The sequence below is a fragment of the Cupriavidus pauculus genome (assembly GCF_008801835.1).
Lineage (GTDB): Bacteria > Pseudomonadota > Gammaproteobacteria > Burkholderiales > Burkholderiaceae > Cupriavidus > Cupriavidus pauculus.
Map to the genome: position 1 here is coordinate 53,554 of NZ_VZOW01000015.1, position 54,449 is coordinate 108,002.

Annotated in this window: 65 protein-coding genes (2 of these 65 only partly in view); 16 read left to right on the plus strand and 49 right to left on the minus strand. The window is 62.3% G+C overall.

What is annotated here, in order from left to right; genetic code table 11:
* Positions 1–650, plus strand: the 3' portion of a protein-coding gene (locus F7R19_RS16565) for a hypothetical protein (protein WP_150981282.1). It extends 301 nt beyond the left edge of the window; only the last 650 of its 951 coding nucleotides appear in the window; its start codon lies off the left edge, out of view; its stop codon occupies positions 648–650.
* 354 nt (positions 651–1,004) lie between these two features.
* Here F7R19_RS16565 and F7R19_RS16570 read toward each other — a convergent pair whose 3' ends face one another.
* From F7R19_RS16570 to F7R19_RS16700, 27 genes are all read right to left on the minus strand, one after another.
* The gene (locus F7R19_RS16570; RefSeq protein ID WP_150981283.1) at positions 1,005–1,955 is read right to left on the minus strand and encodes an NAD-dependent epimerase/dehydratase family protein; all 951 of its coding nucleotides are present in this window, start codon (positions 1,953–1,955) and stop codon (positions 1,005–1,007) included.
* Positions 1,952–3,199, minus strand: a complete 1,248-nt coding sequence (locus F7R19_RS16575; RefSeq protein WP_150981284.1) for a glycosyltransferase family 4 protein — start codon at positions 3,197–3,199, stop codon at positions 1,952–1,954. The genes F7R19_RS16570 and F7R19_RS16575 overlap by 4 nt, the downstream gene beginning before the upstream one ends.
* Positions 3,199–4,197: a glycosyltransferase family 2 protein gene (locus F7R19_RS16580; protein ID WP_150981285.1), complete on the minus strand. Its 999-nt coding sequence runs from the start codon at positions 4,195–4,197 to the stop codon at positions 3,199–3,201. The genes F7R19_RS16575 and F7R19_RS16580 overlap by 1 nt, the downstream gene beginning before the upstream one ends.
* 11 nt (positions 4,198–4,208) lie before the next feature.
* Positions 4,209–5,762 (minus strand): glycosyltransferase family 2 protein, encoded by a 1,554-nt coding sequence (locus F7R19_RS16585; RefSeq protein ID WP_150981286.1) that lies wholly within the window; start codon positions 5,760–5,762, stop codon positions 4,209–4,211.
* A gap of 430 nt (positions 5,763–6,192) precedes the next feature.
* Positions 6,193–6,621, minus strand: coding sequence for a holin family protein (locus F7R19_RS16590; RefSeq protein WP_150981287.1), 429 nt, complete (start codon positions 6,619–6,621; stop codon positions 6,193–6,195).
* Entirely contained in the window at positions 6,618–6,908 is a 291-nt protein-coding gene (locus tag F7R19_RS16595) for a DUF6127 family protein (RefSeq protein WP_150981288.1), read from the minus strand. Before F7R19_RS16595 ends, F7R19_RS16590 begins: the two co-directional genes overlap by 4 nt.
* Before the next feature lie 11 nt (positions 6,909–6,919).
* The gene (locus F7R19_RS16600) at positions 6,920–9,217 is read right to left on the minus strand and encodes a phage tail protein (RefSeq protein WP_211922744.1); all 2,298 of its coding nucleotides are present in this window, start codon (positions 9,215–9,217) and stop codon (positions 6,920–6,922) included.
* Positions 9,214–9,630, minus strand: a complete 417-nt coding sequence (locus F7R19_RS16605; RefSeq protein ID WP_150981289.1) for an NlpC/P60 family protein — start codon at positions 9,628–9,630, stop codon at positions 9,214–9,216. The genes F7R19_RS16600 and F7R19_RS16605 overlap by 4 nt, the downstream gene beginning before the upstream one ends.
* The gene (locus tag F7R19_RS16610; RefSeq protein WP_150981290.1) at positions 9,627–10,169 is read right to left on the minus strand and encodes a DUF1833 family protein; all 543 of its coding nucleotides are present in this window, start codon (positions 10,167–10,169) and stop codon (positions 9,627–9,629) included. Before F7R19_RS16610 ends, F7R19_RS16605 begins: the two co-directional genes overlap by 4 nt.
* 8 nt (positions 10,170–10,177) lie before the next feature.
* Entirely contained in the window at positions 10,178–11,824 is a 1,647-nt protein-coding gene (locus F7R19_RS16615; RefSeq protein ID WP_150981291.1) for an RCC1 domain-containing protein, read from the minus strand.
* 39 nt (positions 11,825–11,863) lie between these two features.
* Positions 11,864–13,540, minus strand: a complete 1,677-nt coding sequence (locus F7R19_RS16620; protein ID WP_150981292.1) for an RCC1 domain-containing protein — start codon at positions 13,538–13,540, stop codon at positions 11,864–11,866.
* Positions 13,537–14,175 carry a hypothetical protein gene (locus tag F7R19_RS16625; RefSeq protein WP_150981293.1) on the minus strand — a complete coding sequence of 213 codons (639 nt, stop codon included), beginning with the start codon at positions 14,173–14,175 and terminating at the stop codon, positions 13,537–13,539. Before F7R19_RS16625 ends, F7R19_RS16620 begins: the two co-directional genes overlap by 4 nt.
* Before the next feature lie 44 nt (positions 14,176–14,219).
* Positions 14,220–14,699 (minus strand): hypothetical protein, encoded by a 480-nt coding sequence (locus F7R19_RS16630; RefSeq protein ID WP_150981294.1) that lies wholly within the window; start codon positions 14,697–14,699, stop codon positions 14,220–14,222.
* Between the two features lie 10 nt (positions 14,700–14,709).
* Positions 14,710–17,337 carry a phage tail tape measure C-terminal domain-containing protein gene (locus tag F7R19_RS16635; RefSeq protein WP_150981295.1) on the minus strand — a complete coding sequence of 876 codons (2,628 nt, stop codon included), beginning with the start codon at positions 17,335–17,337 and terminating at the stop codon, positions 14,710–14,712.
* 36 nt (positions 17,338–17,373) lie between these two features.
* Positions 17,374–17,589: a hypothetical protein gene (locus F7R19_RS16640; RefSeq protein WP_011886378.1), complete on the minus strand. Its 216-nt coding sequence runs from the start codon at positions 17,587–17,589 to the stop codon at positions 17,374–17,376.
* Positions 17,590–17,672: 83 nt separating this feature from the next.
* On the minus strand, positions 17,673–18,023 hold the full coding sequence (locus tag F7R19_RS16645) for a hypothetical protein (protein WP_102776297.1): 351 nt from the start codon (positions 18,021–18,023) through the stop codon (positions 17,673–17,675).
* Positions 18,024–18,043: 20 nt separating this feature from the next.
* Entirely contained in the window at positions 18,044–18,982 is a 939-nt protein-coding gene (locus F7R19_RS16650; RefSeq protein ID WP_150981296.1) for a phage tail tube protein, read from the minus strand.
* A gap of 60 nt (positions 18,983–19,042) precedes the next feature.
* A complete protein-coding gene (locus F7R19_RS16655) occupies positions 19,043–19,474 on the minus strand; it encodes an acyl-CoA transferase (protein ID WP_150981297.1) in 432 nt (143 codons plus the stop codon).
* Complete coding sequence (locus F7R19_RS16660; RefSeq protein ID WP_150981298.1) at positions 19,471–20,133, minus strand: DUF6441 family protein; 663 nt, start codon at positions 20,131–20,133, stop codon at positions 19,471–19,473. Before F7R19_RS16660 ends, F7R19_RS16655 begins: the two co-directional genes overlap by 4 nt.
* Positions 20,130–20,438 (minus strand): head-tail joining protein, encoded by a 309-nt coding sequence (locus F7R19_RS16665; protein WP_150981299.1) that lies wholly within the window; start codon positions 20,436–20,438, stop codon positions 20,130–20,132. The genes F7R19_RS16660 and F7R19_RS16665 overlap by 4 nt, the downstream gene beginning before the upstream one ends.
* A 4-nt stretch (positions 20,439–20,442) precedes the next feature.
* Positions 20,443–21,456: a major capsid protein gene (locus tag F7R19_RS16670; protein ID WP_011886384.1), complete on the minus strand. Its 1,014-nt coding sequence runs from the start codon at positions 21,454–21,456 to the stop codon at positions 20,443–20,445.
* Positions 21,457–21,554: 98 nt separating this feature from the next.
* Positions 21,555–21,932 (minus strand): head decoration protein, encoded by a 378-nt coding sequence (locus tag F7R19_RS16675; RefSeq protein ID WP_150981300.1) that lies wholly within the window; start codon positions 21,930–21,932, stop codon positions 21,555–21,557.
* A 27-nt stretch (positions 21,933–21,959) separates the two neighbouring features.
* The gene (locus F7R19_RS16680) at positions 21,960–23,198 is read right to left on the minus strand and encodes a S49 family peptidase (RefSeq protein ID WP_150981301.1); all 1,239 of its coding nucleotides are present in this window, start codon (positions 23,196–23,198) and stop codon (positions 21,960–21,962) included.
* On the minus strand, positions 23,195–24,721 hold the full coding sequence (locus F7R19_RS16685; RefSeq protein WP_150981302.1) for a phage portal protein: 1,527 nt from the start codon (positions 24,719–24,721) through the stop codon (positions 23,195–23,197). Before F7R19_RS16685 ends, F7R19_RS16680 begins: the two co-directional genes overlap by 4 nt.
* Entirely contained in the window at positions 24,721–24,933 is a 213-nt protein-coding gene (locus F7R19_RS16690; RefSeq protein WP_150981303.1) for a phage head-tail joining protein, read from the minus strand. The genes F7R19_RS16685 and F7R19_RS16690 overlap by 1 nt, the downstream gene beginning before the upstream one ends.
* A gap of 7 nt (positions 24,934–24,940) precedes the next feature.
* Positions 24,941–26,914, minus strand: a complete 1,974-nt coding sequence (locus tag F7R19_RS16695; protein ID WP_150981304.1) for a phage terminase large subunit family protein — start codon at positions 26,912–26,914, stop codon at positions 24,941–24,943.
* A 14-nt stretch (positions 26,915–26,928) separates the two neighbouring features.
* Complete coding sequence (locus F7R19_RS16700) at positions 26,929–27,510, minus strand: elements of external origin (RefSeq protein ID WP_150981305.1); 582 nt, start codon at positions 27,508–27,510, stop codon at positions 26,929–26,931.
* 157 nt (positions 27,511–27,667) lie between these two features.
* On the opposite strand from F7R19_RS16700, the gene F7R19_RS16705 reads away from it, so the two are divergent.
* From F7R19_RS16705 to F7R19_RS16745, 9 genes are all read left to right on the plus strand, one after another.
* Positions 27,668–27,958, plus strand: a complete 291-nt coding sequence (locus F7R19_RS16705; protein WP_150981306.1) for a DUF6900 domain-containing protein — start codon at positions 27,668–27,670, stop codon at positions 27,956–27,958.
* A gap of 7 nt (positions 27,959–27,965) precedes the next feature.
* Positions 27,966–28,538 (plus strand): DUF3489 domain-containing protein, encoded by a 573-nt coding sequence (locus F7R19_RS16710; RefSeq protein ID WP_150981307.1) that lies wholly within the window; start codon positions 27,966–27,968, stop codon positions 28,536–28,538.
* A complete protein-coding gene (locus F7R19_RS16715; protein ID WP_150981308.1) occupies positions 28,535–28,894 on the plus strand; it encodes a hypothetical protein in 360 nt (119 codons plus the stop codon). The genes F7R19_RS16710 and F7R19_RS16715 overlap by 4 nt, the downstream gene beginning before the upstream one ends.
* Positions 28,869–29,228 carry a hypothetical protein gene (locus tag F7R19_RS16720; protein WP_150981309.1) on the plus strand — a complete coding sequence of 120 codons (360 nt, stop codon included), beginning with the start codon at positions 28,869–28,871 and terminating at the stop codon, positions 29,226–29,228. Before F7R19_RS16715 ends, F7R19_RS16720 begins: the two co-directional genes overlap by 26 nt.
* 104 nt (positions 29,229–29,332) lie before the next feature.
* Complete coding sequence (locus F7R19_RS16725; protein WP_102776391.1) at positions 29,333–29,596, plus strand: hypothetical protein; 264 nt, start codon at positions 29,333–29,335, stop codon at positions 29,594–29,596.
* Between the two features lie 92 nt (positions 29,597–29,688).
* Positions 29,689–30,063: a hypothetical protein gene (locus tag F7R19_RS16730; protein WP_150981374.1), complete on the plus strand. Its 375-nt coding sequence runs from the start codon at positions 29,689–29,691 to the stop codon at positions 30,061–30,063.
* Positions 30,064–30,124: 61 nt separating this feature from the next.
* On the plus strand, positions 30,125–30,334 hold the full coding sequence (locus F7R19_RS16735) for a TA system antitoxin ParD family protein (RefSeq protein ID WP_011886397.1): 210 nt from the start codon (positions 30,125–30,127) through the stop codon (positions 30,332–30,334).
* On the plus strand, positions 30,334–30,612 hold the full coding sequence (locus F7R19_RS16740) for a type II toxin-antitoxin system RelE/ParE family toxin (protein WP_011886398.1): 279 nt from the start codon (positions 30,334–30,336) through the stop codon (positions 30,610–30,612). Before F7R19_RS16735 ends, F7R19_RS16740 begins: the two co-directional genes overlap by 1 nt.
* Positions 30,613–30,968: 356 nt before the next feature.
* Positions 30,969–32,135 (plus strand): IS256-like element IS406 family transposase, encoded by a 1,167-nt coding sequence (locus F7R19_RS16745; RefSeq protein WP_012212527.1) that lies wholly within the window; start codon positions 30,969–30,971, stop codon positions 32,133–32,135.
* Between the two features lie 8 nt (positions 32,136–32,143).
* On the opposite strand, the gene F7R19_RS16750 is transcribed toward F7R19_RS16745, so the two are convergent.
* The 20 genes from F7R19_RS16750 to F7R19_RS16845 all read right to left on the minus strand — a co-directional run bounded on the left by F7R19_RS16750 (position 32,144) and on the right by F7R19_RS16845 (position 47,894).
* Complete coding sequence (locus tag F7R19_RS16750) at positions 32,144–32,566, minus strand: group I intron-associated PD-(D/E)XK endonuclease (protein ID WP_150981310.1); 423 nt, start codon at positions 32,564–32,566, stop codon at positions 32,144–32,146.
* Positions 32,563–33,825 carry a site-specific DNA-methyltransferase gene (locus tag F7R19_RS16755; protein ID WP_150981311.1) on the minus strand — a complete coding sequence of 421 codons (1,263 nt, stop codon included), beginning with the start codon at positions 33,823–33,825 and terminating at the stop codon, positions 32,563–32,565. The genes F7R19_RS16750 and F7R19_RS16755 overlap by 4 nt, the downstream gene beginning before the upstream one ends.
* Positions 33,818–34,267, minus strand: coding sequence for a D-Ala-D-Ala carboxypeptidase family metallohydrolase (locus F7R19_RS16760; protein WP_088861465.1), 450 nt, complete (start codon positions 34,265–34,267; stop codon positions 33,818–33,820). Before F7R19_RS16760 ends, F7R19_RS16755 begins: the two co-directional genes overlap by 8 nt.
* Positions 34,254–35,678 (minus strand): site-specific DNA-methyltransferase, encoded by a 1,425-nt coding sequence (locus tag F7R19_RS16765; RefSeq protein WP_150981312.1) that lies wholly within the window; start codon positions 35,676–35,678, stop codon positions 34,254–34,256. The genes F7R19_RS16760 and F7R19_RS16765 overlap by 14 nt, the downstream gene beginning before the upstream one ends.
* Before the next feature lie 430 nt (positions 35,679–36,108).
* Entirely contained in the window at positions 36,109–36,501 is a 393-nt protein-coding gene (locus F7R19_RS16770; RefSeq protein WP_150981313.1) for a DUF6362 family protein, read from the minus strand.
* A complete protein-coding gene (locus F7R19_RS16775; RefSeq protein ID WP_150981314.1) occupies positions 36,494–36,703 on the minus strand; it encodes a hypothetical protein in 210 nt (69 codons plus the stop codon). Before F7R19_RS16775 ends, F7R19_RS16770 begins: the two co-directional genes overlap by 8 nt.
* Position 36,704: 1 nt before the next feature.
* A complete protein-coding gene (locus F7R19_RS16780) occupies positions 36,705–37,178 on the minus strand; it encodes a crossover junction endodeoxyribonuclease RuvC (RefSeq protein WP_150981315.1) in 474 nt (157 codons plus the stop codon).
* 142 nt (positions 37,179–37,320) lie between these two features.
* Positions 37,321–39,633, minus strand: a complete 2,313-nt coding sequence (locus F7R19_RS16785) for a phage/plasmid primase, P4 family (RefSeq protein ID WP_150981316.1) — start codon at positions 39,631–39,633, stop codon at positions 37,321–37,323.
* Positions 39,626–39,970 (minus strand): hypothetical protein, encoded by a 345-nt coding sequence (locus F7R19_RS16790; protein ID WP_146196978.1) that lies wholly within the window; start codon positions 39,968–39,970, stop codon positions 39,626–39,628. Before F7R19_RS16790 ends, F7R19_RS16785 begins: the two co-directional genes overlap by 8 nt.
* Complete coding sequence (locus F7R19_RS16795) at positions 39,967–40,749, minus strand: PD-(D/E)XK nuclease family protein (RefSeq protein WP_150981317.1); 783 nt, start codon at positions 40,747–40,749, stop codon at positions 39,967–39,969. The genes F7R19_RS16790 and F7R19_RS16795 overlap by 4 nt, the downstream gene beginning before the upstream one ends.
* The gene (locus F7R19_RS16800; protein ID WP_223505884.1) at positions 40,749–41,057 is read right to left on the minus strand and encodes a DUF6511 domain-containing protein; all 309 of its coding nucleotides are present in this window, start codon (positions 41,055–41,057) and stop codon (positions 40,749–40,751) included. The genes F7R19_RS16795 and F7R19_RS16800 overlap by 1 nt, the downstream gene beginning before the upstream one ends.
* 134 nt (positions 41,058–41,191) lie before the next feature.
* On the minus strand, positions 41,192–42,874 hold the full coding sequence (locus F7R19_RS16805) for a DEAD/DEAH box helicase (protein ID WP_150981319.1): 1,683 nt from the start codon (positions 42,872–42,874) through the stop codon (positions 41,192–41,194).
* A 12-nt stretch (positions 42,875–42,886) separates the two neighbouring features.
* Positions 42,887–43,507: a hypothetical protein gene (locus tag F7R19_RS16810; RefSeq protein ID WP_150981320.1), complete on the minus strand. Its 621-nt coding sequence runs from the start codon at positions 43,505–43,507 to the stop codon at positions 42,887–42,889.
* Between the two features lie 14 nt (positions 43,508–43,521).
* Positions 43,522–44,325 carry an ATP-binding protein gene (locus F7R19_RS16815; RefSeq protein ID WP_011886414.1) on the minus strand — a complete coding sequence of 268 codons (804 nt, stop codon included), beginning with the start codon at positions 44,323–44,325 and terminating at the stop codon, positions 43,522–43,524.
* Between the two features lies 1 nt (position 44,326).
* Entirely contained in the window at positions 44,327–44,611 is a 285-nt protein-coding gene (locus F7R19_RS16820; protein WP_150981321.1) for a hypothetical protein, read from the minus strand.
* Positions 44,612–44,616: 5 nt separating this feature from the next.
* Positions 44,617–45,099, minus strand: coding sequence for a hypothetical protein (locus F7R19_RS16825; protein WP_150981322.1), 483 nt, complete (start codon positions 45,097–45,099; stop codon positions 44,617–44,619).
* Entirely contained in the window at positions 45,096–45,308 is a 213-nt protein-coding gene (locus tag F7R19_RS16830; protein ID WP_011886417.1) for a helix-turn-helix domain-containing protein, read from the minus strand. Before F7R19_RS16830 ends, F7R19_RS16825 begins: the two co-directional genes overlap by 4 nt.
* A 206-nt stretch (positions 45,309–45,514) precedes the next feature.
* Complete coding sequence (locus F7R19_RS16835; protein ID WP_150981323.1) at positions 45,515–45,982, minus strand: hypothetical protein; 468 nt, start codon at positions 45,980–45,982, stop codon at positions 45,515–45,517.
* Positions 45,979–47,427 carry a recombinase family protein gene (locus F7R19_RS16840; RefSeq protein ID WP_150981324.1) on the minus strand — a complete coding sequence of 483 codons (1,449 nt, stop codon included), beginning with the start codon at positions 47,425–47,427 and terminating at the stop codon, positions 45,979–45,981. The genes F7R19_RS16835 and F7R19_RS16840 overlap by 4 nt, the downstream gene beginning before the upstream one ends.
* A complete protein-coding gene (locus F7R19_RS16845) occupies positions 47,424–47,894 on the minus strand; it encodes a DUF2924 domain-containing protein (protein WP_150981325.1) in 471 nt (156 codons plus the stop codon). The genes F7R19_RS16840 and F7R19_RS16845 overlap by 4 nt, the downstream gene beginning before the upstream one ends.
* Positions 47,895–47,926: 32 nt before the next feature.
* Between F7R19_RS16845 and F7R19_RS29780 the strand changes: the two genes are divergently transcribed.
* The gene (locus F7R19_RS29780) at positions 47,927–48,124 is read left to right on the plus strand and encodes a hypothetical protein (protein WP_170292601.1); all 198 of its coding nucleotides are present in this window, start codon (positions 47,927–47,929) and stop codon (positions 48,122–48,124) included.
* 164 nt (positions 48,125–48,288) lie between these two features.
* Here the strand turns inward: F7R19_RS29780 and F7R19_RS16855 are convergent, their stop codons facing one another.
* Both F7R19_RS16855 and F7R19_RS16860 read right to left on the minus strand, forming a co-directional pair.
* The gene (locus F7R19_RS16855) at positions 48,289–49,245 is read right to left on the minus strand and encodes an ImmA/IrrE family metallo-endopeptidase (RefSeq protein WP_150981327.1); all 957 of its coding nucleotides are present in this window, start codon (positions 49,243–49,245) and stop codon (positions 48,289–48,291) included.
* Complete coding sequence (locus F7R19_RS16860) at positions 49,242–49,568, minus strand: helix-turn-helix domain-containing protein (RefSeq protein ID WP_011886422.1); 327 nt, start codon at positions 49,566–49,568, stop codon at positions 49,242–49,244. The genes F7R19_RS16855 and F7R19_RS16860 overlap by 4 nt, the downstream gene beginning before the upstream one ends.
* Before the next feature lie 266 nt (positions 49,569–49,834).
* On the opposite strand from F7R19_RS16860, the gene F7R19_RS16865 reads away from it, so the two are divergent.
* The 5 genes from F7R19_RS16865 to F7R19_RS16885 form a co-directional block, all read left to right on the plus strand.
* Entirely contained in the window at positions 49,835–51,070 is a 1,236-nt protein-coding gene (locus tag F7R19_RS16865; RefSeq protein WP_150981328.1) for a hypothetical protein, read from the plus strand.
* The gene (locus tag F7R19_RS16870; RefSeq protein ID WP_150981329.1) at positions 51,063–52,037 is read left to right on the plus strand and encodes a hypothetical protein; all 975 of its coding nucleotides are present in this window, start codon (positions 51,063–51,065) and stop codon (positions 52,035–52,037) included. Before F7R19_RS16865 ends, F7R19_RS16870 begins: the two co-directional genes overlap by 8 nt.
* A gap of 56 nt (positions 52,038–52,093) precedes the next feature.
* Complete coding sequence (locus F7R19_RS16875; protein WP_043291593.1) at positions 52,094–52,318, plus strand: DUF2188 domain-containing protein; 225 nt, start codon at positions 52,094–52,096, stop codon at positions 52,316–52,318.
* Between the two features lie 595 nt (positions 52,319–52,913).
* Positions 52,914–53,336 carry a very short patch repair endonuclease gene (locus tag F7R19_RS16880; protein ID WP_150981330.1) on the plus strand — a complete coding sequence of 141 codons (423 nt, stop codon included), beginning with the start codon at positions 52,914–52,916 and terminating at the stop codon, positions 53,334–53,336.
* Positions 53,333–54,449 carry the 5' portion of a DNA cytosine methyltransferase gene (locus tag F7R19_RS16885; protein WP_150981331.1) on the plus strand. It continues 104 nt past the right edge of the window, so 1,117 of the gene's 1,221 nt are visible here — the first part of the coding sequence; the start codon lies at positions 53,333–53,335; its stop codon lies off the right edge, out of view. Before F7R19_RS16880 ends, F7R19_RS16885 begins: the two co-directional genes overlap by 4 nt.

Consider the following 54,449-nt stretch of genomic DNA (forward strand, 5'->3'; position numbering starts at 1 on the left):
TGCGCCTCGCGCTCGACATCGAGAGTCGCGACGACGTAGATGATTTGGGCGACGGTGCTTGGCGGCTCGGTAACGCCCGCCGATCTCCGGTCGTGCTGGCCCGAGATCTGACGAGAGTGCTGCATGAGCCGACCTTGCTGGATCGTGTCCGAGTTGCGGGTAGCAACATCCGAGTCATCACTCCCAGGCCGCGCACGACTCGTGGATCGCCATTCGGCTCAGGAGTGGAATGGCTGGCGCTGGAAGAACGATTCACGTTCTATGGCGGCGGGATCTCGTTCATCCCTTCGGCACCGTCTGCAGCGCCAGCAGTGGCCGATCCGGCCGCACCTGTGAACGGGCCATTCTCAGCGGACTTCAGGTGGGCGACGCTGCCGGACGTGCAGGCCACGCCGATCCGGTTCACCGATGGTCAGGCTAAGGTCTTCGAGTCGCTGTGGTCGTTCAAGGGAGTCGAGGTGGACGGAGAAAGGATCATGCAGCGCGCTGGCCAGAAGAGCGACAAGCCGATTGACCTGTTCAAGATCAAGTCGAAGGACAAGGGCAAGCCGGAGCACGAGGCTCGACTGGCGGCCTACGGAGCACTCGTCGTCACGCAGCAACGCGCAGGCTTGTATTCCATGCCTTGCGCGGCGGCAGTGTTGGCGTGACGGACTGCTGCTCCAAGCAAGCCCGACAACGAATGGCAATGGCACGCGCACAAATCATGGTCGCAAAAGGCCATGTGCGTGTGCCACGGCGAAGAAGTTAGCGCCGATTTCGAGAGAAGAGAGGGCGGAACGGAGCGCAACTGGGGATGTTCCTGCCAGACCACAGGACCCCGGTCGCACACGCAGAATGTGCGGGAACCCCGCGTGGCATGCGGGAAGCACAAATGAAAACGCCCAACCGAGAACAGTTGGGCGCTGAATTTTGGTGGTGGAGTATAGCGCTCTGTCGAACTTTCCTCAATAACGCCTGTGGGTTGCTGCGGATGCCCGCGGAGTCACGCGGTTTCACCATCTTTACGTCATCTCTATTGATTTCATCCATGAAATAGTAGAGCCTAGCCCTTCTTCGAAGACGGTGCGTGGCCGCCAGTTCAAGTCTTTAGCGGCGAGCGTGGTGTCGAGAATGCTCACTGGCACGTCAACTGGGCGACCAGGGCGGCGATCCACTGGTATCTCCACTGCAAGCAGTTTACTAATCGAAGCGACGATGTCGTTGAGACTGCGCCCTTCTCCACTGCCAATGTTGAAGATGCGGCCAGACCCGTCATGGGTTGCAGCCAACATCAGCGCTTCGACCACATCGTCAATGTAGACGTAGTCGCGGGTGACGCTACCGTCGCCCCATACTTCGATGGGCTTACCGGCGAGCGCACGGCGGACGAATGCGGCGATAACGCCCTGATTCTTCAATGCCGTCTGGTAGGGGCCGAAGGGGTTTGCGACCCGCAGCACGCGATATTCCAGCCCGTAAAGGTGCTCGTAAAGCCCGAGGTACTTCTCGATTGCCAGCTTGCTGATGCCATAGCCGGTGATCGGGTTGGTGGGCGCCGTCTCTGGCGTTGGCACCTGGTCAGGGATACCGTAGATAGTGCCTCCGGAGGACACGAACACTACCCGTCGCACACCGGTCTCGCGGCAAGCGTCGAGCAGGTGCAGGGTGCTGGCGACGTTAGCTTTGAGGTCGGCGACCTTGTCGACGTTGGCACTAGCCGGCGTGGTGGCGTTCACCAGATGGAAGACCACATCGCAGCCGGCGACAGCCGCCGGCAGGCAGGTGGAATCGGCGAAGTCGCCCGGCATCCAGTCACAGCCGCGCATTGCCTCAGGGAACGATTGGCGGCGGCCAAAGGCGCGCAGGGAGTCGACCCGTCCTACCAAGGCACGGCACAGGTTGGTACCGATAAAACCGCCTGCGCCGAGCACTGCGCAGCGCAGGCGCGACAGATTGACGGTGACGTTGGTCATATCACGTCCTCTTGCGAGTCCAGGCGGCTCAGGATGTCGCCCACTTTACGGGCCTCAGTTCGCCAGTCGGTAGTAGCGGCGGTGGCGAAGCCACCTCGGCGCAGACGGGAAGCCTCCTCCGGGTTTTCCAGTACGGTGCAGACAGCGTCGGCTAGCGCCTCAACAGTGGGGGCAGCGAGACGGGCGTTATTGTCGTTCAGCAGCCATTCAGTACAGGGGGCCCTGTTGCTCACCACCGGCGTACCGCAGGCCATCAGCTCCAGCGGCAGCAGCGACAGGTTGGTGAACGACAGTACCAGCGCCAAGTCGCACTGGCTGTACAGGTCGGGCAATTCGTCTAGGCTAAGGGTGCCGGCATTCTGGTGCGCAAACGGAATGTGGTAGCTGGAAATATCCCAGCCGGCAAAGACGACCTTCACACCCGGCAGGCGGCGTGCCACTTCATCCAGCACCAGCATCCCCATTTCGAACGCACGGCGCTGGGTCGGCGGCCGGGCATAGAAGAAGATGTGTCGGGTTTGCGGTTCCTTGCGCGCGCGCGGGGCATACAAGTTGCGGTCGAAGGAAAAGCCAAAAGCCTCGGAGCGCATGCCATATTCGGCCGCCAGCTTTTCCTTCAGCCATGTGCCAGCTGTGATGCCGAAGAAGCCGAAGCGGTAGGTTTCCTCTGCCCACGCATATTCGGCGCCGGCAGCGTAGAAGTACGGCTCGAAATCTTGAACGAAATAGCAACGGTGAACCGTTGACTGGAAGGCGCGAACGTAATACGCGGTCGTCCAGCTGGTGGCGATGGTGATGTGGGCTGGTGGCGCCGAGTCGATACCGAGGTAGACCTCGCCCCTGAGGGGAAAGAACCAGTCATTGATCTGCTTGCGCGCCTGCTTAGTTGAGAGCGGCTGCGGCTCACCCACCACCACGATGCGGCAGTCGAAGCCATCCTTCTCCAGGAACTGGACAAAACGGAAAATATTGAGATGACCGCCCGAGCCATAACCAAATGGCGGAACCACCCAATTAATGGTGTTGCGCGGCGCGCTGCCAGGCGTAATGGGCGAGCCGACCGGATGATTGTGGACGAAGCCGTAGTGCTCGATGACGCGTGCTTTCGCCAGCAGTCCACCGCCGTTGCCGCGCAGCTTCTGCAGGGTCAGCGCCACAAGAGCACCGACGCCATTTTTGCGACCGTAGTGCAGCGCGGTGCGGGAGCGGCGTAGCAGCGTGTGAAGCTTGGAGTTGGATGTCATTATTTTTCAGCCTTCCCGCCAGCAGCGCCCAGCCCCAGCATCAGTCGTTTGTCGCGCGATAAGCGTTGGCGCAGTCTTCCCGGCAAACGGTCGCCGCGGGCTCCAAGGTAGTGGCCGGCCAAGCGCATGAAATTGTCAAACGGGGCCATCAGTACTGCCTTGGTCTGTGTCCCCAGCAGTCGGCTGCGACGGGCATAAGCCAGGTCGCGACGGGTCAGCGCGGCCCAGGAGGATACCAAGGCCCACGGGCTTGGGCACAGCACATAGCCGAACAAGCGGCGGAAGGCATAGGCCTCGTCGAAGCTGCGCTGCAGCCGCTCGAACAGCTCGTAGTTATGGCTATGTACCACCACGGCATCGCGGGCATAGGCTTTCTTGTAGCCAGCCTCGATGATCTTCTGCGCCCAGATCTGGTCTTCGGCGAAGTCGACGTCGGGGTAAGGCAGCTTTTCCCACACACTGCGGCGGATCACTGCATTATTGTCGGAGAAAAAATGCAGCACCTGGCGGTAGCCCTGGTCCCGGGTGTAGCGCTCGGGGTCGTCCATCTGTACCACTTGCCATGCGTCGAAGCCGGCAAAATGCAGCTCCAGTTCATGGGTGGTAAATGGATTGGCATCGGGATAGGCGATGTGCCGACCAAACACGCCCGCAATTGCGGGATCGGGCTCGATCGCCGCCACCATCGCCGCCAGCCAGTGTTCGTTCAATGGCAGCGCGTCCTGCGTGATCAGCGCGACAAATTCGCTGCGAGCCATGCTGACGCCGAGGTTGCGTGTTCGCCCGTGGCCGAATTCATTTGACGGGATGGTATGCAGGCGCACTTCCGGATAGCGCCGGCAGATGTCGATCGTGTTATCGCTGGAGCCAGAGTCAATGACCAGCACCTCGAAAGGCCATGGCGTATGCTGGGCGACCACGTGCTCCAGCACCTTTGCGAAGATCGCTCCGCCATTCTTAGTCGGAATCAGCACGGTAACTTTGGGGACAGTATCCACGTTGCCTTGCCTTATTTGGATACCGTCAGATTACGGATGCGTCGCGCGAACTTCCATGCTACCAGGCCCAAACCGCGTACTGCACCGAACACACGCGGGAAACGCGCCATACGCACAACAATACTGCGCACTGCTCGAACCGAACGCCGATTCAGTTGTGCCGTCAGCACGGAATGTTCCGCACAAATGCGGACGATTTCCGAACCCATCACCTGCGCTTCTGCACGAAGTCGGTCAACCTCTGCATCCTTTGCCCTTCCAGCTTCGAGCGTATGTCTCATCACTGCCTGCAGACGAAAATTCTCGTAACGCGGAAGCCCACCCATATTACGAGCTAAGCGACGCATGGCCGGCCAGACCTTGTAAGTGCGCAACATCGATTGCTTGCGTACGCGGTACAGACAGTCAACCTGGGGAATGATGCCGATGCGGTACCCCGAAGAGACCAGCTTGAGGAACAGCGCCCAATCTTCCCACATCGATTTCTCGCTTTCATCCCACCCCCCAAGTTCGCGAACTACACCGGTGCGGTAACCCGAGTTGGCGTGGCCGAGGTTGTTGTCGAGCTGGGAAGCGATCACGCCATCGCCCAGCGGTCGATAGACATAGCCACCGAATACCTGTTTATTGAAATCGGCCTCCTCATCAAACGCTTTTAGGTAAGGGACCGCTGCGGCACAGCGCGGCTCTGCATCCAGACGGCGAACGATATTCCGGACGAAGTCGTTCAGCGGAATATCGTCCGAGTCAACATTGATCACGTACTCAGTGTTCGCTGCATTGAGGCCGGTATTGCGCGCACCAGCCAAGCCCTTGTTCTCGGAATGGCTGATGACGCGGTACGGCAGGCGCAGTTCGCGCTGCAGCAGCTCTTCGAGCTGGGGCGCGTAGCCCCGCTGCGAAGCATCGTCGATAAAGATCACTTCGACTGGCGGCATGCTCTGGTTGTTCAGGCCAAACACCAGATCGCTGATGAGGTGCAGGTCAGTGTTGAACACCGGAACGATGACAGTAGCCTTGCCGACCGGCGGGTGGGGCTGCATCTCAGATCTGGTTTCGCCAAATACACGGACTGCTTCATTGACGGCCATTTGCGTAGCCATCATGCTGTCCAGGAAGTTCACGCGCAAGCGGTGCCGTTCTTCAACGGACAGCTTGGCCAGGGCTCGCATGCTGGCCAGTAGCGAGGTTTCGTTCGGGTCTGCGAGCAGGACACGGTCGAACGGTGCGGCGAACAGCTCGCCCACACCGCCGGCGCGCAACATCAGTGGCAACACGCCGGCGAAAGTGACGTCAAGCAGCGCGTATGGATGGTTGTCCCCAAGATAAGGCATCACGCAGAAGCTTTTGTTTGCATAGCTGCGTAGCTTGTCCATAGCTGCGCTGCGGTTCAGCGAAGTGAATTCTTCCACTTCGAACTGGGAGCGTAGCAGGTTCAGTCGCGCCAGGTCATCCTGGGTCTCGGCGACCTGCAGGCCGATGAAGACGATGCGTTTGATCCCCAGCTTCAGCAACTGCCCTTCATCTGCAGCGAGTGCAGCTAGGAACAGCGAATATCCTTTCATGGTGGAACACCGGCGGAATCAGCGGCACCCAAGCCTCGCATGAGGCGCAGTGCTAGGCGTTCGCCGGCAGGGCTCTAGTTCGATACAACGCCAATGCCTATCTGATTGAGTTGATTCATCAACCCGCCTCCACCTGTGAAAACCCCAGCTCGCAACGCCCAGACATCCATCTGAGGCGCCCGACTTCGGGGGGGGGGGGGGGGTACATCGCAGCCTCCCTACAAGACCGCAAACACCCTGCCATTGCTTCGAAATTATTATGACAAGTATAACCTCCCCATTGCTTATCGACAATGTTTACTGGTAGGCGCTAGCTGGTTCGCACAAACGACAAAAGACCCCGCCTTCACCAGCCGCCCAGTATGGGAAGCCAATGAAGACGGGGTCTATGGTTTACTGTTGTTGCGTTTGCTGCAGCCGCTGGCGTAGCCTACCTGGACACACCGCGCCATTTGTCGAAACTGCGCGCGCCGGTGTAGCCAAGGTAGCCGGCACCGAAGAGCCACCACAAGCTCTCGGGCACCGCGTTGAGCAGCTTGGAGAGGTTTTCGGCGGCCTGAAACACCTCGGCGGGCCACCAGATGCCGATGATGCTGCCGATCACCGACAACAGGATCACGCCGTAGATCACGTAAAGGAAGGTCGGGCGTGCCCGACTGGTCCACGGATCGGCCGAGTTGGCTTCGGCCAGGATGGCCGAGAGGCTGACCTGCATTTCCTGCAGGGCTTGTTGCCCCTCGGCCTGGAACAAGGCAAGCTTGGCTTGCTCGCGCTGCGCCGGGTCGGGAATCAGGCGGTCGATCAATTTGGAACCGGCTTCGAATAGGCCGGGGGCCAGGGTGGTGAAGATCGGGCTCACTGGGGGCCTCCGAACAGTTTGATTTTGACGATGGTGCCGGCCAGCAGCGCCAGCACCAGACCGGTTACCAGCATCTTGACGAGCGTGAGACCGGCGGTTTTCTTGGCCTCGTTGAAGGCGTCGAGCAGGCTGCGCAGCTCGCGGATGTCGCGCGCGGCATCCGGCCCATCGAGCCCCACGTCGTACAAGGCGTGGCGCGCCCCACGCTCGGCAGCGCGTTCCAGCAAGCTTTCGAATTCATCATGGGGCATGACCACCATGCCATCCATCAGGTGGGGTTCGTTCATGGGTTTTCCTCTCAGATCTGGTCGGCGGTATGGACTGCCGGGTGCTCGGCCACGCACGTGATTTCGACCTGCTCGCCACGCGGACGCACGGCGATCACCCGGGCCAGCAGACTCCATTGCTCGGCAATGCCAAAGGCGAAATGGGTGCGCTCGGCCGACAGGCCGGTCTCGATCGGGATGTCGGGCGGCTCGGCGAAGATCACCTGCTGCGCATCGCTGCCCGGTGTCACGGTATGCGGGCCACTGACCCCGCCATCGCGACGGCGCAGGGCCATGACGTACGGTGTGTGCGGTATGTGCGGCTGGCCATCCGTGAACTGGACGGGCTCGGACAGCGTGGCGGTGTGGGTGTCGGCATCCCAGGCAACGATTTCGCCGCCCGTGCCCCAACTGGGCATGTCATGGGCAATGGCGATCAAATCACCGTAGGTGGGGATCAGCCCTTCGAGTTCGGTGCGCAAGGTGACGATGCGACGGCGATACCGGTTGGCCGCCGCCAGATACAGCCCCTCGCGCATGGCGTGGGCTTCGGTGGTGCAACCAAAGAGCCGCAGCTTGGCCGGATTGGCGCTGCTGGAGCCCGGCAGGCTCACCGTCACTTCATCGGGCTTCCAGGTGCGACTGCTGAAGAACTCCACCGTCACCGCGTCCGCCGTCTCTTCGCCCGGCATCACATACTGGATCTTGAGGCTGTTCTTGACGATGTTGCGCGGACTGAAGAGCGCCACGGGCAAGAGCCGGGCTTCGTCCCGTGCCAGACGCATGATGCCGCCTTGCAGAAAGGGCACTGCCCGACCACACCGGGCGACCCGTGTCAGGGCCTCCCAGACCGTGACCTGCTGATCGAACACGCCATCGAACTGGTCACCCCGATCGGCCCAAACTTGATCGAGTTGTGCCAAGGCAGCCAGATCGATCCGGGCATCCGGCAGTTTGGCGCCGTAGCTCGCGCGCAGGATGTCGGCAAAGGCCCAGGCGATCGAGCGGGTGGGTAAAAGAGCAGACCAGCCAGAGTCCACCGACCAGACCGGCAGCTTGCGCGTGACGATGCAGTTGATGAGCCGACTGGAGCGCTGCGACAGGTTGTCGGTGGCGCGCATGCGGATGGCGAGCAATGTCACGTTGTCAGAGAAAGTGACGCCGCCGGCCAGATAGCCCCGGGCCTCACCCCAGCGCACTTCGTGCCCGGCGCGGGAGTTGCCGTCTTTCCCATCGAGCCGCGTGGCCCGCACCTCGTATCGCCCCGCAGCGACGGGATAAAGGTACGTACGCCGCTGTGGCGTGGTGGTGGCAGCGGTCAGGCTCTCACTGCCCAGCGTGAACCAGTCGTTCAGCGGCTCGCCCTCGGCATCGATAGCCCTTGCTTCCACTTTCCAGCTCGCACTGCGGCTGTCCAGACCACCGGCGTCGTTGGCGAAGTACAGTCCGCGCGGCAACAGGATGTCAATGCCGATGTGCGTGACTTCGCTGTCGGCTGGGTTGATCGCAAAGCCCCCGGTCCAGATGCCAGCCACCAGTTCCTGCCCGGCGACCTCGGGCGCGGTCACCACATCCGGGTTGAAGAGCGTGACCGCGCTGCCCGGCGGGACGATCTGGTAAATGACCTCCTCGAACGAGGCAATAGGTGTGTCCTCGATGCGGATCTGCTCGATGTCGTACTCACCCAAGCCGATACAGTGCAACTGGTGCAAGTACTGCTCGTTACTCTGGTATTCGCCATACGGCGTGGCAGCCAAATCCGGATAGACCAAATGTCGTCCATAGATCACCGGAATCGGTTGGGCCAGTCGCGCATAGTTGCCCTGACCTTGGAGGCTGTAGGTGGGCGATGGTTGCGCCAGACTCCCGCCCGCCCCGGCAAACGACGGCATGTTGGGCGTGGGCAGCGGCACCAAGGCACTGACCAGTGCAGAGCCCGCCGTCATGATGATGGCCGACCCGACCGCTGTGGCCAGGTTGCCGCTAAAGCCCAAGCTCGCCCCCAAGGGGCCGCCATAGACGGTCGCGACCACCATCACCGCGATCATCAGAACCGTGCGCAGCGGGTTCTTGCCACCGCCACCACCTCCCCCGCCCTGCGGCAGGGTGATGAAGAGCACCACGCCATCGATGGGTGTGACCGCCCAATCGGCACGCAGGACGGGGGTGCCATTCTTGATGCAGACAGTGGGTTGGTCGAATTCGGCAATACCCTGGTTGCCCAGCCACTGACGGATGGTCTGGCTCGGGTGGGCCACCATCACTTCGCGCTGGCTGGGCTGGAAGGGGTTGTGCAGCAGGACGACGGCACTTTGCTCGGCGTGAATCACGTGCTCTCCACAAATCGGTAATAGCCCTCGACCCGCCAGCCGTGCAGCAGGAGTTCGGGGGGCTTCTGGAACACGACACCGGCGTCCTTGACCGCGTGAAGCACGCCACCGCCGTCGACCGCCAGCCACACACCCACATGCACCGGGTGGCGGGACTGGCGCAGCAGCACAGCATCGCCTTCGGCGGGTTGCGCCACAGCCACCCAGCGCTGTCGCTCGGGATGGTCGCGGAAGGTGGTCATCACGGTGCGCAGGTCGTTGGCGTCCACCGGGATTTCGGACAGGTCTCGGCCAAAGTGCTCGCGCTGGATGGCGAGGAACAGGCCCCAGCAATCGAACGCGTTCGGGCCACGTGCACCGGCGTGCCAGGGCCGACCGATGAGATCGGCCGCCCAATGGGGTGTCGGGCTCATCGGGTCAAGCCCGGGAAGGTCTTGGCGGTGTAGCTGATACCCGGAAATGCCTTGTTGCCCACATCCAGCATGCGCGCACGGCCTGTCACCCGAAAGATGTCAGCTTCGACTTCTGTGAGCACGAGGTGGATGGGTGGGTCCATCTGCGGGCCTTCCAGGTCGGTCGAGAGGTAAGGCCGGTAAGTCACCTCGATCACCGACTGCGATTCGGCGGCCGCATCCAGGTGGCGCACGATTTCGCGCGAGACGTTGTCGAGCGTCACGGTGATTTCCGGCACCGGTAGGGTGTCCACTGGCGGCAGATCCAGCTCAAACCCCATGGCCACGAACTGGACATGCTCTCCAGCTTGCAGCGGCGCTTGCAATTCCAGCCGGGCCCACAGATCACTGGTGTCGCGCACCACGCGAATGGCGACTGGCTGACCCGCCTCATCGACGAAGGCGGGATGGCGCAACTCCAGTGTGTGAAGGATGATCTGTTCAGAAGGGGCGCTGGCGTAGGCCTCCTTGATAGCCTCAGACAAAGCGGTATTCGGCATGGCACCTCCTACAGAATGACGGGGTAAGGCACATAGCTGGTTTCGCTGTCGTCTTCGGGCAACTGCGCCTCCCCGGCATAGCCGCTGGCCAGCACCTGACCGTCGTCGAGCAGAAACACCAGGCCCTGCTCGGAGCTCGACCCATAGGACGAGAGATCAACCACACGGCGCTGCGCAATGCGCACCAGTTCCACACTGCTGCGGTTGGTGGCGTCGCCCAGTCCGAGTGCCCCGTTGCCGTTGTAGCCCCAGGCGTAGACCGTGCCGTTTTCCAGTAAGGCAGCACCATAGTTGTAGGAACCGGTGCCACCGTGCACGGCTTTCACCACGGTATTGCCCACCGGCACTTGCACGAAGTTGCCGCTGTTGCTGCCGTTGGCATTGCCCCAGTACGCACCCGCGCCACAGGCCCACAGGGTTTTGTCGGCTTTCTTGAGAAAGGTCAGCGGGTAGTCGTAGCTGCCGGCGTAGACATCAGCCACATTGGTCGCCACCTGCACCGGGGTGAACTGATTGGCGAGGTTGCCGTTGCCCAGTTGCCCGTAGTCGTTGGTGCCCCAGGCGTGTAATGCGCCGGTGCTGTCCAGCGCAAAAGCATGGACGTAGCCGCCAAAGACCTTGACGAGGTTTTTACCGGCGAGGCTGCCACCAGCACGCGGCATGGCGACGTTGGCCTGGTTGGTGGTGCCGTCGCCCAACTGGCCGTTGGCGTTGTAACCCCACGAGTACAGGGTGCCGTCGTTTTTGACGGCGTAGTAAGCCGTATAGCGCTCACGCCCGGCAGCGATCTGGGTGATGCCTGAGAGCACCGGCAACTGCACGAAGTTGTTGCGCTGGGTCACATCACCCAAGCCCAGCTGGCCATGGGCGTTGTAGCCGCAGGCGTGCACGGTGCCATCGCTGCACAGCACCAGGGTGCTGTTGAATCCCTCGACGCCGCAGTTTTGTGCCAGCTGCACCACGGTTTTGCCGGCGATCGAGTTACTGGCATTGGCGCTCATGTTGTACGGCACCGGTTGGTTGGCCGTGTTGCCGGTACCGAGCTGGCCATAGCCATTGAACCCCCAGCCCCAGAGCTGACCGTTCTTGTCGATGCAGTAGCCATTGGTGTCGTGGCTGTAATAGAGCTTGTCTGCCCCTGGGAAGCCCGGCGGAAACGCCGTGCGTGCCGGGTAGGAGCGCGCGAAAGTGGTGCCGTCCCCCAGCTTGAAGTTGACGTTGCGCCCCCAGGCGCGAATGCTGCCATCGGTCATGATGAGGCCGAACTGGCGGTAGCTGTTGGGTTGCGTGTTACTGGCGTTTTCTGGCAATTTCAGCGCCTTGGTTCCGGAACGCACGTCGGGTGTCGCCCAGACCGGCACACCCTGCGCGCCGATGGTGAGCACCTGACCGGATTGACCCACGGGCAAGGCGACCAGCTGGTTGCCATCGAAGTAGATAACTTCCCCCGGCAGGCTCGAGACCCCTTGCGTGCCTTGTGCAAAAAGATCCCATGCCGGGGAATTGGCATGCGGCGCCACGCCCGTGGTGACGTCCGCGAGACACACAAAGCTATCGCCGTGGTGGCCGACCACGTCCTGGCGGGCATAGGTGGCGCTGGCGTCATACGCGCCGCGCCAGGTAAAGGCAATCTTGCCCAGAGAAACGGTTCCCATGAACAGTCCTTGAAGAGTGGAGATTGAAATCGGTGGGATTCAGAACAGGATGGGCGACGGCGCGAAGCGATGGTCGCTGTCGTCATCGCCCGTTTGTGCATGGCTGCCGTTGCCAGTGCTCATCACCTGACCATCGACCGTGAGGAAGTGGTAGGCGCCGTTGTGGTACTCGCCACCCTCGCCGCAGCCCATCGCCCCGGAGCGGGAGAAGTCGACGATGGGCCGGTCGATGAGCACGAAGCGGGAGGGGGCGTTGGAGGTGTCGGCATACCCGTGGCCGCACTGCCCGGCCGCCCCCATGCCCCAGCCCACGGCCTTGCCGTCAGATCGGAGCGCCATGGCCGACGACCCGTAGCTGCTGCCGTACAGGCGCAGCTTGGTGACTTGGGTGAGGAAGTCGCCACCGATGGTGGCCCAGGTGGTGCGGTCACTGCCGCCGCCGATGCTGTAGCCGTTGTACCCGGTGTGGCGCACCGTGCCGTCTTGCATGAGCGCAAGCGTCCTGCCATAACCGCCGGAGATGGCGTAGGCGTCGGTCACGCCGTCGAGCACCTTGTACGGAAACAGCGCGTGTCCGGTCCAGATATCGCCGGTGAAACCCGTGCCCCAGCTGCCCCCGATCTGACCGCTGTCATGGCCCCAGCGGTAGAGCGATCCGTCTTCGAGCACCACGCCGTAGGCGCGGTAGTACTGGGCGCCCGCCACCCAATGCCCGTCGGACTCGGAGCAGAAGACTTTTTTGACGCGCTTGTCGCTGCCCCAAGGCATGAGCAGGCGGTGGGTGAATTGGTCGCTGCCAAAGCCACAGGCGTTGGCTTCACCGGCCACCCACAACCGGCCCCGGGTGTCCACCAGGTAGCTCGCGGCATGAAAGCCGCCCGACAGAAAGACCTCGCGGATCGGGGTGTCGAGCGTGAAGGGCACGAGCGTGGGCGTGGGGACGGTGGTGCTGTGCCCCAGCCCGAGGCTGCCATAGCGGTTGTTGCCCCAGACATAGACGCGGCCGGCGTCATCCAGGCAAGCGAACATGCGATAGCCGTACCAGTCGTGACCGGTGAAGACCCGCTTGACCACGGCAGCGGCTGGCAACTGGCCCACCCCATTGACGCGTCGAGGCACCGGATTGGCGGTGGCCGTGGGCGAGCCCCCGTCGCTGTTGGCCCCGGCGTGCCACAAGCCGCCACTGGCATCGATGAAGAAGGTCTCGTCCCACATGCAGGTGATGGACGTGATGCGGGGCGTGCCAGGTGGAAAGGCCACCCGCGCCGGGAATGTGCGGCCAATGTCGCCGGTGCTACCCGTCCCCTGCTGGCCAGCAAGCGCCCGTCCCCAGGCACGCACCGAGCCGTCGTTCATGAGCGCGGCCATGAAGAAGTTGGCGCTGTGGTAGTCGGCCGCCGCGCGGTCGGTGTTCATCAGCGCCGTGGCCACCGTGCCGTTGCGATCGGCCATGAAGCGGAATTCCACACCGTCCACCCCATTGGCGCCATTCGCGTGGAGCACCATGCTGCCGATGCCACCCACCGACACCCCGCCGGTGAGCAAGTGGCCTTTGAGCGTTGCATCCTGCTGGCCCAGCGCAAAGGGCTGTGGCTGACCGTGGCGGATCACCCAGGCACCGCCTTCCTTGAAGACCACATCCCCATCGCGATAGCCCAGGTAAGGCGAGTAGAGGCCACGCCAGCGGTAGCCCAGCGCCGATATATCCAGGTTCACAGTTGCACCTCCAGGGCGTTTTGATGGAGGGCAAAGGTCACCCCTTCGGCCAGGGTCCAGGCCAGGAAGTCTTGCGCATTGAAGTTGGCATCCCGCCCCTCGGTCAGCAGCAACTCCGATCCGTCGCTGGAAAGCGCGAACCCATAGAAGCGAGGCAAAGCCGCGGTGTGGACCAGCTCGTAGCCGGATTCATCGACCTTGACCTTCAGCAGCATCCCGCGTGCGCCAATCAAGGAGTCCGGCAGTCCCACTGCGAGCAGTCGGGCGATGACCTGCTGCAGCACGGCTTCAGCGTCCACCAGGATCTGGTTGCCGCTGGACTGCACCTGGTTGAGCACGGCAGTGGTGTCCGCCACGCCTTGGTCGGCCGAGGCTTGGGCACGGTCGGCTTCGCTGGCGGCGAGTTCGGCCGAGGTGAGCGCGTCTTGCGCGGCGGCCTGGCTCTGGGCCAGCAGGCCGTCGGCGGCCAGGTTGATGCGGGCATCGGCGTCCGCCAGCAGCTTGGCCACGGTGGCGACCGCACCACCCTGGGTGGTCACGGTCTGCGCGGCGGTGCCGTGCACGATGGTGTGCAACAAGGCACTGTCGGCCGTGACCTGCGCGACCGCTTGATGCAAATCGGTTTGCAGACTCATAGAAGTTGTTCCGTGTATGCGATGAATGGATGAATCAGGTGTTGCTAGGCCGGCCACCGAACCGGCAAGGTGACGTGCACCAGTTGGTGCAGCTCGCTGCCCATGGCAAAGAGGTCGTCGGCGGAGAGCTCCAGCATCAGGTTGAGCGCACCTTCATCGAGCGTCGGCCGCTCGCGGATTTCCAGCTCGCCCTTGACGTCCCAGCGCCGGGCCGAACGCAGCTGGGCTTCGAACTGGCGGGTGAAACGGGCTTCGTGCGGCAAGAGGCCCAGGCCGCCGAGCAAGGTGATTTCGAACCACTGCCCACCCTCATCGGCGTGGTACTTGTACCAAGCCTCGAACAGGGCAAACTCGAATTCGCTGAACAGCCAGCGCACGGTGATGCGCGTGGGCGTTTGCCGAAAGCGACGTCGCTGGCGCGCCGGGCCCGATTCCATGTCGGTGCGCAGCACGGCTTCTTGCGGCGTGAGGCCATAGCCTTCGACCGAGGGCAGCGGCAGCGTTGTGGGCCAGGTGATGTTCATCTACACCTCCTCATCGCATGGCTCCGGCTGCAGGATTGAGTCCGTAGCGACGCTCCAGCGTAGGCGCCAGGCCGGAACCCTGCGAGATCGACCGGGCCATGCGCGCTTCCATCTGTTCTACGATGACATCGAGCCGCGTGCTGCCATCGGGCTGCTGTTGCTGCTCGACGCGGGTTTCAACCCCACTGGCGCGGTTGATCACATTCACTTCCACATTCACCTGGGGTTTGGTGGCGCCTGCACCACCCAGTGCCCGCAATTGCCCCGGCGTAAAGACGGCCTCCCCCTGTCGGGCGATGATCGGCACTTCACCCGACACCAGGCCGCCGGTGTGGAAACGGCGCGCACCGGCGAACAGGGTGGCACTCACCTGACGCGATGGCAGGCCATCGGCACCCAAGAGCCCCCCGCTGTGCGCGATATTGGCGTTCACGCCCATCAGGTCACCCGAGCCCAGAGGCAATGCCGCACCGGCCGCCGGCGCAAACAGGCTCATCGCAAAGTTCGCCAACGGCAAGGTGATGGCACGCTGGATCTGGATGCGGATCAGGTCACTGATGATGGAGTTGGCCAGGCTGTTGAAGTCCAGCTTGCCGGTCGTCACAAACTGGGTGAGTGCGTCTTCCATGGACTTGAACGCACCGGTCACGGCGCGTTCGGCCTGCTTGGCGGCATTCGTCGCATCTTCGATATAGGTACGCAAGGCCGCCTTGGCACCAAACTCGGTGCTGCGCTGGTACTCGGCGTTGGCCCGAATCAGGCTCTCCACAATGGGCAGCTGACGCGCCAGGGCGTCGTTGATGGCCTCGATGGTCTGGGCACGCAGATCGGCGTCCTGGATCTGGCTGGCTTCCTTGCGCGCGGCAGTCGCAGACTTTTCGAGTTCGGTGCGGGCTTGCAGGACGGCACGTTCGCTCGCCGACAGATCCAGCATCTCGCGCTGCAGCTGCAAGGCCTCAATGCGCTGACGGTTGCCGCCGATCAGCCCTTCGGTGATCTTGCGGGCGGCCGCTTCTTCTTTTTCGTAAGCATCGAAGGCCTGGTTGGCGGCTTTCTGCCGTTCAATGGCTTCGAGCACCTGGATGTACTGCTCGGCTTGCGCCGCCACCCCCTGGTAGCCCTTGGCCTCGATCTGCAAGGCACGCGCACGCAGCTCGGCCGCTTCGCCTTCCTGGGTGCGCAAGAGCCGGGTGCGCAGCTGGTTGAGGAAGGCTTCGCCCTCATCGGGCTTGGCGGAAGCGTTCGGCCTGGCAAAGGCGCTGAAGTCCAGATTAGCCGGTGGCCGGGGCGCTCGGGGAACGGTCGGCAGGAAGCGGTCGTAGATGGCCTGAACTTCCCGGGCCTGCGCTTCGGTGTCGAGCACAAAGCGCTGGCCCATGACGCGCACCGTGCGGCGCTGCTCGTCGAAGAAGCGGGCCACGCGATCGGTATAGCCCGGGTTCTGGTTGATGTTGAATAGCCGGTCATTGGCGGCACGCACATAGTCGTCGCGTGCCGTTTGCAGTTTGGCGATTTCGGCATCGATCGCCTGTGCATCGAACCCATAGTTCTTGTAGAAGGTCAGCAGTTCGGTCCTGAACCAGGTCTCGATGTCCTTGCCCACCACCGACAGGCTGTCAAAGGGCTGGGCGATCACGCGCTTCAAGAGCACTGCCGACTCGGCGATGAAGGCCAGGCCCGAGGCGACGGATTCCAGAAACGCCAGCGTGGCCTCCCGGTTAGACGTGATGCGCTGTAGCTCATTGCTGAAGCTGCCGGTCTCGGTTTGCGCCAGGACCACCTGCTCGGTGAAGTCGGCCAGCACCGGAATGACGGCCGCGCCGATCTGGCGCTGCACGCCCTCGAAGATGGCCGACAGGCGCGTGAGGTTGTCGTTGAAGACTTCCGACGCACGCGCCACGTCTTCGGACATCACCAGGCCCAGGCGCTGCGCTTCTTCCATCAGCGCGGTAATGCCCTCTCGCCCCTGGTTGAGGAAGGGGATCAGGTTGAGCCCCTCACGGCCAAAGAGCTTGATGGCCAAGGCCGCCTTGTCCGCGCCGTCGGGCATATCGGCGAACTTCTCGGCCAGATCCAGCAAGACCTGCTCGGTTGGCCGGATCTGTCCATGGGCGTCAGTGGCCGCCACCCCCAGCGCCTGTAAGGCCTTGCTGCCTTCGGCGCCCTCGAAGCGACTGTCAAACAACGCGACAGACAGGCGCTGCAGCCCCTTGGTCAGTCCTTCGGTGCTGACATCCGAGAGCTTGGCCGCATAGTCGAGCGCGGTGAGCGCTTCAACCGAGACACCGGTCTTTTGCGAGAGCTTGAAGAACTCATCACCAACCCGAGCCACCGGCATGACCAAGGCGGTGATGCCCACGCCCAAGGCGGCAATGCTGGCGCCGGCGATCAGACCGGCGGGGCCGAGTTTGCCCAGGACCGATCCGAGCACGCCGAGCCGGTCGGTGGCGGCCTGCAGTTGGAACTTGGCATCGTTGGCGGCACTGGACAGCAGTTTCAGGCCCCCAGACGCTGGCGTGGCCGCCGCCTCGATTTTTTTGAGCGAGCGCTCCCCCTTTTCACCAATCTCGGACAGTTCGGCTTTGACCTTGCCGCCGTCGACCACGGACAGGCGGATGGAGAGGTTGCGTTCGGCCATGGGAAGAAGAAATCCGATATCGGGTGAATCGTGGGTCTATGTGTCTTGTTGCAATGTGCTCATCAGGCCCGCCTCGACTGCTGGAAAGAGATCGATTGCCGTCGCGCGATCGAGCCCCGTGCACTCGCAAGCCAGCATCCAGGCATTGAGATCGAGCCCCACCACGCGGCCCTGCGCCATGCGCAACTGGCTGGCACAGATGTCAATCGCACTGGCGGCTTGCCATCCTTCCAGGCTCTCGGGCGCGTTCATGGTGTAGGGGCACTCGGGACATGATTCAGGGCAGGCGCTGCAATAGCTCGGCCCGCCACCGAAGTGCCACGCGGTGCGGGCCTTCAGGCGTTTTTTTCGGAGTCCAGCGCATAGAGGCCGGCGAGGTATTCGCGTTCGAAGGCATCGGCCAGTAGCCAGTGCTCCATCAGGGCAGCGACACCCTCGGGGGTGACGGCAGCGGGTTTGCCCTTGTCGTCGGCCACACCCTCCCAGGCCAGCACAGCCAGCTTGGCCAGTTCGGTGATGAGCGTGGCGGTGCGCTCACCGGCCGCCGCGGTATCGGTGCCGGCGACTTTGGAGGCGGCATGGCGCGCGGCCATGACCAGCGCCGTGGTGGCGGGACGCACCTGCAGGCGCACGCCGGCGGCCAGCGTGATCCAGTGCGGCTCACGCGGGAGATTGAGTTTGATCATGAGAAACCTCGGTCGGGATATCAGTAAGAAGAAACATCGTTAACCAGTTCGACGGTGAACATGCGCGCCACGCTGGTGGCCTTGGCGGCTTGCCATTCGAAGGTGGCCTGGATGCCGCCGGGGCCTGGGATGGAGAGCTTGGGCTTGGGCAGATAGACCTCATGGGCGATGAAGGTCAGCCGGTGATCGGCATCGATCGCGTAGCCAAAGGTCAATTCCAGCGGGGTGTTGTTCGTGGCGGCATCGATCAGCGTGGTGTCGGCAAAGCGCACCTCCAGGTTGCCGGTGAGGCTGGCCACCGTGGGATCGGCCCCGTCGATCTTGCCGTCGGAGCGGATGGTCTCGATGCGTTCTAGGTTGTTGGCATAGGTCAGCTGCGCCGAAACCACGTTTCCCAGCGCCTGGCCTTCTCGCAGGATTTGGCATTGAAACTGGTTGAAGCGCTGCAATTCGCGAATGGCCGGGGTGTCATCCAACGTAGCGGTGCGCCGCACCTCGCCTTGGGCCACCAGACCGACCGTGGCATTCGCGGCTCCCGAGCGGGCAAAGCCCACCTGCAGGCTGTTGACCATGACGCCGGAAGCGACGAACCAGGCCGGAATATCTGGCAGACCCGTTTCCAGGGTGAGGCTGGGCAGGCTCGGCTTGCCGGAGGTGAAGGTGTGGGTCACCACGCCCGTTCCCACCGAGGTGGGCTCGCCCAATAAGGCCTTGAGCCATAGGCCGATGTGGCGCACGTCCAGCGGAACGACCATGTCGCCCTCGACCTTGATGACATCGCGGATCGGCGCACTCGGGTCGCGCCCGAGGCCGATCAGGTCATTGGCAATCAGCCCCTGTTCGGAGCCGAGTGAGGTGGAGACAAAGGGCAGCTGCCAGTAGCCATCTACCGGGGTGCTGCCATAGGTAGATTCGAACGCGGCCAAGAGGCTGGCGTTCGCGCCGTAGGCACGGGCCATACAGAACTCCTTGTGGATGTGATTTCAGATGTGATTTCAGATGTGATTTCAGATGTGATTTCAGGAAAGCGGTCCGGCACTGCTGTAGTGCAAGACCACGGGCAGCAGGCAGGCTTTGATGCCGCTCGTGCCTTCGGGGGCCAGTTCATCGAACTTCGGCTGACCGATTTCGGCGTACTCGACGACACCGGCGAGCGTCCGGTCGGTTTCGATCAGGGTGGCGAGCTCGGTGAGCAGACCGTCCATGCGCGCGTCGCGCGTGCTGGCATCCGGGTCTGCGACAAACAGTTCGATGGCCACCTGGTGCTGCCAGTGGTAAGTCAGTGGCGAGAGCGATACCTCGGGCTCGCCCATCTCGCCGTCGCGCAGAATCGTCATGGCGTGGTCCGCGATACGCTCGGGCAAGGCGGCGTTGCGTTTGACCATCGTGCCCAGTGACAACTGGCCGAGGACCGCGAACAAAGCACCGATGGCGTTCTCTCTTTGGCTCATGACCCTGCCCCTTTGCGGTCGGCTTCATCGAAGCGGTTGGCAATGCGCTGGGCCAGCGTGCTGATCCAACGACGCGCACTGCGGTCGATGTCGAATTTCTTCTTCAGGGTCACTTGGGGGACGAGCAGGAACATCGGGACCGTGACCAGCCCTCGGCCACTGGCTTGGGCCTTTGGTGAGGCAGCGGAGAAGCCGCCGCGTTGGCCTTGGCGGGCACGCTGGTTTTCTGCGACGAGCAGCGACGGTTTGCCCCGGCGGTAGATGAAACGCAGGCGCTGGCCGCGAATCTTTTCCCAAAGACCGGGGGTCATGCGTTTGCCGCGTGGGCCTTTGCCGGCAGCCGGCAGCGGGATCGCCAGCCAGAACCCATCCTTGGAACGGATGGTGGCCCCCTGATCATGGGCGCCGACGATGACGGGCGCCCGGCTATAGACCAGGCCTGCGGCCTTGATGCTCAGTTTGCCTTTGGGATAGACCTCAGCGCGCCAGGTGTTGGCCAAGCGCTGGCCGAGGCCCGCGCCGGTGACCTGGCTGCGCAACTCGGTCTTGAGGCCATCGGTGGCTTCACGGATGGAATGCGTGACCGCCTGTTCAGCAATGCGCACTTCATCGGCCAGCATCTGATCCAGATTGCCAGCAAGTGCCGCTATGAGCTTCATAGCGGTGCTCCAGTCAGCGTCCAGATCAAGCGGTCCCGATCCGCCAGGGGTTCACCCACCACCTGGTAGGTCTGGCCGGCAACAGTGAAGCGCTCGCCCTCGCGGGGAGATGCAACGTCACGAGCCATCACATCGAAGCGGTGGGTGGCCAGTGCCAACCGGGTGTCGCCGAAGGACTCGACCACATCGGCCTGTTTGGCGATGAATCGCGTGGCGATCTCGCGACCATCGGCCAGCCGGTAGGTGCCGGGCACCCCCAGCCGGGCGAACAGGCGCAAGACCGCCCGCTCAAATGCAACTTGCATCGGATCAGGCGGTCAGCTTGATCAGCACGCCCGGGCGGTGACACATGGGCAGCGGGTTGCTCTGGGTGTGCAGGTCGGTGCCACGGTCGAACTGGCGAGGAGCCTGCTTGGCGTACAGCGACTGGCCCAGCGTGTTGACCGTCTCGTTGAAGTCGGCCGGGGCGAAGTAGGTGCCGAAGGTATCGACCGTGCCGAGCGGAAAGGCATGGGCTTCGCCCGCAGCAATGAAGCGGCGGGTACCCAGATCCCCATTGGCCTGCAGGTAGGCGGCTTGGCCCCGGTATTCCTCGAAGGTGACCCCGGCGTAGGTGAAGCCCGAACGCACGTCGTTGATAAGAACCGCACCCTGCTGCCAGTTGGTGTAGGCGGTCTTGACCTCCTTGTGGGTGGTCAGTGCCCGGAAGAATTCTGGTGAGCAAAGCACATGCACACCGGTCATGAATTCACCCTGCAGGGCGTCTTCAATCTTGGTCAGCAGGTCGTAGCAGTGGCCCTTGACCTCGCTGTTGGCATTGGCCAGATCGAAGTTGACCGATTGCGGCGTGATCTGGAATTCGGTGAACAGGTTGCTGATGACGCTGCCATCGGCATCCAGGATTTCACCCTTCAATGCACCCATACGCAGATGCTCGAGCGTGATGGCGTGCTTGTTGCGCATGGTCTCCAGGTGACGAGCGAGCACGCCGGAGATGGCTTCCATCTCGGTCTCGGAGCCGAAGGCACGGATGCCCTGGACCTCTTCGGGCAGGACCACATCGTCGTGCGGGATGTGCGGAATGACGAAGGAGCGCAGTTTGCGTTTGCCACGTTCACCGACCGTGCCGGGCGAGCCAGGCGGCTTGGTGGGCAGCAGGTTGAGCTTACCGGCGTACTCCTCCACGATGATCTGGCGGGTGCGCACCGGCTTGGCCGGGAACAGGTTCAAAGCCTCCAGGCGGCCATAGCGGTTGGGGATGAGGTTGATGGCGGCGGTGAGGCTGGCCATCGAGAATCCAGGGTTCAGAAACGGGTTGTTCATTCGGGGCTCCAGAAATGACGAAACCCGCGCAAGCCAGACGGCCAGGCGGGCTCGGGGGATGGAAGGACGGGCTGTAAGTGGCGAAGGTCAGGCGGATGTCAGGCGGATTCACGCACCAGTACACCGCGCTCGGCCAGCTGCTGCTCGTAGGCCATGCGCTGGGCGCCGGTGAGGGAAATCGGCCAGACCAGCGCGGTCTTGGCCACGATGGCGTGGCGGGCGATCAGGATGGCGTCGCTGCGGTCGGCATGGGTGGCATCGATCGCGTTGGCCAGCACCCCGATGGCGTCCTCAGTGCCGTCGGTGGCGGCGGGGTCGATGGCGTAGTGCTTGCCATCGCTGGCATTGCGGCCGAGTACCGTGCCCAAGGGCAGGTTCTGGCCAGCGGCGATGGTGGCGACGTCCCGCGAATAGCGGTTGGGGGCTTCGTACTTCAACAGGTCGCCGAGGTTGTTTTGTTCGGTGATGGAGGTCATGGTTCAGTCCTTTCTGGGTCTGGTGCGTCAGGCCTGGGCCGTGAGTTTTTTGACGGCGGCCACGATCGGCGAGGCCTCCGGGCGGTCGAGGTTTTGGGTGCCGGCATCCACGGTGATGGTCGAGCGGATGTCATCGGCCTCAGACCGTGCCGCTCGGGCATCGATCAGTACGCGCCGCACATCAGCTTCGGTCTTGCCCGTGGCGATGAACTCGGCCGCGCGGTCGGGGCAGCCGGCCAGCAGACAAACCTCGGCGATGGCCTGGGCAGCCTGGGTCACTTCGCGACGGGCTTCAGCGACCAGCACGGCAGCTTCGTCGGTGCTGATGGTGTCGGCGGTCTCGATCACTTTCTCTTCTTCATTCATGGTCATTTCCTTCTTCAAGGGTGCCGCCTCAGCACGGATGACGCCCCGCACCTGAGACGGCGAATGGTTACGGGCGTTGAGATACGAGTGGAATTCGCTGAGGGTGACCTCCAACGTCTGGAGGCCATCGGCCAGTCCTTGGGCCACAGCATTGCTGCCGAAGAAGAGTCCAGCCTCGGTGGCGCGCACGGCATCAACGTCCAGGTCTCGCATCGCAGCCACGTGCTCGGTGAAGATGGCGTAGAGCCGATCCACTTCGCCTTGCAGCTCGGTCTTGGCAGCATCCGACAAGGGCTCGTGAGGCGAGTAGTCGTTCTTGTGGGCGCCCGCCGTGATGGCGGTGAACCGATAGCCGTCCTTGGCATCCTTGACTGACTGATCGACATGGAGCGCAATCACGCCGATGGATCCGACCCCACCCGTTTCCGTCACAAACAGCCGCTGGGCGCTGGCGGCAATCGCATAGGCCGCTGAATACGCGGCATCGTTGGCCACCGCCCAGACGGGTTTCATGGCTGCTGCCTCGCGCACACGACGGGCCAACTCGAAACTGCCCGAGGCTTCGCCGCCCGGGGAGTCGATGTCGAGCAAGATGCCGCTGACATGGGGATCAGCCAAAGCGGCATCCAACATCGCGGCGATCTCGCCATAGGACGTCAGGCCTGAGGAGGCTTCCATGCCCAGCGAGCGCTTGACCAGCGAGCCGTGGATCGGTATCACTGCGATGCCGTCAGGGGTTGCGGCTGCAGGCGGCCGTTGGTAAAAGGCCATGTCCATGGAAGGCAGCGTGGGGACATCGGCCATGCCGATGCGCTGCCCGACCACGGAGAGAATCACGTCCAGCTTGGGTCGGTGAATCAGGAGGGGCGTCCCGAACAGGCGGGAGGCAAGGTAAGTCATGGTTGGGGGTCCTGGTTGTTGGGTGACGCACCGCCAGACTCAGCAGTCTGTGGATCGCTTGGCTCTGTCGACACTGCAGCCAGCGCTTGGTCATGCCGGGCATCGGAGTCAAAGACCAAGCCCAGTGCATCGGCCCGGGCGTTATCGGCTGCGATCTCACGGTCCACGTCTTCGGCGTCGTAGCCGTTGCCGGAGATGGCCTCGGATCGGCTCATGAGGCCGGCACGAATAGCGAGCTTCATGGCGTTGTATTCCTTTTGCGGATCGACCCAGCTCCAACCCTGCGGAATCCACTTGGCGGCCTGGTAGGTGCGGCGGTCTTTGCGGTAGCCGGGAATATCCAGTGCCCCTTCCAGCACTGCCTGGTCCATCCAGGCCCGCCAGATCGGGCGACACAGTTGGTGCACGATCACACCGTGCTGCAGGGCTTCACAGCGGCGGCGAAACTCCAGCAGGCCAGCACGAATGGAGGAGTAATTCACTTGCGTGAGGTCACCCGTGAGCATCTCGTAGGTGATACCCATGGCAGCGGCCACCGCGCGGAACTGCTGGCGCATGAATTCGGCGTAAGACGATCCAACATCAGCAGGCGCTGAGAACTTGATGTCTTCGCCCGGCTCAAGGATTTGCAGCGTGCCGGGCTCCATGCCCGCGAGCGCCACGCCGTTGGCATCCGCTACCGACTCACCCATCAGGTTGTCTTCGGGCGCCATGCGGGTGATAAAGCCAGCGAACATGGCGGCGGTTTTCTTGCGGACCAGCTCGGCGTCGTCGTACTGGTCCAGCTCGTTGAGCTTCACGAGCGCCCGGGTCAACCACGGCTCGCCCCGGATCTGGCCGGGACGCAAGGGGCGAAACAGGTGGATGACTTCACTCGCATCCACCCGCACCGTGTCCATGCCACCGCCGCCGGCACTGCTGGACATCGGTGCCAGCAGTCCATCATTGGGGTGCGAGCGATACAGGTGATAAGCCACCCGGCGACCTAGCCGGTCGAACTCGATGCCAGCGCGAATGACGTTGCCGCCGGGCAGATCACGGTTCATGGTGGTTGGCAGGTGCTCTGCTTCCAGCACCTGGATCTGGAGCGCCACCGGCAGACCATCTTCTGTGCGGCGGTAACGCAGCCGGACCAGGGCTTCACCGCCTTCGAGCATGGCGCGAGTGGCCAGTGCCTGTAGGCCGTAGAGGTCGGTCAGCCCTGCTGCATCGGCCTGCTCGCACCAGTCCCACCAGAGGCTGTGGATGGCTTCTCGCGTAGCCTGGTCTTGCACCATGCTCTGCGGCTTGATACCAGTACCGATCGCGTTGGCCACAAAGGCTTCGATGCCGGCGGCAGCCCAAGCGTTGCGCCGCACCAGGTCACGGCTCTTGGCGCGCAGTTCGTCTTGGGCCAGCGACAGGGCTGCTACGGCGCCTGGGTTGCTGGGCATCCAGGCCAGGGCGCGCCGCCCGCCGCCGGTGCCGTCATAGACCGGCGTGCCACCGAACATGCGGCGACGCAGACTTTTGAGCCAGGCCATCAGAGTGCCTTGCTCGTGGTGACACGGATCTGGCGCGATTTGGGTGCGCCGGATTCACGAGCCATGGTGGCTTCGACCTCTGCAATCGCGGCCTTCAGATCGGCCACGCTGCGGTACTCGATGCTTTTGCCTTCGTAGGTCACGCGGTGCTCGCCGCTGGCCAGGGCTTCACGCAGGGCCTGCAGGTGTTCTGGTGTGTAGGTCGTGTTCACGTCATCCTCAATTCATCCATTTGCTGCGTACCACCCGGCGCGGGTTGGGTTTGGCACTGCCAGAAGTAACGAGGCCACCGTCGAACTGCTGTTCTCGGGTGGCCTCGGGGGTTGTGATTTGTTTGGCAACGACTGGTGGGTCGGAGCCGAGTTGTTTTTCCAATTCGAGCCAGTGCCGGTCTTCGAACCGGTCCAGTCCTGCCGCCGCAGCCGCCGCCCGGGCGTAGACATAGCAGTCGAGTGCCTCATTGCGCTCACGCATCTTTTGCCACTCGCGGTGGGCAAAGCCGTTGCGGTCTCGCCGGGTGATCAGCTGCTCGGCACAGAGCTGTTGCACGTATTCGGCATCGACCTTGGGCAGGTGCACAAAGCCAGCCGGGTAGATCGGCGTGATGCCGTCGTCAGCCACCTCGGCGCTTTTGCGCAGGTTGTTGTAGAACTCCAGCTTGGCGATGCTGCCGGCCACCGGAAACACCTTGATGCCCCGGCGCAGCTTCTTGCCGCTGGCGGTGGCATCCACCGCTGTGGGGGTGCCGATCAGCGCCGCACCACCGGCAATGCCCTTGATCGGCATCAGCCGGACATCACGCACGCTGCGAACGAAGGCATAGGCCTCCTGGGTGGCGTAGCCGGTATCCAACGCCAGTCGCGCCAGGCTCAGTTGGCAGTCCGAACTGTGGGTCCAGGTCTCGCCCATGAGCTTGGCCAAGCCCGACCAGACCTCGGTACGAGCCGTGTCGCCCATCAGGATCCGGTGCTCCACCAGCCACGCGGCCTTGCCACGCCCGAAGGCCCAGACCGAGACTTCGATGCGGTCCTTCTGCACGTCGGCACCGGCAGTCAGCAGCAGACCGCCAGCGGGCACGGTGCCGATGCGGTAGTCCTCGCGACGTTCCAGCAATCGTTGCCAGTCGGGCGCTTCACCCTCTTCAACCCAGGTCTCACCCAGTTCGGTGTTCTTGAAGGTCTTGATGGCCGACGCCGACCGACTGTCTGACATCGCAGCCGATTCCCAGGCCCGCGCGATCTCGATCCAGCTGCGCCAGCCGACCGGGCTGTAGAGACTGGAGAGGTGAAACCCGGCCGTGCGCCCGGCTTGTTCAGGCGCGCAAGCCTGCCACTGACCGTTGTCCAGCATCCAGGTCTTGTGGTGCTCGGCAATCGGTTCACCACAGGCCTCGCAGATGTAGGCCGCTGTTTCGGGCTGGCCACGTTCCCAGCGCAGCTGTTCAAACCGCAGCCACTGGCGGTGGTCGCAATGCGGGCACGGCACGAAGTAGCGGCGCTGGTCCGACGATTCGAACTCGCGTTCGACCGCACTCGCCCCGGCAATCGTCGGGGTCGAGACGATCAGGATCTTGCGCCGGGCAAAGGTGCGGGTTCGCGCCTCGGCCAGAGAGATCGCATCACCTTCGCCTTCCACATCCAGTGGGTAGCCGTCGACCTCGTCGAGAAACAGGTAGCGCACCGGCATGGAACGCAGGCCCACCGCGCTGTTGGCGCCGGTCATCACCAGCACGCCACCATGGAACTCTTTGGCCAGGATGGTGTTGCCGGAGTCCCGACTGCGCGCCGGGGCGATGCGCTCCTGGATGGCCGGGCTTTCCTCGATCAGCGCATCAATGCGCTGCTTGGAGGCCCGCTTGGCCATCTCCACCGTGGGCCACACCGCCATCATCGGGCCCGGGGCGTGGTGGATCACGTATCCCACCCAGTTCAGGCCCAATTCGGTGCCGCCCACCTGCGCGCCTTTCATGAATACCACCCGCTCGATCGGCGACATCGGGGACAGGCAATCCATGATCTCGCGCAGGTAGGGCGTGCGGCTGGTGCGCCAGCGTCCTGGTTCGGAGGCAGCCTTGCTGGAGAGCACCCGGTGCTTGTCGGCCCATTCGGATACCGTGAGCAGCGGGTCGGGCGTCAAGCCTTCGCGCCAAGCGCGCTCGATAGCGTCCCAGCCTTCGTAATACAGCTCGTCCATGCTCAATCCACACATCAGTCGACTTTGGGCTGCACATCGCCCAGGTCTTGCAACTGTTCGCGCACGGCAGCGTCCAGTGCCACGTGCAAGGCATGAGGTTCCACGCCCAGCCCGGCTGCCATTTGCGCGGAAATGCGCGCTGGCCAGTTGAGCCATGCATCGCGTTCGGCCCGTGCCAGCTTGAATACGTGAGCCACGGCTTGTGCGCGGTCGACCAGTTCGCCTTTCAGCTGTGCCAGGCGCACCTTGTTGGTCTGTGCCTTGACCACCTCGTTGACGGTGCGGGCTTGCAGCAGCGATGTGCCGCCCGATGACAGCGCCGGGGTGGGTGACTCTGCCGTTTCGCGTGGTGGCCGCGCGGAAGCTTGCGGAGCCTCGCGGGCTGGTGCGGAAACCTGCGGAGTCGTTTTGTCACTGGTTACGTCCGCTACCGACCGACGGGTCGGTGTGGTGTTGGCTGCCCACTGGGCATCGGCCACCACCGGATCGATGGTGCCGTCCGGCAACTGGCTGATGCGCCCGGTGTCGATGGCCTTCTTGACGGCCACGTGCGACACGCCGCGATGGCGCGCGTAGGCGCGAATGGACAGTCCCATGGTGTTGATCTACTCAGTGCAAGTGGGTGGCCTCCTGTATGCGGTTTTTCATGCAAAGGCGAGTGAATCACCCGGGATTAAAAAGCGCTTGGCTTCTGTGGCGCACAGCGCGTGAATGCGGATGTCGATTGACAAGCAACTTACCAAGGAGCCCCACATGGCCAAACCCAAGCAACCCACCGCACTCTCCCCGGACGAGATCGAGCTCTTGCTCGAATCGATCGCCCTGGACCACCTGTTAATCGAAACCCTGCAAACCCGCCACCGCGACAGCCTTGACTTCCACGACGTCAGCGTCTGGGGTGTCAAAAGCGCCTTGCAAGCCGCGTTTGACGCCGGGCTGCGCGCAGCCAGTGGAAGCCTGAAGCAGGCCGTGCACCGCACGCGCAAGGCCACCGCAGCCAATCGAATCAGCGGCAACGGCAGCGCTGCTGCCCTGCAAGCGTGAGGGCGCCATGACCATTGCACTCAACCCCAACCAGCAGGCCATCCTGGAGCACGCCGTACAACACAGCGGCGGCAAGATCGCCTGGTTCCCCGAGCACATCAAGGGCGGCGCCCGTGCCAAGGTGCTCGAAGGCTTGTTCAAACGTGCCCTAATCACGCCCGACGGCGATGATTGGGTGGTGGCCGCCGAGGGCTACGACGCCCTGGGCCTGCCCCGACCGGGCGCCTTGCCACCGACCATCACGCTGGACGATCCGGAACTGGAGGCCGATGTCGCCAGTGCAGAGGCCAGTTGGCAGCAGCCCGCCAAGGGCAAGCCGGTTCGCACCCGCGCCGACAGCAAACAGGCCCTGGTCATTGGCCTGCTGCAACGCCCCGAGGGCGCCACCATCGCGCAGATCATGGAAGCCACGGGCTGGCAGCAGCACACCGTGCGCGGAACCCTGGCCGGCACGCTCAAGAAGCGTTTGGGGCTGACCATCACATCAGCTAAGGATATCGACGGTCAGCGGGTGTACCGCATCGAGTCCGCGTCCGCAGGCACCGCTACCGCCACCACCACTGAATCGGAGGCCGCATGAACGCCCGTCCCAACTTGGCGCGGATTGATGAACTGGGGCAGCGCCTGGCCGACCAGGCGTTTCGCACCCTGATCAGCCTCTGCCCCGAAATCCGCAGCGCCAGCCCGGCGCGCCAGGAGACGGTGTGTGCCGCGATGCGCGCCAGGGTGGCGCCAAGCATCGACCGCCTGCTGGAAGACGCACGGCTCGCGCCCTGTTTGGCTGAAGCGGCGTTTCACAACGCCGTGCTCACCCTGGCACTGGTGGGCGTTGAAGCCTTGCAGGCCAAGGTCGTGAGCCCCAAGTACCGATCCAACAGACGAACAACTACACCAACCAGAAAGGCCCGTCATGCCCAGCATGTCCATCACCATTGAACGCACCCCCTTGACCCTCCAGTGGGAGGGCCAAGATATCCAGGTCGAGCAACTTGGCATACGGCTGCCCTTTGCGCGCAAGCCCGAGAACCTCGGGGACATGAGCGCCAGTGGCGACTACATCGTCTACGTCACCGAGACCCGGACCATGACACCCGAGGAGTTCGATGGCTTTGCTGCCAACCTGCTCGTTTCGCGCGACTGGCTGGCGGGCAAGGGTGGCTATGTCGGCCAGGGAGGTTTGTGCGTGGAAGTTCACGCACCCGGACGCCCGTACCTCTATGTCGACCCGTCTGGCGGCGACTACGCCCGCTACGCGGCCCGGCTGGGCTAGTGGCTGCGCCGCCACGCTGTTCATCTTCTTCCATCAAAGCCTTGGCTTTGCATCGCAGCAGCGCGTCAATGGGGTTATCGCCCAACGATTGAAGGAGCCCCACCATGACCCTCGACCTCGACACCCTCATGCGCCAGATGACCGAACAAAAGGCCAAAGACGCCTTGCTCACCGCCCGTTCCACCCTGGAGCGCAGCCTGCGCGAGTTGGACCATTACATCGAGCGGCTCGACACCGCCGAGACGCTGCAGGACAAATCGCAGGTAATGAACTGGGCGCTCAATGCGCTTGCCTGCAACATCACGCCCAACTTGCGGCTGGACTTGATCGCCAACGCGCAGGCCGAACTGGCCAGCGTCGCAAAATGATCACGGCCCGCAAAAATGATCCAGAAAGCCTTGGCTTTCTGATCGAACAGCGCGTGAATGGAGTCATCGCCAACACAGACACGGAGCCGACGATGACCACCACCCAGCAAGCAAAAATCCCCGCAACGCAAAATGAGTCGTGGGGCCTATTTGGGACCCTCGGCGAGCACGCCGAAGCCGCCTGGCCGATCGCGATGACGGCGATTTCGGACGCCACCTTCCAACCTCTCGACTCGGTCCGCGCATTCCTGGACAGCCGCCATGGCCGCCACTTTGCCGACGATGTGCTCAACGGCCTGCACGTCGGATCGGACCTGCCTGATGCGATCCACGCCGCCACCCAACGCTGGATGGGCTGGACCATCGGCCGCCTGACCAGCAAGCAGCACGGGATTCCCAAGGGGCTGCCCTACCTGACGGGCTTTGTGATTCACTGCGAGATCGTCGAAGAGGCACTTGCAGACTGACAGCCCGGGTTCCATTTTGGTCCATTATGGGCTATGATAGGCCCATTCAAAGGAGGTTCGTATGGCCATCAATGTCAAACTGCCCGAAGCCTTGGTTGAGACCGCCAAGCGCTATGGCACCATCGAGCACCGCTCGGTGCCCAAGCAAATCGAATACTGGTCTCAGATCGGCAAGATCGCCGCAGAAAACCCCGATCTTCCGTTCAGCGTCATCCGCGACATCCTGATCGCTGACCAGGAAGAGCCCGTGGGTGAGTACCAGTTCGGCTGATGCGCGTCCTTGTCACACCGACCTTCGAGCGCGCCGTTAAAAAGCTGCACAAGCAGCAAAAAGCCGCGCTTGACGAGGCAGTTCGAACCATTGTCGGCCAGCCGGAAGCCGGTGAAACCAAAGTCGGCGATCTGGCTGGCGTGCAGGTTTACAAGTTCCGCATGGGCAACCTGCTGTGCCTGCTTGCCTACCGCATTCTGGATGAGAACACGCTCAAGTTGCTGATGGTTGGCCCGCACGAGAATTTCTACCGCGACCTCAAACGCACCGAGCATTGACATGGACTCAGGAGGCGAACAATGCCTCCTGTCGTTGTCTCATCAAAACGCTATCCAGGGCGAATTCGAATTTCGCATCCTCAAAGTAGCGGCACTTGACGCCACCATCACCATAGCGGACCCCGGGTACCTCGCAGCGCAATGCAATCGTTGTGGGTATCGGCCAATGCATAGTAGGCAATCAGCCGGCGATCCAGGGCGACCAATGCAGTTGTGTATCGTTCTTTCTGTAAATTCCGTTTTGCCCGTGGCCTGCTGGGCGGGGAGCGTAGGCGCGTAGCGCCGGAGGTCACCGCCCAGCAGGCGGCACGACGGTGGGTCTGACGCCATGATTTCGAGAAAGGAGTGTCTCCCTCATGGCGATGCGTGTCGAAACGAATCCTTTGGAAGCCGCCTATGCCGCCCTGCTTGAAAATGGCCTGGACGGCGCCGGCGAAGCCCTGCGTATCCTCGTCAATGAAGCCGCCAAGATCGAGCGAAGCGCGTTTCTCGGCGCCCGTCCCTACGAGCGTACCGAAACACGGCGCGATTACGCCAATGGTTTCAAGCCCAAGACCGTGCTCACCCGGCATGGCGAATTGACCTTCCAGGTGCCGCAAGTGCGTTCCAGCGACTTTTATCCTTCCGCCCTGGAGAAGGGCACCCGCACCGACCAGGCGGTCAATCTCGCCCTGGCCGAGATGTATGTCCAAGGCGTCTCCACCCGCCGCGTCATCGACGTCCTGCAGCGCCTGCTCGGACCGGAGATTTCGCTTTCCAGCGCCCAGGTCAGCCGCGCTGCGGCCAAGCTCGACGAGGGACTCAGGGCTTGGCGCGAACGTCCCTTGGGTGAGACGCCTTACCTTTTTCTGGATGCGCGCTACGAGAAGGTCCGCCTGGAAGGCCGCATCGTCGATTGCGCGGTTTTGATCGCCGTCGGCATCGAAGCTTCCGGCAAACGCCGTGTGCTGGGCTGCGAGGTCGCCACCTCGGAAGCCGAGATCAACTGGCGCCGTTTCCTGGAGAGCCTCCTGGCCCGCGGCCTGAAGGGCGTCACGCTCATCATCGCCGACGATCATGCCGGACTCAAGGCGGCCCGCCGGGCCGTACTCCCCTCCGTGCCCTGGCAGCGCTGCCAGTTCCATCTGCAGCAGAACGCCGGCGCGCTCACTACCCGGCAGGAGGCCCGAAAGACGGTGGCCGCCCAGATGCGCGCCATCTTCAACGCCCCCGACCGGACGGAGGCCGAACGGCTCTTGAAGGCCGCTCTGACCCTCTGGTGCAAGGAACATCCGAAGCTTGCCGAATGGGCCGAGACGGCCATCCCTGAGAGCCTGACCGTGTTCGACTTCCCGGCGGCGCATCGCATCCGGCTGCGCACCACCAATGGCCTGGAACGGATCAACCGGGAGCTGCGCCGACGCACCCGGGTGGCGAGCATCTTCCCCAACCCCGATTCCTGCCTGCGCCTTGTCTCCGCACTGCTCGCCGAACTCGACGACGAGTGGATGACCGGCAAGGTCTATCTCAACTTCAACCCGTAACCCGAATGTCATGACCACCAATCCGGAAATTTACAGAAAAGAGGTTGCACAATCACCAATGCCAGCACATCAAAATCATCGCTGCTGTACCGCCGTCGCCCACCTTTTCCAGCTCGACGGGTGTGAAACACATAAAGCGGAGAGCCGCGGTTGAGCGAACCGGGTGTCTTGGGCGTCTTGGTGGATTTCACCTGAACCCGGATCACCCGCTGACCGATGTCAACAGCAATGTCATACGGCACGCCTTGTGATGTCGGGTACGCTACCCAACCATTGAGCAGCAAATCTGCCATCACCAAATACTCACCCGCTCGGCCAATCTCCATTTCGGCGCTGACCCGCAGGTTGTGGTGCCGAACAACAGCACTTTCGTCGATCAAGCCGTGGTCCTTGGGCTCAGCCACATCCAAGAAGCTGAGTTGCCTGATCACGCAGGAGCCTCTTGAATCGTCACCTCGTCAAAGACGCGCTGGCCGTCTTCAGAGATAGCCTTGCCGCCACTGAATTCCTGCCAACGGCGAACAATGACGTCGCAGTACTTCGGGTCCAACTCCATCATGAAGCAGCGGCGCCCCGATTTCTCGGCGGCGATCAGCGTGCTTCCGGATCCGCCAAAGCAATCGAGCACCACATCGCCTGGTCGGCTCGAATTGCGGATTGAACGTTCCATCAACTCAACAGGCTTCATCGTGGGATGAAGATCGTTGCGGGCAGGTTTTTTGATATTCCAGACGTCCCCTTGATCGCGATCGCCACACCAATGCCGACTGCTACCTTCCGGCCAGCCATACAGGATCGGTTCATATTGACGCTGGTAATCCGCTCTGCCCAGGGTGAAAGTGTGCTTGGCCCAAATGATGAACGTAGACCACTTTCCACCGGCCGCGCGAAACGCGGCTTGTAGCGTGTCAAGTTCGCTGGAGGACATCGCGATGTAGACTGCGCCATCGCAGTGGGGCAGCATCAGCGAGAGCGCATCGAAGACGAAGTCGTAAAAGCCCTCGCCCAAGTTGTCATTCAGGATGGGGCGGTGTTTACCACGCAACTTGTCTTTCGCGCTGTTGGCATAGTTGACGTTGTAGGGCAAGTCGCTCCAGATCATCTGAACGCGTTGCCCGGCGAGCAACTGCTCGTGGCTGGATGCCTGCGTAGCATCACCGCAAACCAGACGGTGATTGCCAAGAATCCACACATCACCAGGTCGGCTGATGGCGGTTTCGTTCAGTTCTGGAATGGCATCCTCATCTATATTGCCGTCGACCGTGGTCTCTTCGCCGGCCATGATCTCGGCCAGCGCGTCGACGTCGAAGCCGGTGATGTCCAGATTGAAACCATCCTCCTGCAGCGACTGCAATTCGATGCGCAGCATGGCGTCGTCCCAACCGGCGTTTTCTGCGATGCGGTTGTCCGCAATGATGAGAGCGCGGCGCTGGGTGGGGGTTAGGTGATCGAGGACCACTACGGGCACGGTGTCCAGACCGAGCTTCTGCGCGGCGGCGAGGCGTCCGTGACCGGCGACAATAACGCCATCAGACCCCGCCAGGATCGGATTGGTGAACCCGAACTCGACGATGGATGCCGCAATCTGTGCCACCTGCTCCTCGGAGTGGGTTCGGGCGTTGCGGGCGTAGGGCACGAGTTTTTCCGTCGGCCAGCGCTCGATGTGGGTAGACAGCCAGGGTTCAGACATGGACCAGCCCCGGTTCGTAGACGGTCTTGCCCTGGTTCAGCTTGGCCGTGAGCAATTGGGTGCGTTCGTTCGAGATGGCCACTGACAGATGCGTCCAACGTCCGAACTCGTGAATGATCTGCACGCAGGGGAGCTTCAACTGGCTGGCGGCTTGGCACACGGCCAACGGCGTGATGCCCGGCACGATGAGGTCAGCCGCACGCCCTTGCATGTGGTGACTGGTGGGACTGCCGCCAATGGCGCGGTTCAGCGCTGGCGAGCGGTAGCCGGAGGTAATCACCACCGGGCGCGCCAATTTGACGCGCAGGGGTTCCAGCACCAACTGACACAGCCGACGCAGGTTCTCGATGATTTCGGGCGTGGGCTCGTTGGCAATGCCACGGCGAGCAGCGGTTTCTGAAACCAGAAACTCGGCGAGTTCGAAATGTTCAGACAGTTGCATGTTCACTCTCTTGCCGACGCTCGACTTTGCGTTGCTCGTCGACGACCTCAAAGACTTCTCCGGTGGCGGCCAGGGTGACCGGCACACCAGGGAAGTTCTGTTGGAAACGGATCAGCGCCACATCGACATACTCCGGCGCGATCTCTACCGCGCGGCCGATGCGACCGGTGCGCTGGGCGGCCATCAGCGTGGTACCGCTGCCACCGAACGGTTCGAATACGATCTCGCCTTCATCGGTGTAGGCCTCGATGACCTCGACCGGTAGCGTCACCGGAAACACGGCCGGATGATCGATGTCCTTGCCGATCTTTCCCTTGTGGCGCATGACCCGGATGACCGAGTCGGGGATGCGGTAGTCCTGCGTCGGCTGGCCCGCAGCGGTCCAGCCATTGACTTGGCCATCCTTGCCACGCATCGCGGTCGAGGATCCGTCGGCGCGCAGGTGGGTCTCCTGGCCGGCAAACTTGCAGGGCACCGTCTTGTTGGGTTTGCGCGTCTGACGGTTGAAGTGGAAGATGAATTCGAAGCTCGGCGCCAGGCGTCCTTGCCAGTCACCGGGCATCCCTGGGCCCTGATCCCAGACGTACCAGGCAAAGCGCCGCCAACCTTGGCTGCGCATCCAGTCGAGCCATGCATCCCAATACGGGATGAACTCGTTGTCGCGGTGGATCAGACCCAGATTGACCAGCACCTGGCCATCGGCGGCCATGGGCACTTGCGCAAACACGCCGCGCATCAGGTCATCCCAGTCGGCAATGCCTCCAGAGGTGTAGTCGCGTTGGTTTCCATAGGGCGGTGAGGTGAAACACAAACTGGCCTGCTCGCCCTGCATCAGGGTGGAGATCACCGATGGATCGGACGCGTCGCCGCAGATCAGCCGGTGCGGACCCAGTTGCCAAACATCGCCCGGGCGAGAGATGGGCTGCTTGGGTGGTTCGGGAACATCGTCATCCTCATCGCTGGCCGGTTCTTCATCGGTATCGGAACCCTCCGTCTCTCCAATGTCAGCCAGCATTTGGGCCAACTCGTCATCGTCAAAGCCTGTCATCAGCAAGTCGTAACCGGCCTCAGACAGCTCGGCCAATTCGAGCGCCAGCAACTCGTCATCCCAGCCCGCGTCCAGCGCCAGGCGGTTGTCGGCGATCACGTAGGCCCGCTTTTGCGCCAGGGTGAGGTGGCCCAGTTCAATGACCGGGACCTCGGGCAACTCCAGCTTGCGCGCAGCGGCTAGTCGACCATGGCCAGCAATGATTCCGTTGTCGCCATCGACCAGGATCGGCTGGGTCCAGCCAAATTCCACGATGCTGGCCGCGATCTTGGCAATCTGCGCCGGAGAATGCGTGCGCGGATTGCGCGCGTACGGCAGCAGCGCGTCGATCGAGCGATATTCAATCTGCAGGTTTGGCTTCATGGAATTGAAAAACCCGCCGAGCGCTGCCGCCGGGCGGGTTGGAAATATTCAGAGGGTGGTAACTGTCTGGGGTGGTGGTAACCACGGGCCGGTAACCTGGCCGGGTGGTAACCTGTTTTTAAGGGGAGACGCTATCGAAATCTCGCGCTGTTGCCCCCCGCATACCGCTTTGGCCAGGAAGGACCCATCGATTGTCCGCAGGACTCCGCATTCATCAGATTGGCATCAGCCATCAGGCGTTTGCATCACTTCACATCTGTCGGGGTGCAAGGTTGCAGTCGGAAGATCACGCCCGCTGCTCACACCGCTGTCCTGACCATAGCTGGAACTGTAGGCCCAAACCGGGCAAAACGCGACAGGGGGTGTTTTGGCATCTGTCATCACCATCCCGCACCACCTCGCCCCCGCCATCGATTTGCCTCGACTTCAGTCAGTGTCCCTTGTTCAGGTGCAGAGCGACCAGATGGATGGCAGCGTCGTACCGCCGCTGTGCCGTTCTTGCCGCGCAGGCAAACCGCCGACCGATCTGCTCCCAACGATACCGGTTCGAACGCATCCACACCAGATGCCGCTGCTCCACCTCCAGCCACTGCACCCAGCGCATGGTCTCCAGCATCCGCTCCACGGCTTGGGGACTGGGGGGCATGGGTCGGTACAGCCGCTCGGGATCGGGGTAGCGCTCAGGCACCTGCATGACCAAGGTCATCCACGGGTTGAAGTAGCCGCCCGGTCTGACCCGGGGCAGCTTGTGTGCAATCTCGGCAGCCTCAGCAAACCGGGCGGCCACATCGTCCACAGTCCATTCGGTTCTGGCCTCAGTCATGGCGCTTGCCTCCATCACCGTAGAGGCGTTCACCCAGACGACGGACGAACTGTTTCTCCACCCAGTCGAGCCGTTCGTCGTGCTCGCTGACCACCAGGATGTGATCGGTGCGCCAGCCATCGCGTTTGACCGCGTCCAGATCCGGCGTGGTGGGCTGCAGATTGCCCAAGGGGCAGCGGTAGCGGTATTGGGGCACTTTCATGTCACACCACCTCTGTGGCCATCTCACGGGCCAGGTACAGCAAGGCGATGGCGTCAGCCTCGTTGTCGTCGGTCGGGGCATGTCCACGCGCACGGACAGATGCCACCATTTCGTCCTTGCTGGCGTTACCTTTACCCGTGGCGTGCTTCTTGATCGTGCCGACCGGAATGCCCTGGTAGGGAATCTGGTGGTGCTCGCACCAGGCAGTGAGCTGTCCCATGAATCCGCCGTAGGCATGGGCCGCGTCGACACCAACGTGGCGGCGGACCTCTTCGAAGACGACTTGGTCGATGCCGTCGTTGCACTGCTTAATGTCGGTGAGCCAGCGCTTGAACCGCAGAAAGCGCATGCCGCCGCCTTCGAAGCGTTGGGGTTTGAAGGCTTGGCTGCCACTGGTGATGCTGCCGTCACGGCTGGTCAGTGCCCAGCCGGTTTGGGTGCCCAGATCAAGGGCGAGGATGGTCATTGTGTTCATTGGTCACTCCATGCGTTTTTGGCATCTGGTGACCGAAGGTGACCCGTTTCTCGTTATCCGCTCGCGCCTGCGCACGTACACGTGTAGAGAGATAACGATATGCCGGTCACTTTCGGTCACCCACTGAGGTTTGTCGATTCGGTCAGTCGTCGCGATAGGGCATGTAGCCGCCCGGCTCGCGGGGTTTGAGCGACAGGCCTGACAGAGCTTTTGCCCCGCCATGCAGGCGTGTGCGCGCAAACCCACGGTTGATGAGTTGCTGGGTGAGCCAGCGGCTGGTGCCCACGTACTCGCCACGCCGCTCAGCGCGCTCACGCCAGCGCTGGTAGATCGCGGAAATCGCTTCCCGCGCCACAGGCGATTGCTGGCAGTCCTCGTCCAGGAACTCACCAATCGCGTCCTCCTCTTCGAAGTACTCATCGGTGGCATCGAGCACCTGCTGGGGCGGATCGAGCCGGCCCTGACGCTGCCACTCCAGACAGCCTTGAACCGCCCAAGCCAGGATCCCATCCCGTTCGGCCAGCAGTTTTTGCTGTAGGTGCTTGTCGCGCCTTTCCGGTGGGACGGTGATCGTGAACGGGATCAGGTGGAGGCGCCGCTTCATCGCTTCGTCGATGTTGCGGATAGCCGGTTTGTGATTGCCGGCCACGATCAGCTTGAACTGCGGCATGAACTCGAAAAAATCCTGGCGCATGAAGCGCGCAGAGATCTTGTCGCCACCGGTCAAGCTCTTGACCTTGGACTCGGCCCAGCGTCGCCCTTGCTCGGTTTCGATGGCGGCGACAAACCGGGCCCCACGCAAGCTGGCCATATCGGTCGGGTGCCGGTCTGTGCGGGCTTCCATGAACGTGTCCATGGGAGCATTGGTGGCGTAGTCGCCCAGGATGGTGGCCAGGGTGTTCACGAACACCGATTTGCCGTTGGCACCCGTGCCATACAGAAAGAACAGCGCGTGCTCGCGTGTCGATCCAGTCAGGGCATACCCTGCCATCCGGGCAAGATAGGCCTGCAGAGGCTGATCACCGCCCGTGACCTCATGGATGAACTGCCGCCAGGTGGGGCAATCACCCGCAGGGGTGGCCGTCGTGATCTTGGTCAGTCGGTCCAGACGGTCGTGGGAGCGCAGCACGCCATTCTTGAGATTCACCACGCCGCCTGGCGTGTTGAGAAGCCAGGGGTCGGCATCCCACTCGTCAGCGGTGGCGGCATGACGCCGATCGGAGCGTGCGAGCCGCTCCAAGCCAGCCACCGTGCCACTGCTGGCGAGTTTGGCGGCCACCCGATGAGAATCGGCCTTGAGTGCGGCCTCCCGACAGATCTGGCGCATCAGGTGGTGCGCCGCCAGAGTCTCCTCGGTTTGCCAGCGCTTGCCAGTCCAGAACACCCACTTTCCCCACAACGCGACATAGCGCCAGTCCTGGGCGTACCGACCCGAGAAGGTCAGCGCCAGTGCGTCTTCAGTGGCCCACACCGATTGCTCGGTCGGATCTGCTGCCTGCGTGATGGCTGGCGTTGAAGGCTGGAACTGGATGCGCTCACCGTGGGCAAGGAAGGCCTCCACATCAAAGCCCTCAGCAATGGCGTCGGCTGCGTCCCAGCCATCCGCACTTCCTTGGGGGTCTTGCGCCGTAGGATTGGACGGCGGCATCAACACCGCGCAGTGCTGGGCTCCTGCTGCCATGACCGCCTCGGCGGCATTCATGGCGTACTCCCAGCCGGGTTTGTCGCGGTCGGGCCAAATCAGGACATGCTTACCCTGAACGGGCGACCAGTCGGTCTTGTCGATGGGCGCGTTGGCACCATGCATCGCAGTGGTCGCGCAATGGCCAGCGTCGATCAATGCCTGGGCGCATTTTTCGCCCTCGACCAGAATCACCCGGTCGGCATGAAAAATGCCAGGTTGGTTGAACAACGGCCTCGGATCGGGCGGCGCCATCTTGCGGCGCTTGGCATCCCAAGGTCGGAATTCCTTATAGCCAGGGCTGGGCTCATAGCGATACACGCAGGCAATCAGACTGCCGTCGGCGGCCAGGTAGTCCCACTTGGCGGTGGCTGGCCCCAGTTCATCCACCGGCGCGCTTGCCTTGCGTTTGGCGGGAGGCACGACGGGGGCACGGCCGAGCAGCTCCCAGGCGAAACCCAGGACGGCCGCGAAATCACGATGCGTGTCCCAATGGCGGTGCGCAGCGATAAGCGCAAAGACATCGCCACCATTACCCGTGGCGCGGTCGATCCACAGGCCCGCCCGTTCGCCGTCCAGTTCAATTTCCAGGCTGCGGCCCGGACTGCCCAGCACATCACCGACGACGAATTTGCCGTGTGTCACCTTGCCAGCAGGGAACAGGGCAAACAGTACCCCCTCCAGTCGCGCCAGCAAGGCCGAACGCAGCTCATCACGTTCGGCATTCCCGTTGGGTGATGGAACAGCAGGGTCGTGGTCATTGAAATCAAGCATGGGCACCTCCTTCGTCGGTGTCTGCCGGATTCAAGTAGCCCGCCTTGATAGCGATCTCGCGCATGAATTCAGGTGACAAATCGACGAGGTCGCACCAAAGTTCCAAACGCCCGTCCTGGAAAAATCGCCGGGCCTCGGCACGCTGATGCTTCGAGGGTGAGCACAGGTCCACGAACGCCTGTTTGATCACGGCCACGACCAGTCGCGATTCCGGGCACACGACAGCCACATGACGCAGCAGCAGACGCTCCAGCAGGGATGCGCCGATCAGGGGCTTCTGGCGACGGGCGGTCACCGCCAATGCCTCGCTCACGGGTTGAGGAAGACGAGCATTCATGACCGCACCCCCGATGCGTTCACACCCTGCTCGCTCCAGCACCGACGTGCCCAGGCGCAGTACTTACACTCGTAGAAGCTCGGCTCAGACGCCACCCGCGGCAGCAATTCACCGGCCTCGGTCGCCTGGATCACCTTGACGGCGCGATCCGACATGCGCTGCGCCAGCGCTGCATCAAACGGCACCAGTTCCAGCCAGAGCTCCTGGGTGTCCTTGTTGATGGCGGTGAACAGCGCAGGCTGGGAGACGATGCCAGGAATACTCGGCTCCATGTACGCCTGATAGATCGCCATTTGCGCGGCGTAGATCGGCTTGGTTACGGTCACGCCCTTTTTGGCGGTATCGCGCCAGTTCTTGTCGTTCATGGTCTTGCACTCCCATAGCATGGGGAACGACAAGCCGAGTTCGACAGGGGCGCCAGCGATCACGCCATCGACATGCCCCTGGATGCGGCCACCCGCGACGGAGAAGCCAAATTGCTCGCCATCCTGCTTGCGGGTGTAGAGGTCGAAACCAGCCAGGCGCAGCCAGCGAATGGCCAGGTCCTCCATGATGTGGCCGACCTCAAAGATCCGCAGCGTGCGACCGGGCAACTCAGCACCGTCGTCCACCGGCGCATCGACGTACTCGTATTGCAGGGCGCGCTCGCAGGGCACACCGAGGCGTGAGGCGCCCAGATAGCGCCGGTGTGCCTGCTGGCTGCGCTCGGCTTGCAGGGCAGCATCCAGCAGTGTTGACACCTGTTCGTGAAATTTGGGTTGATGGTTCAGGTCGATCATCAAAATGGAATCCTGTGGTGGTCGCCACCCGTGCCGGCAGTGGCCTTGCGGCTGGCGAGTTGTTCAAAGAAAGTACGGTCACGCTCGACCATGCGTTCGTGCTCGGCCAACATGTGGGCCTGATAGGCGTCGACCACGACCTCCACCAGGCGCAGGACTTCGTCCTTGCCGTAATCGGCCAAGGGGCGATCCATGCCGATGGAAGCGACGTACTCGCCCAAGGGGCCGAGTGCGGATTGCATAGCGGCGAGCTCCATATCACTGGGATCAATCACGGCGTCCTCCTGAAACTGGGTCAGGCGCTTCATCAGTCGGCAGAAGGCGTTCTGACACCGCATGGAGCAGAACACCCACCGGTCGTTGTAGCGACGGGGGTCGGAGCGCCGCAAGCGCGGGTTGAAATACCCCAGGCCTTTGGCTTGGCGGGAGCACACGGCACATCTCACGCTACCTCCCGAAACTCGGCCATCACCGCATCGTTGGCCGCCGTCACCAGACGCTGAATGGCCGTCTTGTTGAACTGAAAGGTCAGCAGCGCCGAAGCCTGATAGCGGGTCAGGCTGAAATCCGCCCGCAACGGTGCAGGCAGGTAGCGCAGTTGCCCGGGTGTGGGTGACTCCTGCAGCCAGCGACGGGTCTTGTGGGCGGCATCGTCGACTTCCTGATCGTTGAGCCAGTCATTGGCCTGGGCCAGGCACACCGTGCGCTCGCCGGCGCCTAGCAAGCGGGCTGGGAGTTTTTCAGCGCCGCCGACTGCGTACCAACGTCCGCTCAGGAAGAACACTCCCGCCCAAGCCTTGAAGCCCGTGGCCAGCAACGCGCAGTCATCGCCAAAGAGGTCGCACCAGGCAAAGTTGGAGCGCTTGAGCAAATCGATTTCGGTCATCACAAAATCGCTGATCTGGTGACGCGTCTCTTCGATCTCCTTGGCAAAGCTGTGGCCACAGAGCGGACACTCGCGACTGGCCATCGGCACTTCGGCATCACACTGAGGACAGCGCTTGGTCGGCGCCTCGCCGTCACCAGCGAAACCGTCCAGATCGACTTCCTGCTCCAGACTGCCATGGCGCAGGGAGGCGGTGCCAAAGTCCAGCACCACGCAATCCGTCTTGATCACGCCCGGGTGTTCAGTGGGGTCGACCACGCGCAGGCCGCGCCCGACCATCTGGATCAGGGTCGATTTGTATGAACTGGGCCGCAGCAGCACGATGCAGGAGGTCGGGGTGTGGTCGTACCCTTCCGTGAGCACGGCCACATTCACCAGCACCATGACATCGCCGGTCTCATATGAGGCCAGGGTGAACTGCCGCTCAGCTGGTGTCATCTCGCCATGAACCACAGCGGCCCGAACCCCCGCCGCTTTGAAGGCCTGGCAGACGGCATGGGCATGATCCACGGTGGCTGCGAATGCAATGGTCTTGCGTCGGGCGGCATGCGCCTGCCAGTGCTGCACCACCGCTGCGTTGACCGGCGTGGTGTTCATGATCGATGCCACGGCATTCATGTCGTAGTCATCGGTCAGTTTGCGAACGCCGTCGAGTGCGTCACGCGTTCCGACATCGACCACGAAGGTGCGTGGTGGCACCAAATGCCCAGAGCGGATCAGCTCGCCCAACCTGATCTGGTCTGCGACATTGGAGAACACCTCACGCAGGCCCTTGCCATCCCCGCGATTGGGCGTAGCAGTCACGCCGTAAATCAGCGCATGCGGGTTCTTGGCCAGGACCGAGTCGATGACCTGCCGGTAGGTGGGGGCTGCGCAGTGGTGAGCCTCGTCGATCACCAGCATGTCCAGCGTGGGCATTTGCTCCAGGTTGCGTGCCAAGGTTTGCACCATGGCGAAGGTGGCCTGACCCGACCACGATTTCTGGTGGGCATCGAAGACCGAGGTGCTGACGTGCGGATTGACGCGGCCAAACTTCGCCAGGTTTTGCGCGGTCAATTCGTCGCGGTGCGCCAAGATGCAGGCCTTGGCGTCCGGATGTTGAAGAAACTCCCCGGCGGTGCCGGACAGGCAGATCGTCTTGCCTGCACCGGTCGGCGCCACACCGAGTGTGTTGCCATGGGCCTTGAGAGCCGTGACGCAGCGGGTGACGAATTCCCGCTGCCGAGGACGCAGCATCATGGGTAGTCCTCCTTATTGCGCCCAGGCAGGACGAGTGGGAACGGCCGGCGCCGATGTCATAGGGGGCGTACCGGTGGGAGCCGAAGGCGCTTGGCTTGGGGTGCGCATAGGCTGCCCCATCAGCACGGCATACTCTTTGTGATCCGGTTGAATGGCGGCCTTGATCACGTTCTTGTCGTCGCCGTTCTGATCCTTCTCGACATCAATGCGGGCGACAAACTCCACACCATCCAGATCGGCAAAGCCCTTGATGCGGCGCGCACTCTGCGCCTGTGGCGAGTTGTCTGCCGGATGGATGCCTCGTGCCGAGTTCAGAATGGCGCGCAGGAAGCTGCGGCCGATGTTGGTCCACTCCGGGCCCTTGGGACTGGACAGGCCAATCAGCCCGAACACCACGCGTTTGGCAAACGGTCCTTCCAGAATGGTGAACTTGGCGTTGAGATAGATGGCGCCGGTTTTGTCGGAACGGGTCGCGTAGCCGCCCGTCCAGCCTTGGCTTGGATCGTCATACCCACCCGGGCGAATGGCCATGATGACCTTGGCCAGGGTCTTTGGCGGGATCAGGGCGTACTCGCGCTGGTCCTCGGCATCGTTGAAGTCATTCCAGGCGGCGTTGTGGTTGTAGCTGTTCATGAATACTCTCCTGCTTATTGCGCGCGCGGCGCGGTGATCTTGGAAATGAGGCGGCCCAAATGCGGCTCCTCGACGACTTCCAGTCGTCCGGAACGGTCTTTGGCGGGGTAGCCCCAGGGATTGATGTGCTGGCAGACGAAGGCCCGATAAGGGGTGCCGTCATCCGACTTGAGCACCACCATCGAGATGACCTGATCGACAATGCCGGGCAGTTCCAGCGCGGCTTTGGAGCCTTCGATCTGAGGGCTGAACACCTTGCGGTTGAAGTCATCGAGCTTTTCGTCGAGGATCCCGACCAGCCAGATGTCCTTGTCACGGACATGCTGCAACTGGGTGAGCCACCCGACCAGTTCGCTGGCATGCAGGCCATAAGCACCACGCGTGTCAGGCTTGCCGGTTTTTTCGGAGAAGGCCTGTGGCTGCCCCTTGGCCCATTGGAGGCACAGCCGCCCCGCAACAGTGATCGAGTCCACAAAGATCAGCGAGTACTTGGCTAGCATGGCGGGATCGCCATACAAGGCACACACTTGGTCGTAATGCGCCTGGCTGTAGGACTGGTCGTCGCGCAGCGCGGGATTCGGGCCACCGATGTAGCAGGCCAGATCGCGGCATTCCTGCCAGGTGCGTGGCCGCACGCTGTCGCCGGGCCAATCCAGCACGGCCAGATCGCCGGCCTCCAGGTCAATGAACAGGGTGCGGGTCGCATCGGCGGTTTTGAGCAGCGTGGTTTTGCCCACACCCGAGGGGCCAAGGATCACGCCTTTGGAGCCACGCTTTTCTGCCAAGCGCTGCTCGGCGGTGATGAAGGGAAAGCTCATGTCATACCTCCCTACCAAAAATCTCGATGACCTTGTCCGTGCCGAGCGCACCCCGGGCGCGCGCCAGGTCATGCAGGCGGCGCAGGGAATGCAACTGGCAGGAGATCTCAGACGAGCGGGCTTCCAGCCCCTGGATGGCAAAGGCCAGGTCATCGACCGATGCTTGGTCGAGCGGAAGGCGGTCGATCTCGGTCTGCCCGGCGTGGCCCGGCACGCGGATGGTTTCCGGCAGGTCCGAAAGGGACAAGGTTTTCTTGCGCAGGGATTCGATGAGGTTTTTGAACATGGTCGTTACTCCGAAAGCAGGGCGAGACGGAAGCTGGGCTTGCCCACCTTCACGGTTCGTGCGGGAATGAATTGCTCGCGCAGGGCGCTCGCCCAGGCAGAGAACTTGGTCTCTGAGACGCGATAGCTGACATCGATGAATTCGCGGGGGTTGTCGCCATTGGCAGCAATGCGTGCTTCGAGACTGGCCAGCAGCGCCTGATCCCACTCGACCTTCTTGGGCAGGTCGGCCGTGATGCGCACTTCGCCGTCGTCGAAATGCACGACGCCGCTGTCTTTGCCGGCGACCAGGCGCAGGTGCTTGGCGCGCTCGGCGTACTTCAAGTTCAGGGCGTGTTCGATGTGATCGACTTCAGCCTTGGCAGTGGCCAGGCGGTCGGCGGCCAGCGTCTTCAGTTGGAACAGGCTGCGGGCATCGAATGCGGCCAGCTCGGTAGCCGGGATGGACAGCACATCCTGCTGTTGCGGGGGCAGATGGCGTTGGCTCATGCCACACCTCCCGCCATCACACGCGACGATGTGCTGCTGTGCAGACTCCTCGCCTCGTACTCCTCGATGTCCTCGACGCGGTAGAGGACGCGGCCCTGCAATTTCAGATACACCGGCCCGATACCGGCCGATCGCCAGCGCTCGAGCGTGGCCTCCGCGACATTCCAGCGCTCAGCCAGTTGGCGCTGATTCAGGTGTTTGACACTCACGTTGATCTCCTTTCAGGTGATTGCGAAAACGTGAGTGCAGTTTGGAATTCAGGGGGTGGGCAAACCGGTGGGCAAGGTGGACGAAGACGGTGGGCAGATCAGGCAATTGATGCCTGTGCCAGCATTCGGGTGAAAAAAATGCCTGCAGTGGGTGCAAGCAGACCGATGAGGGGTTGTGAGGCGAAGAGGACCGGGTTCTGCCGTGATCAGGCCATCGGCCGAAACCCCAGCAACCGTCGCTGCTCATCCCAGTCCACGGGCACGTCCGCCTGCCGGCCCCGGATCGCGTGAAGATTGAGGTGGCGCGGCTGCCGCCCATCCAGAATGGCCTGCACGATGTCTGGTGCGAGGCGCGTGAGCCGCAGCACCTCGGCGACCCAGCCTGGCTCCAGCTTCAATTGCCGCGCCAGTTCGGTGGCATTGGCGACCTCACCGCTGTCGAGCAGCTTTTGCCAGTAGAAAGCCTTGCCGATCGTGCGGATCATGGGCAAGTCGAATGATGATCGGACCTTGGCATCTTCCTGACCAGGGGGTGCGATCAACAGTTTGCGGGTATGCCGGCGCTTGATGGTCAAGGGGACGAAGGTCACCGCCGAGCCCTGACTCTGGTATTCACGCGACGGACCCGACACCGATATCTCGATCTTGCAACGTTGCGGGGTGGATTGGCTCATGCCATCACCTCTTCATCATGGCCGAGGTGCCCCATGGCGGGCGCCTCTTTCTGCTCCACCACAAAGGGGGGCTGGGCCAGTTCACGCCGGAATCTGTGCCATCCGTCTTCACGCCAGACGATGTCAAGACCATTCGGGTGCAGTTGCACACGCTCAATCAGCAGCCGCATGATGCGATGCTGTTCCACCGGGAACATCTGCGCCCAGATGTCACCGATGCGGCGCATGGCCACCACGACCATGGCCTCGTCGAGCCCGGGTTGCTCCTGCATTGCCAGCACTTCGCGCCACACGCGGATGATCATCTCGGGTTCCTGCAATACGCGCAGGACCTGCATCAACACAGCCGACTCGATTTCAGCGGCGGGCATCGGCCCCATGCTGCGCTGTCCGGGAATACGTGATGCTCCGGCAGCCTGCCGCTTTTCCAGGTAAGGGACGTAGTAGTGGTAACGCTTGCCGTTTTTCTTCTGCGTGTAAGTGGGCAGCATGCGCTGGCCGTCGGGGGCATAGAGGAATCCCGCCAGCAGCGCCGGCGTCTCGTTGTACCGGTCACGGGTCGTGCTGCGTTTGCGTTGTGCAATGATGGCGTCGACCGCCTCCCATTGCACCGCCGAGATGATGGGCTGGTGTTGGCCTTTAAAGACCTCGCCCTTGTGCGTGATCTCACCCAGGTACAGACGGTTGCGCAGCAGCTTGAACAGGTACTGCTGATCAATGATTCGACCGTGGTGAAACTTCCCGGTCTGGGTCTCCCAGGACTTGGTGGTGTGGCCTTCGACCTGGAGTTCGCGCACCAGACGCGCCGCCGATCCATGCTCGGCGTAACGGGTGAAGATCTCGCGCACCAGCGCCGCCTCCCTTTCGTTGACGACCAGCTTGCGATCCTTGACGTCATAACCCAAGGGCGGCACGCCGCCCATCCACATCCCCTTGGCCTTGCTGGCGGCAATCTTGTCGCGGATGCGTTCACCCGTGACCTCACGCTCGAACTGGGCAAAGGAGAGGAGGATGTTGAGCGTCAGGCGCCCCATCGACGTCGTGGTGTTGAACTGCTGGGTCACAGACACGAACGAGACGCCTTGCCGATCAAAGACTTCCACCAGCCTCGCGAAATCCGGGAGGCTGCGCGTCAGGCGGTCGATCTTGTAGACCACGACGATGTCGATCTTTCCGTCCTCGATGTCAGCCATCAATCGGCGCAGCGCGGGCCGCTCCATGTTGCCGCCCGAGAAGCCACCGTCGTCATAGCCATCGGCCACGGCAATCCAGCCCTCGTGGCGCTGACTGGCAACGTACGCAAGCCCGGCGTCACGCTGCGCCTCCAAGCTGTTGTATTCCATGTCCAGGCCTTCATCGGAGGACTTGCGGGTGTAGACCGCACAGCGCCGCTTGGGGGTGGTGGCAGGTGTTTGCGTGTTTGGATAGGGGGTGGGTTTTCTCATGCCAAGGCCCCCTGGCGCTTGGACGCGGGTTGGCGCAGTCCGAAGAATGCCGGTCCCGACCAGGCGGTGCCGGTGATGGCCTTGGCCACCCCGGACAAGCTCTTGTAGGCGCGGGCCTGGTATTCGAAACGCCCGTCATCCAGGACTTTGACCTGATGGGCAATCCCGTTGTGCTCGCGGATCAGGGTGGCGCCCGGTGCGAGCTGGTTTTCTGCTCTGCGCTTCTGGTTGGGTACCTCGCCGGTTTCACCGATTTTTTCCAGACGGCGCTTCAGCGATTGCGACATCGCGCCGAAGGCCTCTTCCTGGATCTTGTATGCCAGCCGGCTTTCCAGCCAGGTGCGGTGATGATGGCCAGGGCGGCGATCGAAATATTGATCCCAGAGCGCCCAGAGGTTTTCCATCGGCAGGTAGGGCAATTGCGCGAGGCGCGCAGCGACCGTTTCTTTACTTGCGTGTGTCGTCATACGGAAACTCCTTCTTGTTGAGACGGGTTCGTATGAACGCGCTGGTGGCCAGTAAAGCCAAGCGCAATGTCGCTAGTAGTGGCTTCATGCTGACACTGGGTTTCTGCTGGGATGCGCGTGCGGGCGCGGAGAATGCTGGCGGCGAGCAACTGCGCGATTTCCTGGCAAGGGGGGCGCCCATGCTCACGGGTATCGCGATGGGCGGGATTGGAGTGGTGTTCGATGGGTGACATGGCAGGCTTTCGTGATGAAAAACTGCCACCATTTCACCGGCAAGCCACAGGAATTCCGAGCAGGAAATTACGGCCCGTTGCGGGCAGTTGCGAACAAGGGCGAATGTTTGCCGAAGGTCGCGTGCTGGTGACAAAAGTCAGTCAGCTCGGCTGGCATGTCGTCAGCGCACTGGCGGCTGACCTTTGCGCACAAACCGATCGAAGGTGTTTTCAAGGCCATCGTCGTCATCGTCCGTTTTGTCGCGCTCCCAGGGCTTGACCTCGGGCGGAAGGACCAGCAGCGTCATCGTTTGACGGTAGAAATCAGACGCAATGCGCATCTCCCGCGCCACCATGCCCTCGGGCTCCTGCGCAAACCAGATGCGCGCATCAATCGCAGTGCCCAGTCGATCGACCTTGGTGTCGGTGTCCAAGCGGGTCGCACTCATGGCAGGCACTGGCCGTCGCTGACCATTGGCCAGCCGCTTGTTCAGATGCATGGAGAGCCACTTGCCTGACTCGCTGCCGCAAGCCCACTGAACGACCCCGTTCTGCGACATGACCAGCACCGCACGCTGTGGTGTGAGCTCCAGCCACTTGAGGATGGCCGACGTCATGGACACACCATACCGATCCGCACACGCGCCGAGCACGTCCAGATCGATGGTCGCCCCCTGGATCTGCCGACGGTAATCATCCGCAGGCATCAGCAGGTAGGACGCAAAGGTGTTCGCCTCGAACTCAATCTTGCGCTCGTCGCTGTCCCACTGAGTGGTGTCCACCTCGCTGCAATTGAAAGACGTCTGCAGATGGCGATGCACCAGGTAATGCCCCAGCTCGTGTGCCAGCGTGAAGCGGATTCGCCCCGGTGAGCTGATCGCCTGGTTGTAGATAATGGCCCAGTTGCCCTTGCCCGGCGCATCGGCATTCAGGTTGAACAGCGCCCCCTCGAACTCCGGGTCCATCGCCTCGCCCTGAATGGTGATCGGCTCGCCAGTCTGGAACGTGCCCGGCACTTCCCGAATCAGCGCTTCTACATCGACCGGGAAACGGTCGCCACCATGGACGGCGTGAAACTGATCCAAGAGCTTGTTCAGCCGGTTGGCCCAAGGCGCCGGCTTGTTGGGCGGGGCACTCATCCTTGGGTTTTCTTGAGGGTCTTCAGGATCTCAAGGAGCTGATGCTTGGTCTCGGGTTTGAGCGTCTTGTAGTTTCGGAAGAACGCCTTGTCGAAAGCATCCTCCGGCTGGTCTGCCTGCTCGTTGTGGGCCAGGAACTCGGGCGTGACGTTCAGGACAGCGGCGATGCTGGCCAGTTTTTCCATGGTGGGGTTGGCATCGTCGTTGTTCTCCAACTCCCACAGATAGCTCTTGCTCATGCCAGCTGCGGCGGCCAGTGCGTCGAGACTCAACTTCTGCTCACGGCGCAACCTGCGAATTTTGTCACCCAGTGGGGTTGCCACGGTTTCTCCTGTGTTCTCTCAGCCCCACACGAATAGGGGACGGGTAGCGTTTTGCACAGACCGAGATATTACGTTATTTCGAACGAATCCGCACCGGCTTGACAACACAATCATCCACCGCTAAATTCCATCAAACACCCGATATAGCGAACAAAACCATTTTGCTTTGTTGTGCGATACGGTGTTGAGAATAGTGTATCCAACCCAGGCCTCTCGCGCACACAAGCAGTCATCGGCACGGCGGCCCAGCAAATAGGAAAAACAAGATGGCCGCCTTCAACTATCGTCAACTCATCCGCCAAATCCCTGCACGGACTTGGGCGTTTTACTTTCAGTCTCGCAAGCTGGAACTGCCCGGCGAGCTTGCCGGCGACAAGCTGGTCAGCACCGTCATCGACATCATCGATGCCTTGCCTGCGGCCCAGGGTGCGGCGGTGTATGCCGAACTGCGGCGCGTGCATGCCCTGGCCAACGGACGCGGGATCGATGCCCTGCGCAACACCGCCCCACCGGACTCGGCGATCCATGAGGATTTCACGAAGTTCTCCAGCGATGCCGAGCGCGCCTTGTGGGTCATGGCCAACTGGCCCGATCTGTTCGCCACCGCCGAGGCCATCTACGCCGTCAGCCTGCGCATCGGCAAGCGTGGCTGGAAACGCTTGCAAGTGCCGCCGGTCGATGCGCTGTTCCGTGGCCAGGAAGACATTCGCGCCCTCGAGGTGGCACTGGCCACCGCATTCACGCCGCGCAAGGGGACGCCACGCGCCTGTCAGATCGACACCTTGGATCGTCATCTGGATGGTGGCGTGCAACTGGGCATCCTCATCGAGGACAACGCCCAGCGTCAGCTGGAATTTGGCGACGACAACCGGGCGCACTGGCGTGACGTCCGGCCACCCATGGCGATGGATGTCGTCATCTACCCGGCCAGCGGTGTGATTGATGTGCTGGCGCCCGGTGGTGCCAAGACACAGCAGACCTTGCTGGAGCACCTCGGCAAGCATGTCTTCAAGAAAGTACTGCAGCCCACGGATGTCGAGAAGCCGATGTTTTTCCTGAATCGTCTGCGGGATGGCTTCGAGCTTTTCGATGACAGCGAATGTGACCTGGCGGCACACCGGGTTGAGCGCATCCGTTTGTCACAGGCGAAAGTGCGGGCCATCCATCCCCCGATCTGCGACTACCAGATCAAGCCGCCGGGGGAGAAAGACGCGCCCGATGTGCTGGCCTGTCTCGCTGCCCAGCAAATCAGTCCCATCCTGATGGGACAAGGCTTCAACATCATCGACGCCGTGGTCTCGCTGTACTTCGAGCCGCTGCAGCCGGGAAAAGCCAGCCGTGTGCTGCACATCGATCTCAAGCAAAGCGGGATCAGCAATCTGCGGGACATGGAAGAGGCTGACGCCCGGCTGGTGGAATCGCTGCTGCGCGCACTGGGTGTCATGCAATCACCCGCGACGGCCAAGCTGGCGGAGGAAGCCGAAGGAGTCATGCATGAATGAGGTGGTCGCGGTCATGAACGACCAAGGGCTGGCCGAGATCTGCCGCCTGCTCGAGCGTGAAGACATGCTGATCTCTCCTGACGCGGTCTGGCTTTCGAGTCGGCCCGGTTTCTATGGTCATCTGCTGGCCCTGGATGCCATCGCCATCAGCCGCGAGCGTGCAATGGACATCCTCTGCCCGGAGTGCGGCACGAAGTCCATGCGGCCGCAGCCACACGACGCGCCAGAGTCGCCACCCTATCGCGGCTACTGCCCGGAATGCGGGTGGGTCGGTCTGGCGAATCAACAGGCGCACTTTTGGCAGGTGCAGCCCCAGAAGCTGGCCAGGTGGTTGTCAGCAGGATTGGGGCTGGCCCCGCGTTATGCCGTCGAGCCGATCGTGGACAACGTCTTGTGGCGGCTGGGTGAGTTCGAACATCGACGCCGGCGGCACACGGTTTTCTTTGGACGTCGCCTGAGCGCGATGTCCGATCAGGTGGCAGCCAAGCTGGCGCAATTGGTGGCGCCCGGCGCTGAGGTGATCATCACGGCGGGAGAGCCTGCGTCCTTGCTCGGTACCGCCTTGGGCGATCGCCTGTTGGTGCCGCTGCGGGCCATTGCCCACATCCGCAAATCCGGGCTGGTGATCGAGAACCTTGAGGCATATCTGACCCGTCCAGCACCGGTGCAGGAATCGACGGAGACGTCCCTGCGACTGATGCACACCCAGCGCGTGGCGCTGATCAATGGTGAGCCGATCGACCTCTCACCTCAGGTCTATCTCTTCCTGAAGATCCTGGAGGACGCCGATGGCGACGAAGTGCACAAGCGGCACATGGCCGAAGGGCTTGGCCTTGAGCCTGGCACCAGCTTCCGGACGGCAGACATTTTCAAACGCCACAAGCAGGTCTACATCACCTTTGTCGACAAGGACGACAAGGGGCACTACTGGCTCAAGCCTGACTTCCTGATCTTGGAAAGGGGGTGACTCGGCAGCCAATACCCCGACTTCCAGCATCCACCCAACTTTGAAAGGATTTTGAAATGGCCGGTAAAAACCAACATGTAGTGAAGCGCGACGACGGCTGGGCCGTGCGTGGCGCAGGCAATCAGCGAGACACCTCGCATCACCGCACCCAGTCCGAGGCCGAGCGGGCCGCCCGTGACATCGCCATCAACCAGCGCAGCGAGGTGTTGATTCATGGCGAGAACGGTCGTATCCGTGAGCGCAACAGCTACGGCAACGATCCACACCCGCCCAAGGGCTGACGATCGCTGCCCTGAAATCATCGGGTTCGACTATTGCAGTAAGTGGTCCATGCGTCGAACCCGATGCGGTGCATCAATGGCAAGCGCTTGTCACGACAGGGTTTCTGCGTGCGCTCGGCTGGCGAAGTTCTGGCCGATTTTTTGAGAACAGAGACCAAAAAAGAGTCAAACTTGGCGGGTCGGTGGGCGCTTTCTGGCCGGCGCGATATGGCCTGTGGCACACGCAAAATCGGCAGAATCCCCGCACAGTGTGGGGAAAGCACAGATGTGAAAAAGCCCAACCGAGAAGGGTTGGGCTTTGAAAGTGGTGGCCTGGGACGGAATCGAACCGCCGACACAAGGATTTTCAAAACGTGCTACCGATTCGAGGGTCACGCCAGGCAAGGCTTTGCAGGCTGTTAAGAAACGCAAAGCAGCCTAAATCCTGTCACAACCCGGCACATTGACGGCACATCCCGTTTCAATGCCGGCACACCGCGCCAAGTCGGGCGTCCGCGCGACTTCCTTACGGGCACCTTGTCCAACCTGCCTTGCCTCCAGCGCGTTACAATTCCGCCGTTTGTGCCGAGGTTGCCGGCCACCGGTAGGCGGGGATATGGACTCTCTGACGACACGCGAGCGAAGCGAGCGCATGGGACGAATCAAGGCTAAGGACACCAAGCCTGAAATGCTCGTTCGGCGGCTTGTTCATGGCATGGGGTTTCGATATCGACTCCATGACGCCCGCCTCCCCGGCCGTCCTGACCTGGTTTTTCCGGGGCGAAGGAAGGCGATCTTCGTACACGGCTGTTTCTGGCATCGCCACGAGAACTGCAAGCTCGCGCGGTTGCCCAAATCTCGTCTTGAATTTTGGGTGCCCAAGCTCCAGGCGAACTGGGAACGGGACCAGCGCGACGCGCGGGAACTTGGCTTGCTCGGCTGGAAAGTGCTTATTGTGTGGGAATGCGAGTTGAAGGATCGAATGGCACTAGCCTATCGAATTAGAGAATTTCTTGAGAGATCGGAGAGTCACGAATGAATGCCGTTGAGCTCTACGCAGGTGCTGGTGGTCTCGCGATGGGCGTTAGCCTCGCGGGATTCAAGCCGCTCGCCGTGGTCGAATGGGATAAGTGGGCCTGCGACACGATTCGTGAGAATCAAAAGCGAGGTTATCCGCTCGTTGAAAACTGGCCGCTCCATGAGGGCGATGTACGCGAGTTCGATTGGAGCGGAATTACTGAGGAGGTGGACCTTCTCGCCGGTGGGCCGCCGTGCCAGCCATTCTCGATGGGCGGTAAGCACCAGGCGCACGATGATAGTCGCGACATGTTCCCGGCAACAGTCGATATTGTCCGCAGACTCAGGCCAAAGGCCTTCATCGTGGAAAACGTGAAGGGGCTGACACGCTCCACGTTCGCGAATTACTACCAGTACATCTTGCTTCAGCTGGAGTTTCCTGAGAGCCCGCGCCGGCGTAGCGAAACATGGTTCGACCATCTGCTGAGGCTTCAGGCAGAGCGGTCGAGCGGCCGACAGAAAGGAAAGAAGCTTACCTACAACGTCAATCCCACACTGGTAAATGCCGCAGACTATGGCATTCCGCAGAAGCGCGAGCGCGTCTTCATTGTCGGTTTTCGTTCAGATCTCGGCATAGAGTGGGGCTTCCCTCGTCCCACTCATAGTTACGATCGCCTTCTGTACGATCAATGGGTAACGGGCGAATATTGGGAGCGGCATAACATTTCTCGACGCTCTCGCCCGACGATGCCTTCATCCTTGGAATCGAGGGTGAAAAAGCTGGCGTCCTCGCTTCTCCCTTTGGATACGCTGCCATGGCGGACTGTAAGGGACGCGATCGCTGATCTCCCGCATCCGCAGTCTCGAGCTGCGGCAGCCTATGCTGATCACCGTTTTCAGCCCGGAGCGAAGGTATATCCGGGCCACACCGGCAGCCCCCTTGATCTTCCAGCCAAGACCCTCAAGGCTGGTGACCACGGTGTGCCAGGCGGTGAGAATATGTTGGTGAACCCCGATGGTACTGTACGGTATTTCTCAGTCCGGGAATCCGCTCGGATTCAAACGTTTCCAGATGGTTTCGTGTTTCATGGATCGTGGACCGAGACAATGCGTCAGCTTGGTAACGCGGTCCCTG

Excerpts from the sequence above, each read along its gene's own strand:
- F7R19_RS16665 (WP_150981299.1), bottom strand. The coding sequence starts at position 20,438 with ATGCAAGTTGCATTTGAGCGGGCGGTCTTGCGCCTGTTCGCCCGGCTG.
- F7R19_RS16745 (WP_012212527.1), top strand. The coding sequence starts at position 30,969 with ATGGCGATGCGTGTCGAAACGAATCCTTTGGAAGCCGCCTATGCCGCC.
- F7R19_RS16630 (WP_150981294.1), bottom strand. The coding sequence starts at position 14,699 with ATGAACATCACCTGGCCCACAACGCTGCCGCTGCCCTCGGTCGAAGGC.
- F7R19_RS16670 (WP_011886384.1), bottom strand. The coding sequence starts at position 21,456 with ATGAACAACCCGTTTCTGAACCCTGGATTCTCGATGGCCAGCCTCACC.
- F7R19_RS16835 (WP_150981323.1), bottom strand. The coding sequence starts at position 45,982 with ATGAGCCAATCCACCCCGCAACGTTGCAAGATCGAGATATCGGTGTCG.
- F7R19_RS16740 (WP_011886398.1), top strand. The coding sequence starts at position 30,334 with ATGCGCGTCCTTGTCACACCGACCTTCGAGCGCGCCGTTAAAAAGCTG.
- F7R19_RS16640 (WP_011886378.1), bottom strand. The coding sequence starts at position 17,589 with ATGAACGCGCCCGAGAGCCTGGAAGGATGGCAAGCCGCCAGTGCGATT.
- F7R19_RS16625 (WP_150981293.1), bottom strand. The coding sequence starts at position 14,175 with ATGAGTCTGCAAACCGATTTGCATCAAGCGGTCGCGCAGGTCACGGCC.
- F7R19_RS16575 (WP_150981284.1), bottom strand. The coding sequence starts at position 3,199 with ATGACATCCAACTCCAAGCTTCACACGCTGCTACGCCGCTCCCGCACC.
- F7R19_RS16730 (WP_150981374.1), top strand. The coding sequence starts at position 29,689 with ATGACCACCACCCAGCAAGCAAAAATCCCCGCAACGCAAAATGAGTCG.
- F7R19_RS16770 (WP_150981313.1), bottom strand. The coding sequence starts at position 36,501 with ATGACTGAGGCCAGAACCGAATGGACTGTGGACGATGTGGCCGCCCGG.
- F7R19_RS16865 (WP_150981328.1), top strand. The coding sequence starts at position 49,835 with ATGGCCGCCTTCAACTATCGTCAACTCATCCGCCAAATCCCTGCACGG.
- F7R19_RS16805 (WP_150981319.1), bottom strand. The coding sequence starts at position 42,874 with ATGATGCTGCGTCCTCGGCAGCGGGAATTCGTCACCCGCTGCGTCACG.
- F7R19_RS16705 (WP_150981306.1), top strand. The coding sequence starts at position 27,668 with ATGGCCAAACCCAAGCAACCCACCGCACTCTCCCCGGACGAGATCGAG.
- F7R19_RS16650 (WP_150981296.1), bottom strand. The coding sequence starts at position 18,982 with ATGGCCCGTGCCTACGGCGCGAACGCCAGCCTCTTGGCCGCGTTCGAA.
- F7R19_RS16675 (WP_150981300.1), bottom strand. The coding sequence starts at position 21,932 with ATGACCTCCATCACCGAACAAAACAACCTCGGCGACCTGTTGAAGTAC.
- F7R19_RS16810 (WP_150981320.1), bottom strand. The coding sequence starts at position 43,507 with ATGAACAGCTACAACCACAACGCCGCCTGGAATGACTTCAACGATGCC.
- F7R19_RS16605 (WP_150981289.1), bottom strand. The coding sequence starts at position 9,630 with ATGAGCCCGACACCCCATTGGGCGGCCGATCTCATCGGTCGGCCCTGG.
- F7R19_RS29780 (WP_170292601.1), top strand. The coding sequence starts at position 47,927 with ATGAACGCGCTGGTGGCCAGTAAAGCCAAGCGCAATGTCGCTAGTAGT.
- F7R19_RS16715 (WP_150981308.1), top strand. The coding sequence starts at position 28,535 with ATGAACGCCCGTCCCAACTTGGCGCGGATTGATGAACTGGGGCAGCGC.
- F7R19_RS16585 (WP_150981286.1), bottom strand. The coding sequence starts at position 5,762 with ATGAAAGGATATTCGCTGTTCCTAGCTGCACTCGCTGCAGATGAAGGG.
- F7R19_RS16645 (WP_102776297.1), bottom strand. The coding sequence starts at position 18,023 with ATGATCAAACTCAATCTCCCGCGTGAGCCGCACTGGATCACGCTGGCC.
- F7R19_RS16720 (WP_150981309.1), top strand. The coding sequence starts at position 28,869 with ATGCCCAGCATGTCCATCACCATTGAACGCACCCCCTTGACCCTCCAG.
- F7R19_RS16735 (WP_011886397.1), top strand. The coding sequence starts at position 30,125 with ATGGCCATCAATGTCAAACTGCCCGAAGCCTTGGTTGAGACCGCCAAG.
- F7R19_RS16855 (WP_150981327.1), bottom strand. The coding sequence starts at position 49,245 with ATGAGTGCCCCGCCCAACAAGCCGGCGCCTTGGGCCAACCGGCTGAAC.
- F7R19_RS16710 (WP_150981307.1), top strand. The coding sequence starts at position 27,966 with ATGACCATTGCACTCAACCCCAACCAGCAGGCCATCCTGGAGCACGCC.
- F7R19_RS16680 (WP_150981301.1), bottom strand. The coding sequence starts at position 23,198 with ATGACTTACCTTGCCTCCCGCCTGTTCGGGACGCCCCTCCTGATTCAC.
- F7R19_RS16870 (WP_150981329.1), top strand. The coding sequence starts at position 51,063 with ATGAATGAGGTGGTCGCGGTCATGAACGACCAAGGGCTGGCCGAGATC.
- F7R19_RS16800 (WP_223505884.1), bottom strand. The coding sequence starts at position 41,057 with ATGAAGCGCCTGACCCAGTTTCAGGAGGACGCCGTGATTGATCCCAGT.
- F7R19_RS16775 (WP_150981314.1), bottom strand. The coding sequence starts at position 36,703 with ATGAAAGTGCCCCAATACCGCTACCGCTGCCCCTTGGGCAATCTGCAG.
- F7R19_RS16875 (WP_043291593.1), top strand. The coding sequence starts at position 52,094 with ATGGCCGGTAAAAACCAACATGTAGTGAAGCGCGACGACGGCTGGGCC.
- F7R19_RS16725 (WP_102776391.1), top strand. The coding sequence starts at position 29,333 with ATGACCCTCGACCTCGACACCCTCATGCGCCAGATGACCGAACAAAAG.
- F7R19_RS16755 (WP_150981311.1), bottom strand. The coding sequence starts at position 33,825 with ATGTCTGAACCCTGGCTGTCTACCCACATCGAGCGCTGGCCGACGGAA.
- F7R19_RS16880 (WP_150981330.1), top strand. The coding sequence starts at position 52,914 with ATGGACTCTCTGACGACACGCGAGCGAAGCGAGCGCATGGGACGAATC.
- F7R19_RS16615 (WP_150981291.1), bottom strand. The coding sequence starts at position 11,824 with ATGGGAACCGTTTCTCTGGGCAAGATTGCCTTTACCTGGCGCGGCGCG.
- F7R19_RS16840 (WP_150981324.1), bottom strand. The coding sequence starts at position 47,427 with ATGAGAAAACCCACCCCCTATCCAAACACGCAAACACCTGCCACCACC.
- F7R19_RS16760 (WP_088861465.1), bottom strand. The coding sequence starts at position 34,267 with ATGCAACTGTCTGAACATTTCGAACTCGCCGAGTTTCTGGTTTCAGAA.
- F7R19_RS16635 (WP_150981295.1), bottom strand. The coding sequence starts at position 17,337 with ATGGCCGAACGCAACCTCTCCATCCGCCTGTCCGTGGTCGACGGCGGC.
- F7R19_RS16825 (WP_150981322.1), bottom strand. The coding sequence starts at position 45,099 with ATGAGCCAACGCCATCTGCCCCCGCAACAGCAGGATGTGCTGTCCATC.
- F7R19_RS16700 (WP_150981305.1), bottom strand. The coding sequence starts at position 27,510 with ATGGGACTGTCCATTCGCGCCTACGCGCGCCATCGCGGCGTGTCGCAC.
- F7R19_RS16845 (WP_150981325.1), bottom strand. The coding sequence starts at position 47,894 with ATGACGACACACGCAAGTAAAGAAACGGTCGCTGCGCGCCTCGCGCAA.
- F7R19_RS16610 (WP_150981290.1), bottom strand. The coding sequence starts at position 10,169 with ATGCCGAATACCGCTTTGTCTGAGGCTATCAAGGAGGCCTACGCCAGC.
- F7R19_RS16685 (WP_150981302.1), bottom strand. The coding sequence starts at position 24,721 with ATGGCCTGGCTCAAAAGTCTGCGTCGCCGCATGTTCGGTGGCACGCCG.
- F7R19_RS16790 (WP_146196978.1), bottom strand. The coding sequence starts at position 39,970 with ATGAATGCTCGTCTTCCTCAACCCGTGAGCGAGGCATTGGCGGTGACC.
- F7R19_RS16765 (WP_150981312.1), bottom strand. The coding sequence starts at position 35,678 with ATGAAGCCAAACCTGCAGATTGAATATCGCTCGATCGACGCGCTGCTG.
- F7R19_RS16660 (WP_150981298.1), bottom strand. The coding sequence starts at position 20,133 with ATGAAGCTCATAGCGGCACTTGCTGGCAATCTGGATCAGATGCTGGCC.
- F7R19_RS16695 (WP_150981304.1), bottom strand. The coding sequence starts at position 26,914 with ATGGACGAGCTGTATTACGAAGGCTGGGACGCTATCGAGCGCGCTTGG.
- F7R19_RS16780 (WP_150981315.1), bottom strand. The coding sequence starts at position 37,178 with ATGAACACAATGACCATCCTCGCCCTTGATCTGGGCACCCAAACCGGC.
- F7R19_RS16655 (WP_150981297.1), bottom strand. The coding sequence starts at position 19,474 with ATGAGCCAAAGAGAGAACGCCATCGGTGCTTTGTTCGCGGTCCTCGGC.
- F7R19_RS16570 (WP_150981283.1), bottom strand. The coding sequence starts at position 1,955 with ATGACCAACGTCACCGTCAATCTGTCGCGCCTGCGCTGCGCAGTGCTC.
- F7R19_RS16815 (WP_011886414.1), bottom strand. The coding sequence starts at position 44,325 with ATGAGCTTTCCCTTCATCACCGCCGAGCAGCGCTTGGCAGAAAAGCGT.
- F7R19_RS16795 (WP_150981317.1), bottom strand. The coding sequence starts at position 40,749 with ATGATCGACCTGAACCATCAACCCAAATTTCACGAACAGGTGTCAACA.
- F7R19_RS16820 (WP_150981321.1), bottom strand. The coding sequence starts at position 44,611 with ATGTTCAAAAACCTCATCGAATCCCTGCGCAAGAAAACCTTGTCCCTT.
- F7R19_RS16785 (WP_150981316.1), bottom strand. The coding sequence starts at position 39,633 with ATGCTTGATTTCAATGACCACGACCCTGCTGTTCCATCACCCAACGGG.
- F7R19_RS16595 (WP_150981288.1), bottom strand. The coding sequence starts at position 6,908 with ATGAACGAACCCCACCTGATGGATGGCATGGTGGTCATGCCCCATGAT.